General features: G+C 67.7%; 47 protein-coding genes and 1 tRNA gene (1 of these 48 running past the window's edge). 20 read left to right on the top strand and 28 right to left on the bottom strand.

Features of this window, described 5'->3' with window-relative positions; all coding sequences use genetic code 11:
• The 4 genes from panC to pcnB all read right to left on the bottom strand — a co-directional run.
• Positions 1 to 451: the 5' portion of a pantoate--beta-alanine ligase gene (gene panC, locus QZ588_RS04250; RefSeq protein WP_295540260.1), read on the bottom strand. It extends 413 nt beyond the left edge of the window; only the first 451 of its 864 coding nucleotides appear in the window; its start codon is at positions 449 to 451; its stop codon lies off the left edge, out of view.
• An 83-nt stretch (positions 452 to 534) separates the two neighbouring features.
• Complete coding sequence (gene panB / locus QZ588_RS04245; protein ID WP_295540259.1) at positions 535 to 1,338, bottom strand: 3-methyl-2-oxobutanoate hydroxymethyltransferase; 804 nt, start codon at positions 1,336 to 1,338, stop codon at positions 535 to 537.
• A gap of 108 nt (positions 1,339 to 1,446) precedes the next feature.
• The gene (gene folK / locus QZ588_RS04240) at positions 1,447 to 2,061 is read right to left on the bottom strand and encodes a 2-amino-4-hydroxy-6-hydroxymethyldihydropteridine diphosphokinase (protein WP_295540257.1); all 615 of its coding nucleotides are present in this window, start codon (positions 2,059 to 2,061) and stop codon (positions 1,447 to 1,449) included.
• Positions 2,054 to 3,445, bottom strand: coding sequence for a polynucleotide adenylyltransferase PcnB (pcnB, locus tag QZ588_RS04235; RefSeq protein WP_295540256.1), 1,392 nt, complete (start codon positions 3,443 to 3,445; stop codon positions 2,054 to 2,056). The genes folK and pcnB overlap by 8 nt, the downstream gene beginning before the upstream one ends.
• A 241-nt stretch (positions 3,446 to 3,686) precedes the next feature.
• On the opposite strand from pcnB, the gene QZ588_RS04230 reads away from it, so the two are divergent.
• Positions 3,687 to 3,761 (top strand) — tRNA-Glu (locus QZ588_RS04230).
• Positions 3,762 to 4,222: 461 nt separating this feature from the next.
• Here the strand turns inward: QZ588_RS04230 and QZ588_RS04225 are convergent.
• Positions 4,223 to 4,507, bottom strand: a complete 285-nt coding sequence (locus tag QZ588_RS04225) for an RNA-binding protein (protein WP_295540255.1) — start codon at positions 4,505 to 4,507, stop codon at positions 4,223 to 4,225.
• Positions 4,508 to 4,976: 469 nt separating this feature from the next.
• On the opposite strand from QZ588_RS04225, the gene QZ588_RS04220 reads away from it, so the two are divergent.
• On the top strand, positions 4,977 to 6,194 hold the full coding sequence (locus tag QZ588_RS04220; protein ID WP_295540253.1) for an argininosuccinate synthase: 1,218 nt from the start codon (positions 4,977 to 4,979) through the stop codon (positions 6,192 to 6,194).
• 121 nt (positions 6,195 to 6,315) lie between these two features.
• Here QZ588_RS04220 and QZ588_RS04215 read toward each other — a convergent pair whose 3' ends face one another.
• Together QZ588_RS04215 and QZ588_RS04210 are read right to left on the bottom strand one after the other, a co-directional pair.
• Entirely contained in the window at positions 6,316 to 6,714 is a 399-nt protein-coding gene (locus QZ588_RS04215; RefSeq protein ID WP_295540251.1) for a CBS domain-containing protein, read from the bottom strand.
• A 596-nt stretch (positions 6,715 to 7,310) separates the two neighbouring features.
• Complete coding sequence (locus QZ588_RS04210; RefSeq protein ID WP_295540249.1) at positions 7,311 to 7,439, bottom strand: hypothetical protein; 129 nt, start codon at positions 7,437 to 7,439, stop codon at positions 7,311 to 7,313.
• Positions 7,440 to 7,688: 249 nt separating this feature from the next.
• Between QZ588_RS04210 and QZ588_RS04205 the strand changes: the two genes are divergently transcribed.
• From QZ588_RS04205 to speE, 7 genes are all read left to right on the top strand, one after another.
• The gene (locus QZ588_RS04205) at positions 7,689 to 8,402 is read left to right on the top strand and encodes a response regulator (protein WP_295540248.1); all 714 of its coding nucleotides are present in this window, start codon (positions 7,689 to 7,691) and stop codon (positions 8,400 to 8,402) included.
• A 4-nt stretch (positions 8,403 to 8,406) separates the two neighbouring features.
• On the top strand, positions 8,407 to 9,747 hold the full coding sequence (locus tag QZ588_RS04200; protein WP_295540246.1) for an ATP-binding protein: 1,341 nt from the start codon (positions 8,407 to 8,409) through the stop codon (positions 9,745 to 9,747).
• A 336-nt stretch (positions 9,748 to 10,083) separates the two neighbouring features.
• The gene (locus QZ588_RS04195; RefSeq protein ID WP_295540245.1) at positions 10,084 to 10,548 is read left to right on the top strand and encodes a peroxiredoxin; all 465 of its coding nucleotides are present in this window, start codon (positions 10,084 to 10,086) and stop codon (positions 10,546 to 10,548) included.
• 180 nt (positions 10,549 to 10,728) lie between these two features.
• A complete protein-coding gene (locus QZ588_RS04190) occupies positions 10,729 to 13,143 on the top strand; it encodes an ATP-binding protein (RefSeq protein WP_295540244.1) in 2,415 nt (804 codons plus the stop codon).
• A gap of 8 nt (positions 13,144 to 13,151) precedes the next feature.
• On the top strand, positions 13,152 to 14,042 hold the full coding sequence (locus QZ588_RS04185; RefSeq protein ID WP_295540243.1) for a response regulator: 891 nt from the start codon (positions 13,152 to 13,154) through the stop codon (positions 14,040 to 14,042).
• Positions 14,043 to 14,144: 102 nt separating this feature from the next.
• Positions 14,145 to 14,489, top strand: a complete 345-nt coding sequence (locus QZ588_RS04180; protein WP_295540241.1) for a metalloregulator ArsR/SmtB family transcription factor — start codon at positions 14,145 to 14,147, stop codon at positions 14,487 to 14,489.
• 73 nt (positions 14,490 to 14,562) lie between these two features.
• Positions 14,563 to 15,429 carry a polyamine aminopropyltransferase gene (gene speE, locus QZ588_RS04175; protein WP_295540238.1) on the top strand — a complete coding sequence of 289 codons (867 nt, stop codon included), beginning with the start codon at positions 14,563 to 14,565 and terminating at the stop codon, positions 15,427 to 15,429.
• An 85-nt stretch (positions 15,430 to 15,514) separates the two neighbouring features.
• Here the strand turns inward: speE and QZ588_RS04170 are convergent, their stop codons facing one another.
• From QZ588_RS04170 to ilvB, 3 genes are all read right to left on the bottom strand, one after another.
• Entirely contained in the window at positions 15,515 to 15,817 is a 303-nt protein-coding gene (locus QZ588_RS04170) for a 4a-hydroxytetrahydrobiopterin dehydratase (RefSeq protein WP_295540237.1), read from the bottom strand.
• 199 nt (positions 15,818 to 16,016) lie between these two features.
• Entirely contained in the window at positions 16,017 to 16,457 is a 441-nt protein-coding gene (locus QZ588_RS04165) for a hypothetical protein (RefSeq protein WP_295540236.1), read from the bottom strand.
• Positions 16,458 to 16,704: 247 nt separating this feature from the next.
• Positions 16,705 to 18,447: a biosynthetic-type acetolactate synthase large subunit gene (ilvB, locus tag QZ588_RS04160; protein ID WP_295540235.1), complete on the bottom strand. Its 1,743-nt coding sequence runs from the start codon at positions 18,445 to 18,447 to the stop codon at positions 16,705 to 16,707.
• Positions 18,448 to 18,577: 130 nt separating this feature from the next.
• Between ilvB and QZ588_RS04155 the strand changes: the two genes are divergently transcribed.
• Positions 18,578 to 19,375 carry a M90 family metallopeptidase gene (locus tag QZ588_RS04155; RefSeq protein ID WP_295540233.1) on the top strand — a complete coding sequence of 266 codons (798 nt, stop codon included), beginning with the start codon at positions 18,578 to 18,580 and terminating at the stop codon, positions 19,373 to 19,375.
• 82 nt (positions 19,376 to 19,457) lie between these two features.
• Here QZ588_RS04155 and QZ588_RS04150 read toward each other — a convergent pair whose 3' ends face one another.
• The gene (locus QZ588_RS04150; protein WP_295540231.1) at positions 19,458 to 20,177 is read right to left on the bottom strand and encodes a TIGR02281 family clan AA aspartic protease; all 720 of its coding nucleotides are present in this window, start codon (positions 20,175 to 20,177) and stop codon (positions 19,458 to 19,460) included.
• A 354-nt stretch (positions 20,178 to 20,531) separates the two neighbouring features.
• On the bottom strand, positions 20,532 to 20,753 hold the full coding sequence (locus QZ588_RS04145) for a hypothetical protein (protein ID WP_295540229.1): 222 nt from the start codon (positions 20,751 to 20,753) through the stop codon (positions 20,532 to 20,534).
• Here QZ588_RS04145 and QZ588_RS04140 point away from each other — a divergent pair.
• Positions 20,752 to 21,984 (top strand): acetylornithine transaminase, encoded by a 1,233-nt coding sequence (locus tag QZ588_RS04140; RefSeq protein WP_295540228.1) that lies wholly within the window; start codon positions 20,752 to 20,754, stop codon positions 21,982 to 21,984. The genes QZ588_RS04145 and QZ588_RS04140 overlap by 2 nt on opposite strands.
• 105 nt (positions 21,985 to 22,089) lie before the next feature.
• The gene (argF, locus tag QZ588_RS04135; protein WP_295540227.1) at positions 22,090 to 23,013 is read left to right on the top strand and encodes an ornithine carbamoyltransferase; all 924 of its coding nucleotides are present in this window, start codon (positions 22,090 to 22,092) and stop codon (positions 23,011 to 23,013) included.
• A gap of 150 nt (positions 23,014 to 23,163) precedes the next feature.
• On the opposite strand, the gene QZ588_RS04130 is transcribed toward argF, so the two are convergent.
• Positions 23,164 to 23,637 carry a hypothetical protein gene (locus QZ588_RS04130; protein WP_295540226.1) on the bottom strand — a complete coding sequence of 158 codons (474 nt, stop codon included), beginning with the start codon at positions 23,635 to 23,637 and terminating at the stop codon, positions 23,164 to 23,166.
• A 751-nt stretch (positions 23,638 to 24,388) separates the two neighbouring features.
• Between QZ588_RS04130 and QZ588_RS04125 the strand changes: the two genes are divergently transcribed.
• Positions 24,389 to 24,928, top strand: a complete 540-nt coding sequence (locus QZ588_RS04125; RefSeq protein ID WP_295540225.1) for a hypothetical protein — start codon at positions 24,389 to 24,391, stop codon at positions 24,926 to 24,928.
• A gap of 112 nt (positions 24,929 to 25,040) precedes the next feature.
• Here QZ588_RS04125 and QZ588_RS04120 read toward each other — a convergent pair whose 3' ends face one another.
• Complete coding sequence (locus QZ588_RS04120; RefSeq protein ID WP_295540223.1) at positions 25,041 to 25,589, bottom strand: Slp family lipoprotein; 549 nt, start codon at positions 25,587 to 25,589, stop codon at positions 25,041 to 25,043.
• A gap of 437 nt (positions 25,590 to 26,026) precedes the next feature.
• Between QZ588_RS04120 and QZ588_RS04115 the strand changes: the two genes are divergently transcribed.
• A complete protein-coding gene (locus QZ588_RS04115; protein ID WP_295540222.1) occupies positions 26,027 to 27,859 on the top strand; it encodes a cyclic nucleotide-binding domain-containing protein in 1,833 nt (610 codons plus the stop codon).
• A gap of 202 nt (positions 27,860 to 28,061) precedes the next feature.
• Here the strand turns inward: QZ588_RS04115 and phbB are convergent, their stop codons facing one another.
• The 5 genes from phbB to QZ588_RS04090 all read right to left on the bottom strand — a co-directional run bounded on the left by phbB (position 28,062) and on the right by QZ588_RS04090 (position 33,436).
• A complete protein-coding gene (gene phbB, locus QZ588_RS04110) occupies positions 28,062 to 28,808 on the bottom strand; it encodes an acetoacetyl-CoA reductase (RefSeq protein ID WP_295540220.1) in 747 nt (248 codons plus the stop codon).
• 222 nt (positions 28,809 to 29,030) lie between these two features.
• Complete coding sequence (locus QZ588_RS04105; RefSeq protein WP_295540219.1) at positions 29,031 to 29,402, bottom strand: phasin family protein; 372 nt, start codon at positions 29,400 to 29,402, stop codon at positions 29,031 to 29,033.
• A gap of 311 nt (positions 29,403 to 29,713) precedes the next feature.
• Positions 29,714 to 30,415 carry a membrane integrity-associated transporter subunit PqiC gene (locus QZ588_RS04100; RefSeq protein WP_295540217.1) on the bottom strand — a complete coding sequence of 234 codons (702 nt, stop codon included), beginning with the start codon at positions 30,413 to 30,415 and terminating at the stop codon, positions 29,714 to 29,716.
• Positions 30,416 to 30,477: 62 nt separating this feature from the next.
• A complete protein-coding gene (locus tag QZ588_RS04095; RefSeq protein WP_295540216.1) occupies positions 30,478 to 32,193 on the bottom strand; it encodes an MlaD family protein in 1,716 nt (571 codons plus the stop codon).
• Positions 32,156 to 33,436 carry a paraquat-inducible protein A gene (locus QZ588_RS04090; protein WP_295540214.1) on the bottom strand — a complete coding sequence of 427 codons (1,281 nt, stop codon included), beginning with the start codon at positions 33,434 to 33,436 and terminating at the stop codon, positions 32,156 to 32,158. The genes QZ588_RS04095 and QZ588_RS04090 overlap by 38 nt, the downstream gene beginning before the upstream one ends.
• A 118-nt stretch (positions 33,437 to 33,554) precedes the next feature.
• Here QZ588_RS04090 and hspQ point away from each other — a divergent pair, with 118 nt between their 5' ends.
• On the top strand, positions 33,555 to 33,872 hold the full coding sequence (gene hspQ / locus QZ588_RS04085; protein ID WP_295540212.1) for a heat shock protein HspQ: 318 nt from the start codon (positions 33,555 to 33,557) through the stop codon (positions 33,870 to 33,872).
• Between the two features lie 166 nt (positions 33,873 to 34,038).
• Here hspQ and pabB read toward each other — a convergent pair whose 3' ends face one another.
• From pabB to QZ588_RS04045, 8 genes are all read right to left on the bottom strand, one after another.
• Positions 34,039 to 35,484: an aminodeoxychorismate synthase component I gene (pabB, locus tag QZ588_RS04080; protein ID WP_295540211.1), complete on the bottom strand. Its 1,446-nt coding sequence runs from the start codon at positions 35,482 to 35,484 to the stop codon at positions 34,039 to 34,041.
• A 164-nt stretch (positions 35,485 to 35,648) separates the two neighbouring features.
• A complete protein-coding gene (locus QZ588_RS04075) occupies positions 35,649 to 37,115 on the bottom strand; it encodes a glycogen synthase (RefSeq protein WP_295540209.1) in 1,467 nt (488 codons plus the stop codon).
• A gap of 226 nt (positions 37,116 to 37,341) precedes the next feature.
• Positions 37,342 to 38,436, bottom strand: a complete 1,095-nt coding sequence (locus QZ588_RS04070) for a hypothetical protein (RefSeq protein WP_295540207.1) — start codon at positions 38,434 to 38,436, stop codon at positions 37,342 to 37,344.
• Positions 38,437 to 39,031: 595 nt separating this feature from the next.
• Entirely contained in the window at positions 39,032 to 39,955 is a 924-nt protein-coding gene (locus QZ588_RS04065; RefSeq protein ID WP_295540205.1) for a hypothetical protein, read from the bottom strand.
• 91 nt (positions 39,956 to 40,046) lie between these two features.
• A complete protein-coding gene (gene glgX, locus QZ588_RS04060; protein ID WP_295540203.1) occupies positions 40,047 to 42,110 on the bottom strand; it encodes a glycogen debranching protein GlgX in 2,064 nt (687 codons plus the stop codon).
• A 136-nt stretch (positions 42,111 to 42,246) separates the two neighbouring features.
• The gene (locus QZ588_RS04055; protein WP_295540201.1) at positions 42,247 to 43,383 is read right to left on the bottom strand and encodes an MFS transporter; all 1,137 of its coding nucleotides are present in this window, start codon (positions 43,381 to 43,383) and stop codon (positions 42,247 to 42,249) included.
• Between the two features lie 145 nt (positions 43,384 to 43,528).
• Positions 43,529 to 44,644, bottom strand: coding sequence for a chorismate synthase (gene aroC / locus QZ588_RS04050; RefSeq protein WP_295540199.1), 1,116 nt, complete (start codon positions 44,642 to 44,644; stop codon positions 43,529 to 43,531).
• A 102-nt stretch (positions 44,645 to 44,746) separates the two neighbouring features.
• The gene (locus QZ588_RS04045) at positions 44,747 to 46,102 is read right to left on the bottom strand and encodes a TolC family outer membrane protein (protein ID WP_295540197.1); all 1,356 of its coding nucleotides are present in this window, start codon (positions 46,100 to 46,102) and stop codon (positions 44,747 to 44,749) included.
• Between the two features lie 282 nt (positions 46,103 to 46,384).
• Between QZ588_RS04045 and QZ588_RS04040 the strand changes: the two genes are divergently transcribed.
• The 4 genes from QZ588_RS04040 to QZ588_RS04025 all read left to right on the top strand — a co-directional run bounded on the left by QZ588_RS04040 (position 46,385) and on the right by QZ588_RS04025 (position 53,550).
• On the top strand, positions 46,385 to 48,103 hold the full coding sequence (locus QZ588_RS04040) for an ABC transporter ATP-binding protein (RefSeq protein WP_295540196.1): 1,719 nt from the start codon (positions 46,385 to 46,387) through the stop codon (positions 48,101 to 48,103).
• 280 nt (positions 48,104 to 48,383) lie between these two features.
• The gene (locus QZ588_RS04035) at positions 48,384 to 49,391 is read left to right on the top strand and encodes an alpha/beta fold hydrolase (protein WP_295540194.1); all 1,008 of its coding nucleotides are present in this window, start codon (positions 48,384 to 48,386) and stop codon (positions 49,389 to 49,391) included.
• 194 nt (positions 49,392 to 49,585) lie between these two features.
• The gene (locus QZ588_RS04030) at positions 49,586 to 51,838 is read left to right on the top strand and encodes a rhamnan synthesis F family protein (protein WP_295540192.1); all 2,253 of its coding nucleotides are present in this window, start codon (positions 49,586 to 49,588) and stop codon (positions 51,836 to 51,838) included.
• Positions 51,835 to 53,550: a PIG-L family deacetylase gene (locus QZ588_RS04025; protein ID WP_295540190.1), complete on the top strand. Its 1,716-nt coding sequence runs from the start codon at positions 51,835 to 51,837 to the stop codon at positions 53,548 to 53,550. The genes QZ588_RS04030 and QZ588_RS04025 overlap by 4 nt, the downstream gene beginning before the upstream one ends.
• Before the next feature lie 246 nt (positions 53,551 to 53,796).
• Here QZ588_RS04025 and QZ588_RS04020 read toward each other — a convergent pair whose 3' ends face one another.
• Positions 53,797 to 55,809, bottom strand: coding sequence for a glycosyltransferase family 2 protein (locus tag QZ588_RS04020; protein WP_295540189.1), 2,013 nt, complete (start codon positions 55,807 to 55,809; stop codon positions 53,797 to 53,799).
• A gap of 616 nt (positions 55,810 to 56,425) precedes the next feature.
• On the opposite strand from QZ588_RS04020, the gene QZ588_RS04015 reads away from it, so the two are divergent.
• Entirely contained in the window at positions 56,426 to 57,454 is a 1,029-nt protein-coding gene (locus QZ588_RS04015) for a GNAT family N-acetyltransferase (protein WP_295540296.1), read from the top strand.
• Positions 57,455 to 57,671 lie beyond the last annotated feature (217 nt).

Genomic DNA, 57,671 nt, shown 5'->3' with positions numbered 1-57,671 from the left:
TTTGTCCGAACACGGCAAGGTCCGGCTGCACCAGGCCGAACAGCTTGGCCACAACCGTCGTAACACCGCGAAAATGGCCTGGGCGACTCGCACCACAAAGGACTGCGGACAGCCCCGGCACATCCACCGCCGTGTGTCCATCACGACCACGGGGATACATGACCGCCTCGGACGGCGCGAACAGCAGATGGCAGCCGGCGGCGGCGAGGTGGCGGGCGTCGGCCCCCAGCGTCCGCGGATAGCTGTCGAGATCCTCGCCGGGGCCGAATTGCAACGGATTCACGAACACGGTGGCCACCACCCGATCCACGCGTGCCCGGGCCGCCGCCACCAGCGCAAGATGGCCGGCGTGCAGATTACCCATGGTGGGCACCAGCGCAATGCCGAGACCGGCGGCGCGCCATGCGTCGAGACTGTCACGCAAGGCGGCGATGTCGTGCACTGTCTGCATGGCGTTGGACCTGAAAGGCAAGGAGGCGCGCTCGGTTCGGGGCGGGCGACGCTGCCGCCGGACCATCCGTATCCGCTTCGGCGTCAGTACCGGGTCTGTGCGGCGCCCGGAAAGCTGCGCTCCTTAACCTCGGCCACATAGCCCGCCAGGGCAGCGGCGATGTCACCGTATGCCGCGGCAAAATCCTTGCTGAACGTCGGTGCGCGCCCGGGCAGCAGCCCCAGCATATCGTGCAGCACCAGTACCTGGCCGTCACAGCCATTGCCGGCGCCGATGCCGATCACCGGCAGTTCCAGTTCGGCTGCCAGCGCCTGCGCCAGCGCCGCCGGCACGCATTCGAGCACCAGCAGGGATGCGCCGGCGTCCTGCAATGCCAGCGCGTCGGCGCGAATACGCGCGGCGCCGGCGTCGTCCCGCCCCTGATAGCGGTAACCACCCAGCCGGTGCACCGACTGCGGCAGCAAGCCCAGGTGGCCACAGACAGGCACACCGAAGCGCGTCAGCCGTGTCACCGTCTCGGCCAGCTCGGCGCCGCCCTCCAGCTTGACCATGGCCGCACCGCCGGCGCCCATGAGCTGCTCGGCGGCGGTGAGCGCGCGCTCTGCGCTGGCATAGCTGAGGAAGGGCATATCGGCGATCACCAGCGCCCGTCTCGCCGCACGACTGACACAGGCGGTGTGGTAGACCATGTGCTCCAGCTTCACCGCCACCGTCGACGCCTGCCCCTGGAGCACCATCCCCAGGGAGTCGCCCACCAACAATACCTCGAGCCCGGCGCTCTCGAGCAGGCCCGCGAAGGCGGCGTCGTAACAGGTCAGGCAGGCAATGGCCTCACCACGGCGCTTCATCGTCGCCAGGGTCGTGCTGGTGATCCGCTCGGCGGGCATAATCGGGCTCTGTCGGGTTGGAACAATGGTCGAATCTGCGACCCGGCGACGTCGGGTCGGAGACCGGTCAGCCCCCTGCCCCAGCGCCCGCGCGAAGCCACAGCCCTTTCAGGATAGGGCAGCCCGCGACGGCTTGTCATGGTCGGGGGCGTTGGTGGCCCTGTCCTGCGTGAGCACACCGGCGGGCAGCGACAGGGCGATGCGCGCCAGCGGCGCGACGCCGTCCTTCGGCACCGCCGCGAGCAACACGTCCAACCGGCCCTGGCCGGGGATGGCGAGATCGGCGGGCGCCACGTCGGCGAGGGGCACGAGCACGAAGGCGCGCCGGCGGATCTGCGGATGCGGCAGCACGAGGCCGGGCCAGGCCACATGGCGCCCCCCGAAGACCAGCATGTCCAGGTCCAGCGTGCGCGGCCCCCAGCGGGTGCCGTCGCGCACCCGGCCATGGGCGCGCTCGATATCCTGCAACGCGCTCAGCAGGGCCCGCGGCGGCAGCCGGGTCACGACCCGGGCCGCGGCATTGATGTAATCCGGCTGCTCCGCCGGCCCCACGGGCGCGGTCCGGTACAGGCGCGAAAGACCTTCCAGCCGGCTCGCCGGCAGCGCCGCGAGTGCGCCCGCAGCCCGCTCGACGTGCTCGCGCGGGCCGTCGAGGTTGGCGCCGAGCCCCAGATAGACCACCTCCGGGCGGGGCAGCAGGCCGCAGGCCGTCGGGTCAGCCATCGCCGTCGTCTCCGGCGGCGCGGCCATGCATGCCGGCGACATGCTCACCGCCGCCCGATGCCCCGCCGGCGCCATCCGTCGTGGCCTTCTTCGGTTTGCGCCGGCGCGGGCGGCGCTTCTTGCCGCCGGTGGTCATCTTCGCCCGATCACCGGCATTGGCATCCTGGAACCGGGTCCACCACTCGGCGAGCTCCGGGTCCACCTCGCCCGCCTCGGCGCGTAGCAGCAGGAAGTCATAGGCGGCCCGGAAGCGCGGATGGCCCAGCAGCGCCATGGGCCGACGGCCCTGGCGCCGCTCCAGCCGCGGTTGCAAGGACCAGATTTCGCGCATGGGCATGCCGAAGCGCTTCGGGATAGCCACATGACGCTGCTGCGCCGAGGCCACCTCCTGGGAGGCGAGGGCGATGGCGTCCGCCCAGGGCGTGCCGCCCGCGAGCAGCGCCTGGTAGCGCAGCCGCACCGGCTCCCACAGCAGCACCGCGAACAAAAAGGGCGGCACCACGGACTTGCCATCGAGCACGCGGCGGTCGGTGTTGTCGAGACCGCGGCTGACGAAGACCATCGGGAAGGCCTGCTCCTCACACGCCAGGCAGGCATCGGTGGCCGGGAAGAGCTGCGCGAACAGGCCGTAATGGCGGAGCTTTTCGAAGGCATGCAGCCCGTAGCCGGCATGGAACAGCTTCAGCACCTCTTCGAACAGACGCGCCGCGGGCACCTCGGCCAGCAAAGCTGCCAGGTCCGCCAGGGGCTCCTCACAGGGGCCGTCGATCATGAAGCCGAGCTTGCAGGCGAAGCGCACCGCCCGGAGCATGCGGACCGGGTCCTCGCGGTAGCGCGCCTCGATGTCATCGCCGATGAGCCGCAGACGTCCCGCCTTCAGATCGGCGAGTCCACCGGCGTAATCCAGCACCGAAAAATCGGCGATGTTGTAGTACAGCGCATTGACGGTGAAATCCCGGCGCAGCGCGTCTTCGGCAATACTGCCATAGACGTTGTCGCGCAGGATCATGCCATTTTCTGTGCGCAGCACGTCGTCGTCGGTACCGTCCCGGCCGGCGGGGATGGCAGTGCCCCGAAAGGTCGCAACCTCGATGATCTCCGGGCCAAAGAAGACATGCGCGAGGCGAAAGCGCCGGCCGATGAGCCGGCAGTTGCGAAACACCTGGCGGACCTCCTCGGGCGTCGCGTCGGTGGCGACGTCGAAGTCCTTCGGCTCGTGTCCCAGCAGCAGATCGCGCACGCCGCCACCCACCAGACAGGCGGCGTGGCCGGCGTCCCGCAGGCGGTAGAGGACCCTGAGGGCGTTGGGGCTGATGTTGCTGCGCGAGATACTGTGCTCGGCACGCGGAACGATCAGCGGTTCTGGGTCGGCTGGTGCAGGCAAGGGTCGGAACGGCTGCGGCGGGTGTTTGTCAGGATGCGGCTCGGCGCCAAGGTGCTGGCGATGTAGTGCTGGCGATGCGGCCCGGGCGTCCTGCCTGAAGCGATCGGCGCGTTACTCCGGCTGCCACGCATCGAGCCGCAGGCCCGGCGTAAGCGGCGACGGCGACCGTGACGTCAAGCTCGAGCAATCCTTGAGCAGCCCGAAGTTTTACGTATAATACGCGATTCTTACGCGGCCTTCCGCTCCCTTCGTCTAGTGGTTAGGACGTCGGCCTCTCACGCCGGTAACAGGGGTTCGAATCCCCTAGGGAGCGCCACTTCTGCACCGAAGCAGGTGCGGCGTCTCGACACGTGCTTGCGGCCACGCTCGACACGACCCAACCCCGTCGGCCGGCGTACTCCGGCGCTAGCTGGTGTGGGGCCGGTGCGGGTGAGCGGTGTCACCGCCCCCGCATCACGGGCCCGGGCAGATTGAGATGGCGCGCGTGGTGTCACCTCGACCGAAGCTCAGCGCGCACCCACTGCGCAAACGCCGCGTCTGATACGCCACCCGGCGCCCAGTCAGGCGAGGATCAGGCAGCTCCGGCGGGGTGGGGGACGAGCGCGCGCATCGGGTGTCTATGGCAGGGCACAGAAACTGCCGGGCGGGGCGTCCACTCACCGCCCACGCAAGGGCGCTGCCTGGGGCTGACGGTGCCGCTGCGGCCATGCAGGGGCGGGTTGGCAGAGCCCGCAGCTGCGCGGGCCACAGACAGAGTCGTCCTGCAGCGGGGACCGCCTACCAGCGACGACCGCCACCGCCGCCACGTGCCGGGCGATCGCTCTTTGGCCGGGCTTGATTGACGGTGATGTTCCGGCCCTTGAAATCGCTGCCGTTCAGTGCCTTGATCGCAGCATCCGCTTCGGAGTTGTTACCCATCTCCACGAAGCCAAAGCCCTTGGATTCACCGCTGAAGCGATCGGTGATGATGTTCACCGTATCAACCTTGCCGTATTGCGAAAACGTCTCGCGCAGATCCCCCTCAGTGACGCTGTAGGGGAGATTGCCGACGTAGATGTTCATGGATATGTCCTCGCGGGGTTCGATAGCGGCCGCTGACTGAGCCGCCGCTGCCTGGGTCCGATGCGGTCGCACACCAATCGTAATTGCATCACGGCGGCGATCGCAATGGGCGGCGTCGGCGTCGGTCGGTGGCCCGGCGGCGGCCGACGGCAGATAGAGGAGGCAGGGAGCTACGGATCTCGTGGGGAGCGGGTGGGGCCTGTACGGAGCTGTCGCACCAGCGCAGACCGGGCGGTCGCGTCGAAATGGCAGATACCTTGCAGCCGTGTTGCCTGGCTCGCTGGACACCGGCAGCGACTGTCCTCGACGTCAACGATAGCAGCTTGCACGCCGTGGTGCAGCGCTTTTTCGCAGGCAGCCCACGCCGCGCGCCAGCGGCCACGGTACCCCCGGCCCCGGGACGACGGCGCAGTTCGTCCCTCGCCCCTTGCCGTATACTCGCAGTTTGCCTGCAGTTGAGGAGCAGACCATGTCCCGCACCCCCGTCAAAAAGGTCGTGCTCGCCTATTCGGGCGGCCTCGACACCTCCGTGATCCTGAAGTGGCTGCAAGACGCCTACGACTGCGAGGTGGTCACCTTCACCGCCGACATCGGTCAGGGTGAAGAGGTGGAGCCCGCCCGCGCGAAGGCCAAAGCTGCCGGCATCGAGGAGATCTACATCGACGATCTGCGCGAGGAGTTCGTGCGCGACTTCGTGTATCCCATGTTCCGCGCCAACGCCATCTACGAAGGCGAGTACCTGCTCGGCACCTCCATCGCCCGCCCGCTCATCGCCAAGCGCCTGGTGGAGATCGCCGCCGAGACCGGCGCCGACGCCATCAGCCACGGCGCCACCGGCAAGGGCAACGACCAGGTGCGCTTCGAGCTGACGGCCTATGCCCTGAATCCGGAGATCAAAATCGTGGCGCCCTGGCGGGAGTGGGATCTGCTCTCCCGCGAGAAACTCATGCGCTATGCGGCAGACCATGGCATCGTCATCGAGCAAAAGCGCGACGGCAGCAAGTCGCCCTACTCCATGGATGCGAATCTGCTGCACATCTCCTACGAGGGCTACGACCTGGAAGACCCCTGGGTGGAGCCGGGCGCCGACATGTGGCGCTGGACCCATGCCCCCGAGGACGCGCCGGACACACCCCGGGAGATCACGCTCACCTTTACGCGCGGGGACGTCACCGCCATCGATGGCCGGGCCATGACCCCAGCGGAAGTCCTGGCGGCGCTGAACCGCATCGGCGGCGAGCACGGCGTCGGCCGGGCCGACATCGTCGAAAACCGCTATGTCGGCATGAAATCCCGCGGCTGCTACGAAACCCCCGGCGGCACCATCCTGCTGAAGGCCCACCGCGCCATGGAGTCTCTGACGCTGGATCGCGAGGCGGCGCACCTGAAGGACGAGCTGATGCCGCGTTACGCGGCGCTCATCTATAACGGCTACTGGTACAGCCCGGAGCGGGAGATGCTGCAGGCGGCCATCGACCAGACACAGACCGTCGTCAACGGCGATGTGCGCCTGAAGCTGTACAAGGGCAACGTGCTGGTGGTGGGCCGACGCTCGGACAGCAACAGCCTGTTCGACGAGTCCATCGCCACGTTCGAGGAGGATGCCGGCGCTTACGACCAGGGCGATGCCACCGGCTTCATTCGCCTCAACGCCCTGCGACTGCGCGTGCAAGGACGTCGGCGCTGAGCCGTGAGCTCACCGGCGCGCACGGGCACAACCCAACGGCCGCCACCACCTGAAGTCCGAGGGGCGTCCCGCCGGCCAGGCTGCCCTGCGCGACGTCCGGTGGGCCCAGTCGCGCAGCGCGTCAGTCGACGCGGGCGGCCAGCAAGTCTTGTAATGCCCGCATGAGATCCGTCTCGGTGATGATGCCCACCAAGTGGCTGCCGCCGTCGTCGGAGACGGGCAGACAGCCGATGTGGTCTGCCATCATGCGCGCCACCGCGGTAGCAAGATCCGCGTCCGGCGCGACGGTGGTCACCGGTTGGTGCATCACCTCACCGATCTCCACGGGCGCCTCCTGGAAGCAGCGGGCGGCGAGCTGCAGGTCGCGGCGCGCCACCAAGCCCGCGCAGTTGCCGGCTGCATCCAGCACCGGCAAGTGGTGGAGGTTCTGCTCCTCCATGATTTTGAACGCCTGCTGATAATCGGCACCGGCGTCGATGGTGACCGGGGCGGGGCTCATGTAGTCGCGGACTCGCATCATGGTGGCTCCGATTGGTGGTGTGTATGCCTTCAGTGGCCGCTTGCGCTCCTGCTCGAGACCAGCATGCGCCAATGACCGGTCCTTGAAAAGTGTTGCCGATCAAGCAAGCATCCGTTGCCTGCCGCGCGTTCCTGATCGACGACCATGGCGCCCGCCGCCTGCGGGTCGCGATCCCGGAGCGCATGAACGCCGCGCCGCGCGCTGGCGTGGCCGATACCACCGTCCCCCCGCCAGGGCACAGGCGCCTGCCATGGTGTTTCTGGTCAGGTCGCCGCGGCTGGAGGGGACAATGCCGATCGCCCGAAGGCTTCGCCGTCGAGATGTTCGCCAGCTGCGGGCCCAGCCACCACCGGTTATCGCGCGAGCATGGATCCGCGGCCACGACAAAAAAGACCGCCACGGCAGGCTCTGTGCTGCCGGACGGCCAACTGGCTTGCTGCCCAGAAATCGTGAAGCCGCTCAGACGGTGGCGATGGCTCGCCGCAACGGGTAATTGCACCCCGGCTGGGCGCTCGGTCGGACGCGCGATGGCGCGTCAGTGTGGGGGGATGGCCGTGCGGGCACCCACTTGGCGGGTCCGCGAAAGGCTGATCGGGTCAGTCCGTGTCCGCTTGCGGCCGGTCTTTGGGGTGCACGCGTCCATTGTTGCGGACCACGCCGATGATGAAACCGGCGCTCGCGACTGCGGCCAGTACGCCGCTGATGGTCAATGCGTCGAAACTCATGATACTGCCTCCGTTTCCCGCAACTGCACTAGGCTTGCCGTGGCGCCGGGGTTGCCCAGGCGGCGCTTGGCTCGATGGCTGCGTATTCTCCACGAGGGCCATTACCAAGGTGTTTCATTACATACTAATATTGTGACAGGTTGTTACAAGGTCCGGGCGCAACCTTGCACGTTTCGTTGTCATCCCGCATGGATTTACTGCGGTAATGCCCGACCTCCTCGCACACTCGGACCGGATCGAGCGTAAGCCATGTCTACCGCTGAAGCCCGCACCCGTGTACTGGTCGTCGATGACGACGCCTCCCTGCGCGAGTTGCTCACCGATTATCTGCGCCAGGAAGGATTCGACGTCTGCGGCGTCGAGGACGGTGTCGCCATGTTCGACTGGCTGGAAACACACCAGGCAGATCTGCTGATTCTGGATCTGATGCTGCCGGGAGAGGACGGACTCACCTTGGCGCGGCGGCTGCGCACCAAGGACGACACTCCCATCATCATGTTGTCGGCCCGCGGCGAAGACATCGACCGCATCGTCGGGCTCGAAGTGGGCGCGGACGACTACCTGGCGAAGCCTTTCAACCCGCGCGAGCTCCTGGCGCGCATCCGTGCGGTGCTGCGCCGCCGCACGCCCGCGGCCGAGACCGCGGCCGCCGAGGCCACGAGCTTCGGCCCCTATCGGCTCGACCTCGCCGCCCGACAGCTCACCCGCGACGGCGAGGCGGTGACGCTGACGGGCAGTGAGTTCGACCTGCTGCGGATTTTCGTGGAGCACCCCAATCAGATGCTGCATCGCGACCGGCTACTGGATCTGCTGAAGGGTTACGAGCGCAACCCCTTCGACCGCAGCATCGACGTTCAGGTGGCGCGCTTGCGTGCGAAGATCGAGCCGAACAAGAAGCAGCCCATCTACATCCGCACCGTCTGGGGCCGCGGCTACATCTTCACGCCCCAGGCCGAGGGCTGAGCCATTGCGCGCCCTGCTGCCAACGTCCCTGTTCGCGCGGGTGCTGCTGACACTGGTGCTCACCTTCGGCAGCTTCGCGCTCATCACCTTCATCACGGTCGTCTACTATGCGCTGCTCCCGGTGGTGCAGCGCTCCACCGCCGATCTCGCGGCCTTCATGGAGCTCTCCGCGCGCACCCTGGTGCAGCTGCCGGCGGAGATGCAGCACGACTATCGGCTCAAGCTCCTGAACGACTATCAGCTGTGGCTGCGCCCCGAGGACCAAGTACCGCCCGACCTGCGCTATTACTTTTTCCCCTATGTGCAGCGTCTCAGCCAGGCGCTCAGCGCGCGCACCGGGCAAGAGGTGCAGATGCAAAGTGACGTCATCGACGGCAAACGCTGGTTCTGGGCCGTTCTGGATACCCCGCAGGGCCGGGTCTGGGCCGGTTTTCCGCGGGATCGCATCAATACCAAACCGTTGGAGGGCGTGTTCATCATTTCCACGCTGGCGCTGTTGCTGCTGGTGGTGACGGCGTCCGTGCTGGCCCGACGCATCACCTCACCGCTGACCCGCCTTGCGCATGCCGCAGAAGAGGTGGCAAAGGGGCGTTCGCCGGAGCCGCTGCCCGAGAGTGGCCCGCGCGAACTCGCCAACCTCGCCCGACAGTTCAACGAGACGAGCCAGCAGGTGCGCGAGCTGCTGGCGGATCGTACCGTACTGCTGGCGGGCATCTCCCATGATCTGCGCACGCCGCTGACCCGCCTGCGCCTGGCGCTGGAAATGCTGCCGCGCCAAACCGACCCGGTGCTCAAAGCGCGTATGGAGCGGGACCTCGAAGAAATGAATGCCCAAATCGCGCAGGCGGTGGAACTGGGCAGCACGCTCGGCGCCGGCGAGCGCCAGCGCCTGGACATCGGCAAGCTGGTCGACGAGGTGGTGGGGGCACGCCCGCGCATCGTCTGGCAGCCGGTGCGCAGCTGCATCCAGCACGTCAACGCGCTGGCGCTGCGGCGGATCCTCGGCAACCTCATCGAGAATGCGCTGCGCTACAGCCAGGCACCGGTGGAGGTGCGGCTGGACTGCGACCACCGTGCGGCGGTGATTGTCGTGCTCGATCGCGGTGCCGGCATCCCGGAGCCGGATCGCGAGGCGGTGTTTCGTCCGTTCTACCGCCTCGAGGGCTCACGCAATCGCCGCACCGGAGGCTCCGGTCTCGGCCTCGCCGTCGCCCGCCAGCTCGCCGTCGCCAACGATATGGAGATCCATCTGAACAGCCGCGTCGGCGGCGGCACCATCGCCAGTGTGCGGCTACCGCCGGCACCCGAAGACGGCGGCGGCGCGGGCACCGCAGATACCCCTTAGCAGACAACGGCAGCAGTCTGCGGGGCCGGCGCCACCGCGCAAGCGCCCTGCCTGCATCGCGCGAAAAGCGCGGCGTGCAACGCCACCGAGACGCAAAGCCGCGCCCATTGATCAGGGGTGTTCCTGGGCCTTCGGCATGCGGCGTGTCGATCTCGGCCCAGGCGGCCTGAGCAGCGGCGGCGACGCCGATTGACACGCTGCGATTGCGGTTGACGCCCGCCTGACGCCTGCCTAAATTGCGCCGAAATCAGCCAGCGGACTTTCCGACCAATGCCGGACCGCAGGCGCGCCGACGCCGGCTTCCGGCGCCCATCACCGCTGACCCAGGGGTAGACTATGCTGCAACCCGGCGATCCGGCACCGCCCTTCTCGCTGCCCGACGCAGACATGGAGCGCGTCGATATCACACGGCTCTGGGCGGAGCGCCACCTCGTGCTTTGTTTTTATCCCAAGGACGACACACCCGGCTGCACCATGGAAGCCCTGGAGTTTACGGACCTGCACGAAGACTTTACCGCCGCAGGCGCAGACATCGTCGGCATCAGCCGCGACACCTGCGCCAGCCATGGTGCCTTCCGCGACAAATACGGTCTCAGTGTCACGCTGCTGGCGGACACCGACGGCGATGTCTGTGACGCCTATGGCGTGTGGCGGGAGAAAGAGAAAAACGGCGTCAAGAAGATGGGCATCGTGCGCTCCACCTTCATCATCGGGCGCGCCGGCATCATTCGCCACGCCCTCTACGATATCAAGCCCAAGGGACACGCCGGGCAGGTGCTGGCGCTCGTGCGCGAGCTTTGAGCCCCAGGGCCGGCATTCTCGCAGCCATCACTGCGCACCGGCGGCCCGAGCACCGGCGCCGGGACACGTCTGCGCAGCTCGTGTGACGGCTGCGGTGTCGGTCGCGCCGAGACAACGACATGACAGGCTGCCGATGCTATTCGTTATCGTAACCGGCTGGTCTTGGTCGTGAGGCTCGGTGTGAAGCTCCGCTACTACATCCTGCTGCTATTGCTGCTGTTCGGTCTGGCGCCGTTGATCGTCGCCGTGCTGATCAACTTGCCGCTGGTGCTGGACCGCACGGCGATGTTTTACCAAAAGGCCTATCTCCAGAACCTACGGGCCGACTTCCGCGATCTCGATCAGCACCTGGCGAGCCGCGACGAGATGATCCGCCTCCTGGCCAAGCTCCCGGAGCCCGGCATGATCCTGGGCGAAACCGGCACCGAAGACGACATCGACCGCGCACGGGCGCGCTACACCGGCTGGATCAATCAAATGCTTCCCGACCAGCTGGACGTGATCCAGATCCTGTTCGTGGACGCCGGTGGCAATGAGCGCTTCTGGCTGCACCGGGACGCCCAAGCCCACGCATGGGAGCCCGCGCAGCTGCCGCCGGAGCCGCCGAGCCGCGGCTTCGTCAACGCCGGGATCAAGCTCAAGCCCGGCGAGGTGATCGTCAGCCGCATCCGCATCAATCCCTACGCCGGCATGGAGGATCCGCGCCAGCTCATGACCCTGCAGTTGGCGAGCCCGGTGGGCGAGCGCAGCGGCAACGACCGACTGCCGCCGGGGCTGCTGTTGATGACCATCGACGTCGGCGGCTTGGCGCAGTATTACCGCGAGACGCTCTGGGTCACCGACGACGGCAGCTACCTGCGCCCGGGCGAGCCGCTGAGTGACGCGGCCACAGCCTTCGACGACTTCCCGGGCCTTGCGCAAATCTTCGACGAAGGCAAGCTCGCGCTCTGGAAGAATCCCAGCGGCCCGCCGCTGCTGTGGGTACCCATGTTCCTCACCGAAGAGGGCGTGCCCCTGTGGGTCGGCCGCCCGGTGGACCCATCCCCCATCGAGCAGTTTCGCGATGCCTTGATGGCACGCGTGCTGTCCATCATCCTGGCGTTGGTCCTGGTGGTCCTGCTCATCGCACGCTGGCTCGCGAACCGCGCCGAGCGCTTCGGCCAAGAGCTCACCAGCGGCGTGGAGTCCATTCTGCGCGACAGTGAGCCCAAGCGCTTCGACTGGAGCGGGCCGCAGGAAGTGCGCGCGCTCGGCCGGCAGCTGAACGCGCTGGCACGCAATCATGCCGAGCATATCGCCACCGAGCGGCAGCATACCCGGGAGCTGGAGCAGTCGAACCGCTACAAATCAGAGTTCCTGGCCAACGTGAGCCACGAGCTGCGCACGCCGCTCAATTCCATCCTCCTGTTGTCCAAGATGCTCGCGGCGCAGGAATCGGGCCTCGACCACGAGCAGCGCCGCCAGGCCCAGGTCATCAACGAGGCCGGCCGCGACCTGCGGACCATGATCGATAACATCCTGGACATTTCGCGCATCGAAGCGGGCCCGGTGACCGTGAGCCTGGAATGGGTGGAGCTCGCGTCCATGCTGAGCGAGCTCGCCGAGATGATGCGTCCGCCCATCGAGCAGAAGGGACTCACGCTGGCGTTGGACATCGCCCCCGAGGCGCCGCAGCGGATCTACACGGACCGCGGCAAGCTGCGCCAGATTCTGAAGAATTTCCTGTCCAATGCGGCAAAATTCACCCACACGGGCGGCGTGAGCATCGTCGTGACCCCGGGCACCGAGGCCCGTCCGCTCGCCATCGCGGTGGTCGATACCGGCATCGGCATTCCGCCCGGCAAAGAGCAGATCATCTTCGAGGCCTTCCAGCAGGCGGACGGTTCCACGCGGCGGCGCTACGGCGGCACCGGGCTCGGGCTCTCCATCAGCCGCGAGCTGGCACAGCTTTTGGATGGCGAGATCCTCGTGGACAGCAGTCTGGGCGAGGGCTCACGGTTCACGCTGCGGCTGCCCACGGCGCTGGACCCGGAAGATCTGGAGGCCGTGGAAATTCTGGAGAAGCGCTCCGCAACCCCGGCACTCGAGCCCGACCAGCCCGCGGTGGCGCCGCCGCTTCAGGCGCCCGTCTTCAGCACCGCGCCAGCGCCGGCGACGGCCGCAGCGCCGCCGGCTCGCCTGGCGGAGAAGCGTTGGGTCTTGCTGGTGGAGCGCGACGTGCAATGCCTGGTGACGGCAACCTCCGAGCTGGAGCGCCTGGGAGTGCGGGTACAGACCGCCGCCGACGCGGACGAGGCGCTGGAAACCCTGTCGGATGAGCGCGACTGCGCGCTGCTGTTGCTCGCCGCGTCGGCGTCAACCGAAGAAAGCTGTGCTAGGATCAACCGAATTAATGAGGGCATGGACGGCGTGCGGCCACCTATCTACATTATCGGTAACCTCGACGAGGGCCAGTGCGCGCGCTGCCGGGCCGCCGGCGCCGATGGGTTCCTCGCCAAGCCGCTGGACGGCCGCGCCGTTGCAGACATCCTGGCGCCGGCGTCGAGGGAACACCTGCGCAACACCAGCGCGGCGGCGGCACGGGATATCGCATGACGGCTGGCATGACAGAGGGCTGCGGTTACAAGATCCTGATCGTCGACGATCACGCGCACAATCTCTATACGCTGCGCACGCTGATCGAGAAGCATCTGGATGCGGCCCGCGTGCTGGAGGCCTCCTCCGGCCGCGAGGCCATCGACTTGACGCTGGAGCACCGGGATATCGATCTCATCATCCTGGACGTGCAGATGCCGGAAATGGACGGCTTCCAAACGGCGTCATTGCTGAAGCTGCGCAAGCGCACCCGCGACGTGCCGATCATCTTCCTCACGGCGGCCTTCAAGTCCGAGGAGTTCCAGCAGCGCGGCTTCGCCGTCGGCGCGGTGGACTATCTGCTCAAGCCCATCGATGACAACCTGTTGATCAACAAGATCAGCACCTATTTCCGGCTCATCGCCAAGGAGCGCGCCCTCAATGTCGCGCTCGAAGAAAAGGTCGCCGAGCGCACCCGCGCGCTGGAGCAGGCGCGCCAGTATCTGGAGAACATCGTCCAGTACATGGGCGAAGCGCTGCTGGTACTCGACGCCGAAGGCGTGATCAAACAGGCCAACCCGGCGGCCTGTGCGATGCTGGACTACCCCGAGCAGGACTTGATCGGGCTGTCCATCGGCGATGTCTTCGAAGAGGAGGGCGACGAAGAGGCCGGCGCCTTCATGGGCACCTGGCTGGAGGCCCTGATCCGCACCGGCGCGCTGGCCAAGATCGAGGCGCGCTTCATCGCCAAGGACGGCAGCCGGGTACCGATCCTGTTCTCGCGCACGGCGGTGAAGGACGCGGCAGGCGAGATCAGTGAGATCATCTGCATCGCCAAGGACATGAGCGGCTATGTCCGGGTCGACGACGAGGCCGCATACCAGAGCCGGGACGGCGACAACCGGGAGGCCCTGTCATGACCCGTCCGCCGCCGCAGGGACGCACCACGACAACGACGATGGATCACGCGGCCCGCAAGCACGGCAGGGGCGCCCACCAAAAGGTAAGCGATGGTTGTAACGATGAACGAGCAACATCCCGCGGATGAGTCCGCGCCACCCTCGCAGGAGGACACCGCTCTGACCGCCATGGCGCTGAAGGCGATGGCGCACCCCCTGCGCTGGAAGATTCTCTGCTCCCTGGGCGAGCGGGAACTATCGGTCGGCGAGATCGTCGAGCGCACCGGCACCTCGCAGAGTAACATCTCCCAGCACCTCGAGCAGCTGCGCAACAAAAACATCGTCGTCGCCCGCAAAGAGGCCAACCGCATTTTCTACCGCATTCGCAACCACCAGTTGCTGGAGCTCATCGGTATCATGCGTGACGTCCTCTGTCCGGCCAACCTCGATGATCGCTATCCGCGTTGAGCACCAACGCCTCGACGATTGCCCCAACCCCCCCCACAGCCAAGCCCCCGACAACCGCCCCGACAACCGCTCTATGCCGACCCTGGACGACAAACACTGGTTCACCGAAGTGGAAGATGGCGCCGGCAGCGCCTTTTCGTTGCGCATCCGGCGCAAGCTGCACGAAGAACGCACCGAGTATCAGACCATCGAGGTCTACGAGACCGAGTATTTCGGCAACCTGATGGTCATCGACGGCTTCACCATGCTCTCCTCGCGCGAGAACTTCCTCTACCACGAGATGCTCGCCCACCCGGTGCTGCTGACCCATCCCGCGCCGAAGCGCGTGTGCATCATCGGCGGCGGCGACTGTGGCACCCTGCGCGAGGTGCTGAAGCATCAGGACGTCGAGCAAGTCACGCAGATCGACATCGACGAGCGCGTCACCCGCGTCGCCGAGCAGTTCTTCCCGGCGCTCACGGCCAGCAATGGCGATCCGCGCGCCAAGCTGCTCTTCGCCGATGGCATTCAGTGGATGGCCGATGCCGAGCCCGGCGGCTTGGACGTGGTCATCGTCGACAGCACCGATCCGGTCGGTCCGGCCCAGGGCCTGTTCACCGCGGACTTCTATAGCGACTGCCGCCGTGCCCTCGCCGACGACGGGCTGCTGGTACAGCAGAGCGAATCTCCGCTGCTCCACCTGGACATCATCGCCAGCATGCACCAAGATCTGCGAACGGCGGGCTTCGGCGCCGTGCGCACCCTGTTCTTCCCACAGGCCATCTATCCCTCGGGCTGGTGGAGCGCCACCATGGCGGCCACCGGCGAGTGCATCCCGGATTTCCGGCGCATCGATGATGCCGGCACGGCGTTGAGCACCACTTACTACAACGCCGATATCCATGCCGCCGCACTGGCGCAGCCGGAGTTCGTGCGCAAACGCCTGGCAGCGCTCGACTAGCGCTCGCACACGCAGATAGGGCCGTGCGCAGCCCCACGGCTCGTGGGGCTGTACGCGAACAGCGCTCACCGCTTTGCGGCGATCATCAGCCGGCGATCGTCTCCATCCGTCCGGCGAGACCGAAGTCCAGCGCAGTGATGCCGCCGGCGTCGTGTGTGGCGAGGTCGACGCGCACGCTGCGGTAGACGTTGAACCACTCGGGGTGATGGTCCATGGACTCCGCCACCAGCGCGGCGCGGGCCATGAAGCCGAAAGCCTCGTTGAAGTCCCTGAACTGGAACTCTTTGTGCAGCTTGCCGTCGACGACCGTCCACGGCACGGACGCAGAGGCGTTGAGGGCGTCCAGGGAGGCCTGGATCTCCTCTGCGGTCAATCTGGTGCGGCTCATCACGATCTCCTGTTTGGACACGATGAGACGGGAAGTTGCCCCGTCGCTGCCCCGCTTCAAGTGGCGCGGGACGACGGGGCTCGCGGCGCGGACGCCGCAGCCCCCTCGCGCGTGCGACTTGTCGCCGGTTGCGTCAGCAGCGACCGCTTCGGCCCGCTTCGCGCTGCGCTCGGCTTGACTGATGGTGCGGGGCTTGCGCTCAAGCGGCTTCGCGCTCTTCCAGTTTGCGGATCAGCGGATACAGGTGCTCGGTCTCGCGCTGGATGCGGTCCAGCACCAGTCCGAACATCTGCTCGGTCTCGCTCAGGAATTCGTCGTGGTCGCGGATGGTGAGCCGGCGGCTCGACTCGCTGCACCAGTCCTTGAGGTATGTGTTGAAGATGCGCTTGATCTCGGTGGAGCCCGAAAGGAAGCGATCGGCGGTGTTCTTGACCGTCTGGTCGGGGTAGGAGATCAGCTTGCCGCACAGCTCCCGATCCACCAGTTCCATGTGCTCCTTGACCTTCCCGGTGTATTCGAAGAAGACATCGCACGCGGTCTCGGTGTCGCACATCTCGCGGCTCTGCACGAGGTAGAGGAAGACGTTCGAGAGCTCGGTGATCTTGTGGTTTTGGGCATGCAGCTTAGAGAAGGCAGTCATTGCGTGGCATCCTCCATCGGAGCGCAGTCGTAGTCTGCGGGCTGTTATGAATGGTGTGCGGGTGCGAGGCAGCCGGTGGGCGGCGCTGGCGCGCCGGGTCCGATTGCCGCTGCGGTCTCGCCCGTCGGCCTGGCCATCAGCATCCGGCACAACGGATGTGTCGGGCAACGGCTAAACCCATGCGAAGTGTAGCCGAATTGGCCAGCCGCCGTCAGGCGCGAACGGCACAAGCTACTGAATCCACGACTCAACGCTCGATCATGGCCGCCAGCCGCTTGCCCGGCGGCACCATCGGAAGCACGTTTTCCGCCTTGTCTACCCAGACATCCACCAACACGGGTCCGGGCTCATCCAGGGCCGCCTGCACGACTTCCCGCAACTGACTCGGCAAACGCACGCGAGCAGTCCTCAGATGCGGATAAACGGCCTCCAAGGCCGCGAGATTCGGCAGCTGGCGGCGGCAGTTCGGATCGACGTTGGTGCAGTCCGCATCACAATCCCACTGCCGCGCCAGGCAGGTCTCGTGGTGATGGCCGTCATCCATCATGTCCTCCCACTGCCGCACCATGCCGAGGAAGCTGTTATTGAGGACGAACATCTTGAGCGGGATGCGGTTGGCGACGACGGTGGCGAGCTCCTGCATGTTCATCTGGAAGCTGCCGTCGCCGTCCACCAGCACCACCGGGTGGTGCGGATTGGCGTACCAGGCGCCGATGGCCGCCGGCAGGCCATAGCCCATGGTGCCGAGCCCGCCGGAGCTGATCCACTGTCGCGGCCGGCTGAAACGATAGTACTGCGCCGCCCACATCTGATGCTGGCCGACGCCGGTGACCACGGTGGCCTGACCATCGGTCAGCTCGGACAGACTGGTGATGACCGCCTGGGGCTTGATGGCGTCGCCCTCAGCGTAGGGCAGGGGCATCTGCTCGCGCCACTGGCGCACGCGCGCCATCCAATCGCTGTGCCGGGCGGCGCGTCCGGACTGAAGCGCATGGGCCAGAAACCGGTCCAGGGACGCCACCAGCGGCAGATCGCACTCGAGGACCTTACGGATCTCACTCGGGTCGATATCCACATGCGCAATGCGCTTGTGCTCGGCGAACCCCTGCACCGCGACGCGATCGTCGAAGCGCCCGCCGAGGGCGAGGATCAGATCCGCCTCGCGCAGCGCATAATTCGCCGGCACGCTGCCGTGCATGCCGGGCATGCCCAGGCTGTAGGGCGAGCCCATGGGCACGGCGCCCAGGGCGTTGAAGGTGGTCGTGACCGGCGTGTCGAAGCGCTCGGCGAAGGTGCAGAGCGCAGCCGCAGCCTCGGCATGAATGATGCCACCGCCGGCCTTGATCACCGGGCGCTCGGCGCCGGCGAGCGCGCGCAGGATGGCGTCGGCGGCGGCGGTATCGAAGGGCACTTGCGGGCGGTGGCGTGTGCGCGGCGGATTGCTCACCGTCAGCGGCGCCATCTGCACATCCTTGCAGATGTCCACCACCACCGGCCCGGGGCGCCCGCCCGCGGCCAGCGCAAAGGCCTCGCGCAACATCCACTCCAGGTCCGCGACGTCTCTGACCAGATAGTTGTGCTTGGAGATGGGTCGGGTGATGCCAACGGTGTCCACCTCCTGGAAGGCATCGCTGCCGATGGCTGCGCTCGGCACTTGGCCGGTGATGAAGACCGTCGGGATGGAATCCTTGTAGGCGTCGGCGATGGGGGTGGTGAGATTGGTGGCGCCGGGCCCCGAGGTGGCGAGCGCCACACCCACGCGTCCACAGGCGCGGGCATAGCCTTCCGCCGCATGGCCGGCGCCCGGCTCCTGGCGGCACATGACCATCCGGGGTACCGGCTCGCGTCGGCGCAGGCGCTTGTTCATCTCCACATGCAGGGGGATCACCGCGCCGCCGGTATGCGCAAACACGACGGCCACGTCGAGCGCCAGCAGCACATCGAAGAGGACGGCGGCGCCGCTGCGGGAGGTGGGATGGGCGTTGGTCATGGCGCTCGCGGCTCGTGGCAGCCTGTGCTGATTCAGGCATGATACGACGCTGATGGCGGCCCGCCATGATGCGGGCCAATACTGCGAGCACCTTGACAGCAGCCGGGACGGCAGGCGGCGCCGGAGCTTGATGAACAACCGTGTCAGCCGATGGTGGCAGCGCCGCCGCCTCGCGCGTGCCCATGCCAACATCGACCCCGCCTTGTGGCCTGATGTCTGCGCCGGGCTGGCGCTGCTGCACGGCTTCGATGACACCAGCCGCAAACGTTTGGTAGACACAGCAGCCCTGTTCCTGCACCAGAAGACCTTCGAGGCCGCCGGCGGTGCCGAGCTGGACCTGCGCACCGGCATGGAGCTGGCGCTGCAGGCGGCACTGCCGGTGCTGGAGCTCGGGCTCGGCTGGTACCAGGGCTGGCACGCGGTGATCGTCTATCCGGACGAGTTCGTGCCCGCCCGCGAGGTGATGGACGAGGACGGCCTGGTGTGGATCGATGACGAGCCCAAGAGTGGCGAAGCTTGGGAGCGCGGTCCCGTGATCCTTTCGCTGACGGACGCCTTGGCCGGGCGCGAGCGCAACGGCTACAACGTCGTCATCCATGAGCTGGCGCACAAGCTGGACCTGCGCGACGGCGCCGCCAACGGGCATCCGCCCCTGCATCGCGGCATGGATGAGGGCTGCTGGACCCGGACCATGCAGCGCGCCTACGGCGACCTGTGCCAGCGCGTGGAGGCGGCCCCGGACCTGTGCGCGGTGGACCCCTATGGCGCAGTCTCGCCGGCCGAATTCTTCGCCGTCGTCAGTGAGCTCTTCTTCGAGCTGCCACACCGGCTGCGGGCCGCTTATCCCGAGGTCTACGCCCAGCTCGCGGCTTTCTATCGCCAAGACCCGGCGCTGCGGCTGCGACCGGTCATTGGGCGGCGCGGCTGAGGGCCGACGCACCGCGCAGGCGCCCGTTCGGTCGCAGGCACCCTGGGTCCTGGCGCCCGGGTGGCCTGGCAGCACCCCCCCGCTACGGGCTGGTCAGGGTCATCCGGTTCGCCTGATCATCGATGGTGAGCTGATAGCGTCCGAGCACGCTCATGCCAAGCAGGCCGGTGGTGCCGAGCTTATCGTCGTCGAGGAACGCGACGGCGACGTCCGTAACCCGCCGGGCGCCGAGCCAGACCGCATCGAGCGTGCCCGTGAGCGCTTGCGTCGTGCCGTTTGCGGTTTGTACCTCACGCTCGCGCAGCGTGCCCACATCCAGGCCCAGGGCAGCGATGAGCGAGGTGGGTAACACCACCGTATCCGCGCCGGTATCGATCAGCATCAGACGCGCCAGGCGGCGCCCGTCCGCGCCTTCCAGGGCCACGCGCACCGAATGCTGATTGCCCTGGCGCACGGTCGGAAGCTCGATCGGCGTCGCCGGTGGCGGCCCGCCGTCCACCGCCACCATTGGCTGCGTTGGCGAGGCGCCGGGCGCAACCGCTCCAAGTACGATGACACGCTCGATACCACCGCGCCCGTCGGCGATGATGATGTGATCGAATCCTTCCAACAGAATCCGCAGCCGTCGCAGCGGATCGCCACGCTCCGACCGACCGATGCGCCCGGCCAGGTGCTCGTCACCGCTCACCACGAAGCCGTGGCTGGCGGCGAGCCGCGAGAGCTCCGTGGCAACCTCGACCTGTCGCGTATCGCTGGCGTGAGTGGGTAGCGCGGGCGCGAGCAGCAACGCAGCGAGCAGCACTGCGATGACGCACGACCTCAACCCCGTCGGAGCCGCTGCGTCGGTTGTTGCCGGCTGGATAACGACTGGCGGGGGACGCCATGGCAGCATCGCTCCGGGCTTCACGACAGCCCCCGCGCGCTGACGCCCGCCGGCCGCCATCCCGCCTGGAGCTTTCGCTGGACGTTGATGTACGCCGGGTATGCCTGCATGGAGCACCAAAAGATCTTGCCCGGACCGCGGCCTGTTCATGCAACCGCCGCCCCCATCGGCCTGCCGCGCCGGGCCGGCGCGACAATCACTTGAGAGCATACCAGGGTGCCCAGGGCACCAGCCATAAGTCGCTGAGGCCCCACGTCGGCCGATGCCGACACCTCATGCGCCGTTGCGACCCCCCGGCAGGATTTGCCTGACTTGACAATGTGCTGATATCCTGCACGGCTTTCTTCTTTCTTGTAGCGATCCGGGCATGGTCGCCGTCGGCGGTGCCGACATCATCGCGACGATGCCGCAGACCGTCAATTCGCAGAGGGCGGCCCGCACCACCACCGGGTCGCCTTTTTCGTTTTCGGCGCCGTCCGGGGTTTCGGTTTTCATGACACAACAGCTGCCTGGCCATCTCGCCGGCCCTCTGATGGCCACCTACAGCCGGCTCCCCGTCAGCTTCGAGCGCGGCGACGGCGCCTGGCTGTGGTCGGTCGACGGCAGACGCTACCTCGATGCACTCTCGGGCATCGCCGTCTGTGGCCTCGGCCACGCCCACCCGGGTGTGCGCGAGGCCATCTGCGAGCAGGCATCCCAACTGGTGCACGTGTCCAATCTCTATCGCATTCCAGCGCAGGAAGCCCTGGGGGATCGCCTGTGCGATGCTGCCGGCATGGAACGGGTGTTCTTCGCCAACTCCGGTGCCGAGGCGAACGAAGCAGCCATCAAGCTCGCTCGCCTGCGGGCGCACGGGCGCGGTATCCAGCGCCCGGAAATCCTCGTGATGGAGAACAGTTTTCACGGCCGCACGTTGGCGACGCTCACGGCGACCGGTAATCGCAAGGCCCAAGCCGGCTTCGAGCCACTGGTCTCCGGTTTCGTGCGCGTCCCCTACGATGACCTCGGCGCCGTGGAGATCGCGGCCGGCAATCGCACCAATATCGTGGCGGTGCTGGTGGAGCCCATTCAGGGCGAAGGCGGTGTGGTCGTGCCCAGCGCCGGCTACCTCGCCGGCCTGCGGGAGCTCTGTGACCGCCACGGCTGGCTGCTGATGCTCGATGAGGTGCAAGCCGGTATGGGTCGCACCGGCAAGCTCTTCGCATACCAGCACGAGGGCATCCGCCCGGATGTCATGACACTCGCCAAGGGCCTCGGCAATGGCGTGCCCATTGGCGCCTGCCTGGCGCGCGGCGAAGCGGCCGACGTGCTCGGGCCGGGCAGTCATGGCTCCACCTTCGGCGGCAACCCGATAGCCTGTCGGGCGGCGCTGGCGGTGCTGGACGCCTTGGCAGCGGACGACCTCCCTGCACACGCCGCCGCCATGGGCGAGCGCATTCGCACTGGTCTGCGCGACGCCCTTGCGGACCTGTCCGGCGTCGTCACCATCCGCGGGCGCGGGCTCATGATCGGCATCGAGCTCGACCGACCCTGTGCCGACCTGGTCGCAACCGCCCTCAGCGCAGGGCTCCTGATCAATGTCACCGCACAACGCGTCGTCCGTCTGCTGCCACCGCTCATCATCGACAATGCCCAGGCGGCGCAGATCGTCGACACCGTGGCGCACATCATTCGCGACTTCCTCTGCGTCGACGCCACCGATGCCGCAATCACCCCAGAGGCCTGAGCCCGACCCGCGGCCGGGTCTGATGCACAACCCAGCGCCGCGCCACCGGACCCCCAGCCCAACGCCCGGCACCCGCTCCGCCCGGTGCCCGCGAGGAAGCCTGCCATGCCCGAGCCGACCCGCCATTTCCTGACCCTGCTCGACCTCAGCGTCGACGAAGCCCGCGCCCTGCTGCGCCGGGCCGTCGCACTCAAGCGCATGCACGCCGACGGGGTCGATTACCGTCCGCTGCGCCACCGCACCCTGGCGATGGTGTTCGAGAAGTCGTCCACCCGCACACGCGTCTCCTTTGAAGCGGGTATGACGCAGTTCGGTGGACACGCCCTGTTCCTGTCGCCGCGGGACACCCAACTGGGCCGCGGCGAGCCCATCGAGGACAGCGCGCGGGTGCTCTCCCGCATGGTCGACGCGGTGATGATCCGCACCTTCGATCACCACAAGGTGGAGCGCTTCGCCGCCCATTCCCGGGTGCCGGTCATCAACGGCCTCACCGACCGCTTTCATCCCTGCCAACTGTTGGCGGATATGCAAACCTACCTGGAGCACCGCGGCGACATCACCGGACGCACGGTCGCTTTCGTGGGCGATGGCAACAACATGTGCCACTCCTACATGAATGCGGCGCGGTTGTTCGACTTCGAGCTGCGCGTGGCATGCCCCGCGGACTTCGCCCCGGATGCGGATCTCCTCGCCGCCACCGGCGGGCGCTGCACCCTACTACGCGACCCGCGGGAGGCGGCGGCCGGTGCCGACCTGGTGGTCACGGACGTCTGGGCCAGCATGGGTCAGGAAAGCGAGCAGGCCGACCGCGCCACGGCCTTCGCCCGCTATTGCGTGGATGCCGGGGTGATGGCCGCCGCCAAGCCCGACGCGTTGTTCATGCACTGCCTGCCCGCACACCGCGGCGAAGAGGTGAGCGCGGACGTCATCGATGGCCCACAGTCGGTGGTCTGGGACGAGGCGGAGAACCGCCTGCATGCACAGAAGGCCCTGCTGGAAATGCTCTTGGCAGGCAGCCCCAACGCCTAGCATCAGGCCACTGATAGCCCGTCCGTGATCATCCCATGACCGTCATCGATGGGCGGTCGGAGCACGCGCGCTGGAGCGCCGGCGCCCAGGCCCATGCCATGCAAGACACATCAGTCCAACGCCGACACCCCAGGACGATGTCCCGGCGGCCTATTCGCCCAGCGTATTGCGGAACTTCCAGATCCGATAGTGCACCCGCCCGCTGGCGCCATCTTCCACGAGCCAGCGGCCATTCTCGAAGGGCAGATCCGTGTTGCGATACTCATGGCAACTGAGCATCGTGTCCGCAAGCGTGTGCCCCGCCAGCGCCAGCTTGGCGTCGAAATACGCCCGTACCGGGGCGCAATCCACCGGACGATACGCATCGGCAAAGCGGGGTGTCAGCTCGCGCGCCGGCATCAGCCGAAGCCAGGCGTCGTAGGCACCGACGATGGTGCCACCGTCCGCTTCGATCTCCACGGCAGCCAGCGGCGTTACGAAGGCGTCTTTGTAGACTTTCTTCGGCTGCGGGGCCGTCGGATCATCACTGCGCGCACACCCACCGGCGCAGGCCAGCGCCACGAGCAAAGCAGCCGCTCGCCGCAGCGGCCGTGCCAGCCGCAGCCGTTGTCGCTCCGATGCCATCGTGCCCAAGGTATCCTCTGAAATCCGGTTGCACAGGTGTGCAGTATCGCAGAACGGCACGACGGTGGCGCAGCGACGGCGGCGACTGGCATTCGGGTGTCGACGCCGCCGCCACGGTCGCGCGACACAGGCTGCGAGGCCGGCGGATCGACTCAGCGCCAGCGCGTGAGCTGCTCGAGGCGATCTTCGGTGGCCACCAGCAGCACGACGAAGCCACCGGCGGCGAGCGCAGACGCGATGCCCGCGAGGGACAGCAAATCGAAACTCATGACAGTTCTCCAGAGGTTGCGTGATTCAAGGACTGACGCGGCGCCGCGTTTATCGTCGGCGCTTCGTACTCTGGCTACCATCTTCCTCGGAAACCGTTATCCGAGTGTTTCACTACAGTACCACTTTGCAACAAATTACGACATATACGCATCAGCGCTGTAGTCATCTTGCAACAAATAGCCAAAACGGCCGGCGGCGACTGCGGCGACCCAGACGGGCGGATCAGCCCTCACCAGACAACCGTCGACCCCATCCCGCAGCCCACGTTGCTATCCCCAGGACCAGATCATGGCCCGCCACCAACCGACCCGGGGGCTTGGGTGGCCGCTGGCGGACGCTCGAGCGCAGACATGCCGCCCCAGGCCGACAGACACCTCTCCACGGCGCCCGGCGTCAGCCGCTATCCAACCCAACAACCGACGCGCCCGGGACGACGGGTATACTCTGGGGCCTGCACAGTCATCATCCGCGAACAGCCGTCATGCGCTTCCAAGTCAGCCGCCAAGACATCAAGCGCGCCAATGTGCCGCACGAGATCTTCCTCACCAACCTCATCGGCAACCACATCCTGATGGCGGTTGCCGCTGGTGGCGTCGCCGGAAGCTTTCCGTGGGTCATGGCGCTGATCCCGGCCATCTCCTTCGCCATGCTCAGCTATATCCTGTGGCGGGCACATCGGGCCGTCGGCCGAGACCCCTGGTACGTCATGTGTCACTGGCAGGTGTGCGCGCGCCGCAGCCGGCTGTTCATTGTGATGCTGGCGCTGCTGCTCGCGGCCGTTGCGCTGGCATGGGCAAGCCATGTCTACGGCGGCATGATGAAGGAGGCCGCGATTGCGCTGGTCGCCGGCGTTGGCATCCTGCCGGTGATGGTCACGGTACTGGTGCTGATCATCGTCGAATCCGATGCGCTCTATCACGCCAGCCAGGCGAAACTGCCGTCCTGGGTGGTGGAGCGCTTCCCGAATCCGGACGCCATCGTCATCGAAGAGACGGCGCCCGCCGCCGCAACGCGATCCTAAGACGGTTGTGTCCCGCTCGGGCTTGCGACTCCGGTGCAACACCACAAGGCAGACGCCGCATGCTCTCAAGCGCGTGATCAGGGTGTATCCCGTGACGCGCAGGCCACGAGCACTAGAACCGAATACCGACGCCGCCGCCACTCCAGCCGCGGCCGCCGCCGACACCGATACTGATCCAGGGCCGCACGCGGGTCCCGGCGCCGCCGACGGCGTCTTCGCGCTCGGGCCAGATCCGGGGTGCCGCATCCTCGAGCACCGGCAAGCGATAGTCGGCTTCGCCGATGCGCCCATCCACGATGGCGATGATGCGCCCGCTGGCGGTGATGCGCCGCCCCGGCGTCAGATCCGCGGTCTCGAGATAACCGGGTCGGCGGACGATGAAACGTCCCTGCGCCGGCTGACGCAGCAAGGGCCGGGCGCAAGCGTCCAGCGGATAGGCCAGCACCTCCAGGTCCGTCGCATCCGCCCGGTGACGCGCGGATACCAGCGTCCCGCCCCAGGTGATCGCCTCGCCCACGTCATCACCTTGCGCGGCGACCACGGCTGGGGTCAGCGCACGATCGCCGATCGGCGCGCGGCAATGGCCCGGGCCGGTGCTGGCGCAACCGGCGGTGAGCAGGGTTGCTGCGAGAATTGGCGCGAGCATCTGGAGTCGGGACATGCGAGACGGCCTCGGGCCGGCGGCTGTCCGACCGATCGGTTGGCAGGGGGCACGGCGCGCCCATGTCAGGGCGCACCACGGATCACACGCCGGGCCGGCTTGCGGTAAAGTGCCGCAGCGCCTGGCACGCGGCGCCTGTCTTCCGCCCATTTTAGCGCGCCCGCAACCAACGCAGACTTCCCGCACGATTGCCGGGACCAAGGCCCGAACGGTCCGATCCTGTTGACCAATCGCATCTCGGTTTTCGGCTTCTGCGGGCTGGGTAACGGATGGCGGGGGTCTCGACAGCAGGGATGCTGTCGTGAAGCCTACAGGGACGTATCCACGGCGTCCCCCGCCAGCCGCTACCCAGCCCGCTGGCGCCTGCGCCGGACATTGACATCCGCCGGGTATCTCCCACCCGGCCCCATCGACTCTTCTCTACAGACTGTCCAGCCATGCCCTTCGACTCGGTGCTGCTATCGGCCCTGGCATTCGGACTCATCAGCGCCGCCACGCTGCCGGTGGGAGCGGCGGTGGGCGTGCTCTGGCGGCCGCCGGATCGCATCATGGCCTTTCTCCTCGCCTTCGGCGGTGGTGCCCTGCTGGCGGCGCTGACCATCGATCTCATCGCCCCGGGGGTGGACCGCGGGCACTTCTTCGATCTCGCGCTCGGCGCCGTCATCGGCGGCACCCTGTTCAAGCTGTTGGATTGGGCCGTCAACCGCCAGGGGGGCTATTTGCGCAAGCCGTCCACCGCCCTCAATTTTTGGCGTAGCCAGGCGCGCCGGCGACTGCGACGCGTGCTCGCCGGTATTCGCCGTATCCCCGCACTCGCGGCGCTGTCGTCGCCGACGCTCGACCGGCTGCTCGCCATCGTGCAGATCCAGGAGGTTCCAGCGCATCGCTGTCTCTACCGTACCGATGATCCGCCGAGCTACATGTATGTGATCCTCGATGGCGCGGTGGAACTGAGCGATCCCAGCGCCGGTGGTCGGGTGTTCGAGCATCTCGGGCGCCATGACGCCTTCGGGCGCATGAGCTTCATTGCGAATCTGCCCCGGGCCACCGAGGCGCATACGGTGGCCGATACCAAGCTGTTGTTGATCCCGCGGGAGGGATTCATGCGCCTGGTGTCCGATTGCTCAGAACTGCGCGCGGTGCTCGGCGGCCTGCTGCGGGAGGCGGAACTGACCCAATACCTGCGCGAGCGCCACCGGCTGACGGATGCTGCCATTGCGCGCTGGCGCGAGGCAGCGCTCACAGAGCTCGACACCGAGGGCGCTTATGACCCCCCCATCGAGCCCGAGCCGATCACCGAAGCGCCGGTGGAGCTCATGCGCGATGAGCCGCGACTCGGGTTCTTCCCGGGTTTGTCGGAGACAACGCTACAACGCATCGCCGCCCGGCTGGTGCACAAGCACGCGCCAGACGGCTATAACTTCTTCCACCGGGGCCAGCCGGCGGAGCGCCTGTACCTGCTACGCCGCGGTACCGTCTACCTGTTCGATCAGGATCAACGCAGTCGGCGCCCGCAGGTGGTGGAGGCCGGCGAGGGCTTCGGCGGCTTCGCCTTTTTCACCGTGGGGCCACATGCCGTGACCGCGGTGGCACACGACGCCGTCGAGGTCTCCGAGCTCAGGCGGCGGGATTTCGAGCAGCTGTTGGCGCAGTTGCCGGAGCTGCGCGCACGCCTCGCAGACTATCTCAAGCGCAATCCCGTGCGCGCCTATCTCACCGAGCAGCAACACCTGGGTGCCAGGCGCGCCGCCGCCTGGATGGACCGGGCGGCCAAGCGCGTCGCCGGCGGTCATGTCATGCCCTCGTTATCGGAAATGACCCGGCAGGTAGCGGGGCACAAGGGCGCCGCCGTGGCCATGTACCTGGGCATGACCCTCGACGGCATCCCCGAGTCCTTCGTCATCGGCGCCAATGTGCTCATCACCGGCGGCATCAGCCTGTCGCTGCTCGGCGGGCTCTTCCTGGCCAATCTGCCGGAGGCGCTCTCGAGCGCCGCCGGCATGAAGGAACAGGGACTTGGGGTGGCGCGTATCCTTACCATGTGGACCAGTCTGATGCTGATGACCGGCGTCGGCGCGGCGCTCGGCGCCGTCCTGCTGGCGGATGCCTCGGCGGGGGTCTTCGCACTCATCGAGGGCATCGCCGCCGGCGCCATGCTCACCATGGTGGCGGAGACCATGCTACCCGAGGCCTTTCACAAAGGCGGCGGTGTGGTGGGCCTGTCCACCTTGACGGGGTTCTTGTTGGCGATTTACTTCAATACGCTTTGAGGCCGGGCCAGCGAAGGCGATGTGATCGGGTCAAAGCGCACTAAAAAAAGCCCGGCGGGGCGCCGGGCAGAGGAACGTCTCATCAGAGAGAGACGAGGAGGACCCATTCGCGACAGCGCCGGTGCAGCGGCGGATGACGACACGCGCGCCGACAGGTCACCGGGCCACCGCCGGCGCTTCGTGCCTGCGGTGGCGGCCGGCGTCAGTGCATGAAGAGACCGCCGTTCACCGGCAGATTGGCGCCGGTGACATAGCCGTTCTCGTCGGCGACCAGGAAGGCCACGGCGCTCGCGATTTCCTCGGGCTTGCCCATGCGGCGCATGGGCACGCCGGCCACGATCGCCTCGCGCACATCATCGCGCATGGCCAGGGTCATGGCCGTCTCCACATAGCCGGGTGACACGGTGTTCACGGTGATGCCCTTGGCGGCGCCTTCCTGTGCCAGGCTCATGGTGAAGCCATGCATGCCGGCCTTCGCCGTCGCATAGTTGGTTTGACCAAACTGCCCGCGCTGACCGTTGACCGAGGAGATGTTGATCACACGGCCGAAGCCCGCCGCCAACATGCCTTCCCAAACGTTACGGGTGACGTTGTAGACGCTGTTGAGATTGACGTCGATGACCGCCCGCCAGGCGTCTTCGTCCAGCTTCTTGAACGTCTTGTCCCGGGTGATGCCGGCGCAATTCACCAACACGGCCACGGCGCCGTGCTGCCCCTGGATGTCATCGATCATCCGCTTACTATCCTCGAACGAGGACACGTCGCCGGCGATGGTGTCGATGTCGAACCCCAAGCCCGCCTGGTCATTCTTCCAGGCCTCGGCAGCCTCCTGCTCCGATGGATGATGGTTGGCGAAAACGCGGAACCCGTCCCGCGCCAGGCGCTGGCAAATGGCGGTGCCAATTCCGCCGATGCCGCCCGTCACCAGTGCAACGCGCGCTGTTGTCATAATCGCTTCTCGCTGTTGTTGGTCTGTCTGCTCCTGATGCGTCTCGGCCGCGGACAGAGGCAATACCCCGGTGTCGGAGCCATTCGGCTCGGCCGGGGACGGTAAGCCCGCAGCGGACGCAGCGGGCATCCCTGCCGCACCCGCCGCGCCGGTTGCCGACCGAGGGTCGGCGCTGCGGCCTGAATTCAGGCCGGCATCTGTCCCGGTGCGCGGGCTGCTCCTTCAGGCCGTAACGGCGTTACGAACAGCACTGTTACCTTCTTTGATGTCGGCCATTGCCGCGTCGAGCCAGCCGCGGTAGTCGTCGCGGATCTCGCCGGCCATGGCCATGGTGGTCTTGGACTCGGCCATGAGCTTCTCGCTCATCTCGCGCGCCATATCCACTTGGCCCTTATAGAGCTCGCTGTAGCCCTTGGCCTCGGTGGCCAGCTTCATCATGCGCACACCCTGCTCCATGAACAGGCTCATGACGTCCATCTGTCGGCTGGCCATGCGCTCGGCCACTTTCAGGTTCAGCTCGCCAAGGGCGTTCATGCGCTCGACGTTCTGGTTGGTGAGGTCGTTGTAGGTCTTCATAGCGTCTTGGGTGCTCATCTCAATGCTCCGGTCATTCGCTGGCGCGAGGGCCATATGGGTTACTGGTTGCGTGCCTGCCGCCGGTACCCCCGCGGCCCGGGTTGCTGCAGTGCAGCAATTGTTGCAGTGCACAATAGTCGCCCGAATCGGTGCTGTCAAGGGGTCCGGCGAGATTTTGTTGCAGCGCACAAAAACGCCCGGGATCGCATCCCAGCCGTCGCGGCCGCGCGCGTGCGGCGCTGTGGCGTCAGGCGGCCCCCGCCGCCGTGCCGAGCGCAGCAGGGCTTGCGATCATGGGAGATCGCGGCACCGGCGACCCAGCGCGTGGGCTATCTGTCGGGAGTCGCTGCGGCGGTCTCGGCGGATGCCGGCCGCGGCTTGGAGAGGCCCTCGAGCACGGCGGCCACATCCCGGCTGAACGTGCCCAGACACTCGCTGAGGGCCGCCACGACCGCCGCATAGCGCGCTTGCTGGTTGGCTGCGTCGGTTGTTGCAGGGGCGACGCGAAACGGGCAACGGTAGGCGTCTTCGCGGGCGATGTAGCTGCGGCGCAAGCGCTCATCGGTCACCGACCAGCGCACCTTGAGCACCGCATTGCCATCGGCGGCGCCCTCGAAAGACAGCACCTGCGCCGGGAGCCGATAATCCGGGGTCATCCGGGACTCCGACGGGAACAGCGCCACCCGGGAACTGTCCAGCAGGTAAGCGAGGTTTTCGCCCCAAACACGCAGGAAGTCATCCTGGACGGTGCCGCCCCAGCGGTGGAACTCGTCCACCACCAGTCGGTTGGCGCCGTCACGGGTGACGATCTGCGGGCGGTCGAGGAACTGGGGAAAGCTCACGGGACCGAGCCCCACGGCGATGTCGCCGTTGCTGACATCGCCGGCGCTGCCGGCGGCCGCGGGCAGCGGCGTCAGGGTGTAGAAGGACGACGGCGGCGTGGTGGCGCAGCCGGCAAGCACCAACACCAGCGCCGCCGCCACCAACAGCCAAAGACCATAACGCCGGCGTCGTCCGACTCCACGGCACATCGCGTCACCACCGCGGGCGCCGGCGCGCCCCCTTGCGATCCTTTCCAACCACAGCACCAACATCAGCGTCCGCCTCCTTTGCCCTGGATGAGGGCCTCGGGGTGTCGTTCGAGATAGTCCGCCATGACGCGCAGCGAGCGCGCCGCCCCACTGACCTCACGCATTGTACGCACCGCTTCCACCGACAGCGGCGCATCCGGCCCGATCAATTCGTTGGTATTCGCGAGCATGGCTTCGGCTTCGTCCAGGGTGCCGCGCAACCGCTCGAGCACGGCATCGAGCTGCGGTGCGAGCGCCGTATTGAGCTGCGCCGCGAGCGCGCGCACCTGACCAAGCGCGGCATTCAGCTCGGCGACGGCGTCGCTGAGCGCCGCCGAGTCGAGGAGCTTGCGTGCGCCGGCGAGCGTGCCCTGCAAGTCCTCGCCGATGGCTTCGATGGGCAGCGCATCCACCTTGTCCAGAATGGCTGCCACCTTGTTCGTCACCGCCTCCAGTGGTGTGGGCAGTGTCGGCAGCACGGTATGACCATCGCGTCGTGACAAGGACGCCGACGGCGCATCGGGGTGGAAGTCCAGATCCACGTAGAGGGCCCCCGTCAGCAGATTGCCAGTCTTGAGCTGGGCGCGCAGGCCGTTGCGCACGAGCTCACCCAACACATGCGAGTCCTGCGTGAGCGGCACGCGCCGTGATCCGCCGAGGCCGATGCGCTCCGGCTCCACCTCCACCAATACCGAGATGACGAAATCCAAGGCCTGTTCATCGAACTTGAGCGCAATATCCACCACGCGGCCGATCTGGATGCCGCGCAGGGATACCGGCGCACCGTCGTTGAGCCCCCGCACCGAGCCCCGAAAGACCAGGAGATAGCGCTCCTTATAAAGCGACATCGGCTCCTGGGCGGCGCCGCGGTTGGCGTAGAGCGGAAAGACGCGATCCGCCGGCGCCCGGGTATCCGTGGCCGCGAGATCATCCGGCGTATCGAAGGCGACGCCGCCCACCAGCAAGGACACCAGTGACTGAGTGTCCAGGGTGACACCGTCGGCGCCGAGCTTGAGATCGATGCCACTCGCATTCCAGAACCGCGTATTCGTGTGTACCAGCTTGTCGTGCGGGCTGTCGATGAAGACGTCGATGGTCACGGTACCGCCGTCGTCATCGAGCTGATAGTCGATCACCTGCCCCACCTGGATGCGCCGGTAGTACACCGGTGCACCGGGATTCAGCGAGCCCAGGGTGTCCGAGCGCAGCCGAAAGCGCCGCCCGGGCGTGTCCGTGGTGATGACGGGCGGGTTGGCCAGCCCCTGGAAGTGGCGGCGCTGCTTGGCGCTCGTGCCCGGATCCACCGCCACGAAGGCGCCCGAGAGCAGCGTCTCGAGCCCGCTCACCTGGCTCGCGGTGATGCGCGGGCGCGCCACCCAAAAGCGCGTATCCGCGGCGAGAAACCGCTCACTGCCGTGACGCAGCTCGGCGGTGACCACAATGTGGTCGAGCTTGGTGCTGACGTCGATCCGGCTGACGGTGCCGATGTCCACGTCCTTGTACTTGACTTTGGTCTTACCCGCCTGCAGCCCGGCGGCGTTGGCAAAGTCGATGGTGATGGTGGGCCCGCGCTCGGCGAGGGTCTTCACCACCAGCCAGCCGCCCACCGCCAGGGCGATGACAGGCAACAGCCACACCAGCGACGGGCGCTTGCGCCGCACCACCCGCGCCCGCGGCAGCGCCTGCGTGGCACCCTCGGCGTCAGCCGGCGTTGGATCGGACCGTTGCAGCTCCGTCATGCTCCTGCTCCAGTGCGTCCCAGATGAGCCTGGGGTCGAATGACATGGCCGCGAACATGGTGAGGATCACCACGGCGCAGAAGAACACCGCCCCCGCCCGCGCCTCGATGCTGGCCAGATTGCCGAGCCGCACCAGGGCCACCAGGATGGTCACCACATAGACATCCACCATGGACCAGCGGCCGATGGCCTCGGTGATGCGGTAGAGCTTGGTGCGCTCGTGCGGGCGCCAGCGCGAGCGCAGTTGCACCGACAGCAACAGGAACATCAGGCTCAAGAGCTTCAGAAGCGGCACAAAGATACTTGCTGTGAATAAGATAATCGCGAGCGGCCACATACCGTGATGCAGCAGAAAGAGCACTCCGCTCAAAATGGTGTCCGCCTGAGTCTTACCGAGGGAGGTGACGGACATTACCGGATACAGGTTGGCCGGCAGGTAGCACAGGGCGGCGGCGATCACCAGCGCCCACGTGCGCTGCAGACTCTCGGGCTTGCGCCGGTGCAGCACGTCGGTGCAGCGCGGGCAGCGCGATCGCCCGCGGGCATCCAGATCCACGGCGGCCACGGGCACCACCAGCTCGCAGACATCGCAGGCGACCACCGCCTCACGCGCGTTGGGCAGGTGGCGCACCTCGGGCCGCAGCGGGACGCGTTCCCAGACCGCGTCCGGGTCCAGCGCCGCCTGCGCCGCCGCCAGCACGAAGATCAGCAGCAGGAAAGCGAACAGCGACAGACCGGGCACGATATGGGCCATGTCCGTCAGCTTCACGACGGACACCAGGATACCGATCATGAACACATCTATCATGCCCCAGGGCAGCAGGCGCTTGAACCAGCGGAACAGGGTCGGGAAGCCCGGCGGCAGCCGCCCACCCCATTTCAGCGGTGCCAGCACCACCAGCAACAGCGCCAACTGCAGACCCGGGGCCAGGATGCTGGTAAACAGCACCACCGCGGCCACCTCGCCCTTGCCCTGCGCCGCCAGATCCCACACGCCGGTCATCAGGGTGGTCTCGGTGATACGCCCCCGCATCTCGAACGACAGGAACGGAAAGGCGTTGGCAATGGCGAACAACACCAGGCCGGTGATGGTGAGTGCCAGCGTGCGGTCGACGCTGTTGGGGCGGTCACGGTGCAGGGTATGACCGCAGCGTGCGCAGCAGGACGTGCCGCCCGGCGGCAGCGGCGGGCTCTGCTGCAACAGATCGCACTCGGGGCAGAGGGTCGGGGCATCCGCGGACATGGCGAGGGAGTATACGCGGGGCAGGCTTGGGCACTGCCCGGGGACAATGTCATGACCCCGATGGCATGCAGTTGGTATCGTGAAGGTTCAATCTTGTCACTGACCGGAGGATTCAACCATGACCACCACCGCCGCCCGCTTCCACATCGGTCAACTCGTGCACCATCGCCTGTTCGATTACCGCGGCGTCATCGTCGACGCCGACCCGGTCTTTTGCGGCAGCGCCGCCTGGTACGAGCAGGTCGCCAGATCCCGTCCGCCCAAGGATCAGCCCTGGTATCGGGTTCTGGTGGACGGCGCCGAGCACGAGACCTATGTCGCCGAGCGCAACCTGGAGGCCGATACCAGCGGCCAGCCCATCCACCACCCCCTGCTCGGCGAGCTCTTCGGCGACCTCGCTGGTGGTCGCTATCAACCCCGGGCGCTGCGCAACTGAAGGGCGGGGCGCCATCGCCGGCGCGCCGCGCGTCGGTGCCTGAAAACGCGGGGCGCCGGCCACATCACACATCCAGGCCGCCGTGATACGCCCGCGACCGGCGTCGCGGGTGAGCCGCGGCGGCGCTCGCCGCTGCGACGTGCGCGACACAGCGCCGGCGCCCGGCTCAGGGACCCTCGCCAGGCAGCGGGCGCGCGCGCCGGTCCGCCGCCGCCACCGGCCCCGACGCATCCGTCAGTGCGTTGATCAGCTCGAGCATCGCCCGCGCCTTGAGACCGATTTCGGCCCATTCGGCCTCGCAGTCCGAGTCCGCCACCAGGCCGCCGCCGGCACAAAAGTCGAGGCGACCATCGGCGACGCTGGCGGTGCGGATGGCGATGTTGGTGTCCATGGCGCCGTCGTAACCGAGATAGCCGATGCTGCCGCAGTAGACGCCGCGGGGTGCGCCCTCCAGCGCGTCGATGATCTGCATGGTGCGGATCTTCGGCGCGCCGGTGATGGAGCCGCCGGGAAAGCAGGCCCGCAGCAGCGCGGCGGCGTCGGCATCGGCGCGCAGGCGGGCGGTGATACTGCTGACGAGATGATGCACGCCGGCGTAGGACTCCACCTTGAACAGCTCCGGCACCCGCACGCTGCCGGTCTCGCAGCAGCGCCCGAGATCGTTGCGCAGCAGGTCCACGATCATTAAGTTCTCGGCGCGGTCCTTTTCACTCGCCGCGAGCCGTTGTGCCAGCGCCCGGTCGCGCGCCGGGTCCCGGGCGCGCGCCGCCGTACCCTTGATGGGGCGGGTCTCCACCAGCCCGTCACGCAGCGCCAGGAAGCGCTCGGGCGAGGCGGAGAGCACCCGCATGCCCGGCGTGTTCAGATAGGCGGCGAAGGGGGCGGGGTTGATCTGGCGCAGGATGGCGTAGGCGAGCCAGGGATCACCCGCCACCGGCACCGACCAGCGCCGGGCCAGATTCACCTGATAGCAGTCACCGGCCTGGATATAGTCCTGCACCGCGGCGAAACGCCGGCGATAGCCGGACTGGTCCATGTCGCTGGTGAGTCGGCCGGTGACACGGAGCATGGGCCCGGCCGCCGCGCCGGCCTGCTTCGGCCGGGCGGCCGCCAAGCGCCGCAGCCGCTGGCGGCGCGGATCAGCGCTGTCGCCGCGGCCCACCAGCCAGCTCGCCTGCTCATGGTGGTCCACCACCAGCGCCCAATCATAGAGGCCCATCGCAAGCTGCGGCACGCCCGGCGCGATGGGGCTGCTGAGCCCAAGCCGCTCGAAGCGCCGCGCCAGATCATAGCCGAGCCAGCCGATGGCGCCGCCGACGAAGGGCAGCCCGGATGCCGCCGCAGGCACAGGCGGCCCGAGGGCCCCGCGCAGCAACGCCAGCGGGTCGTCCCTGCTGGACCAACGCCTGTTCCCCGCGCGAATCTCGGTCACGGCGCCTGTGGTGCGCAGCGTCACCCGCGGCGCCAACGCGACGATATCCCAGCGCCCGCCGACGGCGCGATCGGCGTTGCTATCCAGGAACACCGCCCACGGCTCCGCGGCCACGGCGGCGAAGAGCGCCGCGGTGTCGGCACCATAGGGCAGCGGCTCGATGTGGATGGTGTCGGTCATGAATCGGGAGTCGCGGATACCGCTGGCGTGCCGGCGCCGACCCGTGGCATCGCCGGGCGACAGCCATGCGGCCCCGAAACGCCACGTCGCATCGGGATCGGCGGGGACTCGGGTCGGCGCTGGGATCACCAGGCGCGTATGCGCCCGATCCCATGCACACAGCGTCAGACGCGGATGTGGTTGTAGATGTCGAGGTAGTGCTGCCCGGGGACGTTCCAAGAGTGATCCTGGCGCATACCGTTCAGCCGCAGCTGGCGGAAGTATTCCGGATAGCGCTGCCACAGCCCGATGGCCCGGCCGAGCGCGGATTCCAGGCCGGCATAGGTGTAGTCGTCGAAGACATAGCCGTTGCGCTCCTCGAACGGCCGGTCTGAGTAGTTGGCGTCGAACACCGTATCCGCGAGCCCGCCGACGCGCCTTGCGATGGGGACGCAGCCGTACTTCATGGCAATCATCTGCGTCAGCCCGCAGGGCTCGTAGACGCTCGGGATCAGTATCATGTCCGCGCCGGCGTAGATCAGGTGCGCCAGGTCTTCGTCATAGCCAAGCGCTAGGTGGCAGTCGGGGCTTGCATCCGTCTCATGCTTGAGGCGTGAGAACTCGGCATCGACCTCCGGCGAGGAGGCGCTGCCGAGCAGCACGCACTGACAGCCCTGCGCCAGCGCATAGTCGATGCCGTGGCGGATGAGCGCCACACCCTTTTGCTTGTCGAGCCGGCTCACCACCGCGACGATGGGCTTGAACGCATCGGCGAGCCCCGTGCGCGCGCGCAGCGCCGCCGTGCATTTGGCCTTCTCCGGGAGCGTCTGCGGCCCGAAGTGCACCGGCAGATGACCGTCCACCTCCGGATTCCAGGTGTCGTAGTCGATGCCGTTCAGCACGCCGCCGAACTTGTGATCATGCGTCTGCAGCACGGCCTGCAGGCCCATGCCCTGCTCGGTGTGCTGAATTTCCCAGGCGTAGCGCGGCGAGACGGTGGTGACGAAGTTGGAGAAGACGATGCCGCCTTTCATCAGATTCACCGCGCCGGGATTGCCGGGATCGCGCAACCGCTCGGGCACCATGAGGCGAGCGGCGTCCAGGCGGTTCATCTGCAGCACCTGCGGGCCGGTCCAGCCTTGGTGCCCCACGTTGTGCAGCGAGTAGCACACGCGGCTGCGATCCATGCCGAGCCCGGCGTAGATCTCGTACAGCAGCACCGGCATGAGTCCGGTGTGCCAATCGTTGCAATGAATGATGTCCGGATGACGACCGGACTTGTACAGAAACTCCATCACCGCCCGGGAGAAAAACGCAAAGCGCTCCGGGTCGTCGGCGTCGCCGTAGATCTTGCCGCGATGGAAGAACCTGTGCTCGCCGTGGGCGTCGATGAAGAAGCACGCAATACCGTCCACTTCGCCGTATTCCACGTCGCACCGGATGGCCTTATCGTAGAACGGCACCCAGAGGTCGCCGTAGACCTTATGCAGCCCCTGGATGCGGTCAAAGCGCAGGCTGTCGTACTTGGGCAGCACCAGTTCCACCGCATGGCCGCGGCTGCTCAGCTCCCGGCAGAGGCCGTGCACGAAGTCGCCGAGCCCCCCGGCCTTGGCTATGGGCGCACATTCTGGGCTGGCCATGACAATGAACATACGGCGGTCCTTGGCTCGTGCCGGCCATCGGCGGCCGGCCCACGACACGGCCTGTCCGGGTGACGGCCACGGTGAGGCCCGGCCGGTACAGCGGCGGGCGGTTGGCTTGATGGTGCGTTTCGGCGGCCGATTATACGCGTCGTGCCGGCGCCGCTGCCGACGTCTGCGCGCCGGACCGAACCTGGCCGAGTCGCATCAGGATGGGCCGTATCAGCCGGGTGCCTCATCAGGGCGTCTCCTCGTCACGCCGCGCCACCGGTAACTGCGGCAGCGCCGCGAGCACGCGCATGATGACCTGGTGCTCACCAATGGGGACGTGCAGCACAAAACGCCCGCCGGTGCCCACCCGGTAAGGATGCCCTCCCAAGTCGAGCAGGGTGTGCGGCGGCGCGCTGCCGTGCAGCACCAGCTCGGCACGCAGGCTGGCGCCGTCCGCACAGGCACGCAAGGGGCCGCTGCCCGCCGTCGGCGACGGCGATGGCAGGGCCGGCGCCGCCGGCGGTGGTGGCCGGCGCACCTCCAACCTTGGCACCACACCGCCGGGCGGCGGCTCGGGGGCCTGTGCAGCGCCCGGCGGGCCGGCGCCCATGGCGTGCCCCTTTCGGGTCTGCCCGGCGGCGGAGCCGAGGCTCGGATCAGCGCGGCGGGGCGCGCCGCCACTCAGCCCGCTGCGAGGGCCTCCCTGCCCGGTCCCGTCGCCGGTCCTCGGCCCGGCGTCCAACCCGCCAGCCAATCCTGGCCCCCCGGCGGGCTGCGCCGATGCGACGGGCGCCGACGGCAGCGGCTCCACGAGCGGAAATTCGGGTGCCAGATGCAGCGGCTCCGTGGTCTTCTCTACGCTCACCGCCGCCGCAGCCGGCTCGGCGGCGCCGATGGCCGCGGCCCCGTCAGCAAACGTTGCGGTGGCCAGCGCCGTTGACACCACAGGCAAACGCCGTCCATCCGCCCGGCCCGCGGCGAGCAGGCCATTGGAGCGGGCAATCAACAGCCAGCCGCCATCGGCGCTGGCGAGGCCGATCTCCGCCCGCAAGCGCCCGACGGCATCGCTGCCGTCGTAGCGGGCGTAGCCGTTCTGCGCATCCGCATCGGTCGCGAAGCAGACGTCCGCCACCAGCCGCTCACCCCCCACGGCGTCGGTTTGGTGCAGCCTCAGCAACGGATGCGCATCGGTGTCGCCGAAGCCGGCCCGGACATGCGCAAGGTGGGCGGCGTCGATCCGCCAACGCAGATGGACCGCGCCGTCTCTGGCCTGATAGAGCACGAGGTGAGTGCCCGTGCTCGTGTCTGGAAAGTCGCTGCCCGGGCGGATGCGAGGCCCCATCAGCGTCGGATCCGACGCGACCTGCGCCGCTGTCCCAGGCGACTTGCCGGCGCCGTGCACACTATCCATGGCGGCCCCCACCGCGACTGAAGAGACAGCCGCACACGATCAGCGCCGACTCCCGGGTGCCCGCTCGGCGATGCCGGCGACCCGGCCCCGGTCCGCGACCGGTCTCTGCGGGTGCTGCCCGGCCTGCGCACCGGCTCGTGCTCCGGCGTCGCCCGCGGCGCTCTGCCCAGGCTGCGCGGATCTGGGGCGCCTGGTGCCGACGCTCACACCAGCGCCGGGCGCACCAATGACAGCCGGCACCGTGCTCGCACCGATTGAAGCGACCTCATCCGCGGCCGAGACGCTGCTGGACGCGTCGATACGCACTTGGGTCAGCGCCGTCGGCACCATGAGCTTCGTCAGCCGGGCCCGAGTCCAGCAAGAGGACCCGGGGGCGCAGGGCATATAGGTGGCGAGCATCGCGGCGCCGCATCACAGGAGAACAAACCGCGAATTGTGCCCCATCCGACAGGGCATTGGCGAATTGACCCCGGTGCGCCATGCGCCGGCGCACCCAGTGGGTCATGGGATGCGTCCCCACCCATGCTCAGCCGGGCCACCGCAGGGTGCGGACCTGGAACGGCGTGCCCAGAGGCGCGACCCTCGCCGTGAGCCGCGCGAGGGTGTCATCGTCGGCGTCACCCGGCAACAGCAGGCCGCCGCAGGTGCCGCTGTGCGCACCCACCAGGCCGAGCACGCCACAGTGCCCGGTCTGGGCCAGCAGGCGGCGCAGGAAAGCGTTGTTGGTCCGCTGCACATGCAGCGCCGCCGAGCGCGTGGCACAACGGGCGATGGCCGCATCGTCACGCGCTGCGAAGGCGGTCGCCGCCTCGCGATAGAGCGCGTCGTAGGCCGACAGCATGCCGGCCTCGAAGACGAGCATCTGATTGTAGGCCTGGGTACAGACATAACCGCCGGCGTCCACCGCCAGGATCCGATAGTCAGGCGTATAGCCGAAATACCGCAACAGACGTCCGCGCCGGTGGTTGTAGGCCACACTGGTGGGGTAATGCAGGGCATCATGGGGCTCGATGCCGGCGAACAAGCGGGAGATACGGGACTTGCTCAGCGTCACCCCGAAGCATGCCTGGCAGGCCCGCAGAACGGCGAGCATGTCCGCGGTGCTGGAGCTGAGCCCTTTGCCGATGGGCATATCCCGCGTCAAGCGGATGCGCAGCCGGATGCCCGTCTCCAGTCCCAGCAGCCGCAGCAGCGCCTCGGCGAGGCGGCGCGACTTGACCAGCGGCGCTTCCACTCGCGATGGCCCGGCGCCGGCTGCCCAGCACACGCCACAATGGCTCCAGAGATCCACGGGCAGGGTGATGAGAAAGTCTTCGCCGTCGCGGCGGCGCCCTTGGACGATCTCTCCGAAGCTGGCAAAGGCCCGGCCCAAGGCCTCAGGTTGGCGGGCGACGCGGGCCTGCGTCGTCGGCAGACCACCGTGCAACGACTGTGAGCGCAGTGATCGCATGCCGATCAGCACCGGCCCAGCGCCTGTCCTCGACGTGACCACCGCGGTGCGATCCGGACCACATCCGGGACGGCCCTTCGACGGCCCATCATCAACTGCGCGCACACCCCTCCAGCACCAGCACACTGCGGGCACCGAGGCGCCAGCGCCGGGCGGCGATGCTGTGCTGGGCCGCGGGCGCGATGAGATCCCGCGGCGACGGTGCGGCGGTATCCACGGCGATGGCCCAGCGCCAGTCGGCCACCGGCGGCGGCAACCGGCAGGTCCGCGCCTTGGCGCCGAAATTCATCAGCACGTGCAGCGGCGGCTCGCCGGCGCCGCGGCCCTGAAGCGTAAAAGCCAGCTCGCGGCACGACGGCGCATCCCAGGCCGGCGGACCACCGTCGAGACCCTGCCAAGTGATGTCAGCGTCGGTCAGGAAGTGCCGTCGGCGCAGGCTGCGGTGGCGCTTGCGAAGTGCGATGAGCCCTGCCGTGAAGCGCACCATGTCGGCGTTGGTCTCGGCGAGCGTCCAGTCGAGCCAACCGCTGGCATTATCCTGACACCAGGTATTGTTGTTGCCGTGCGCCGAGCGCAGGAACTCATCGCCCGCGGTGAGCATGGGGATGCCCTGGCTCAGCATCAGCACGGTGAGAAAGTTCTTCGCCTGGCGGCGGCGCAGGGCGAGGATCTCGGCATCGTCCGTGTCGCCCTCGGCGCCGCAATTCCAGCTCAGATTGTGATCACAGCCGTCGCGATTGCCCTCCTGATTAGCGGCGTTGTGCTTGTGGTTGTAGCTCACCAGGTCGGCGAGGGTGAAACCGTCGTGGCAGGTGACGAAATTGATGCTGTTGATGGGGTGGCGCAGATTGCCCTGGTACAGATCACTGCTGCCGGCGATGCGCGTCGCCAGTTCCGCCACCTGCCCCGGGTCACCGCGCACCGCCGCCCTGAGGTTGTCGCGGTAGCGACCGTTCCATTCCATCCAGCGATAGCCCGGAAAGCTGCCCACGTGGTACAGACCGGCGGCGTCCCAGGCCTCGGCGATGATCTTGGTGCCGGCCAGCACGTCCGAGAGCTCGATGCCCCAGAGCACGGGCGGGTGCTCCAGGGGCACGCCGTGGGCGTCGCGGGCCAGGGCGCTGGCGAGATCGAAGCGAAAGCCGTCCACGTGCATCTCGCGCACCCAGTACTCCAGGCAGTCGATGATGTAGCGGGCGACGAACGGGTGGTTGGCGTTGACCGTGTTGCCGCAGCCGGTGAAATCGAGATAGCGGCTGCGATCGGCGGCATCCAGCATGTAGAAGGTCTCGTTGCCGAGCCCCTTGAAGTGGATCGCGGGCCCGCCGGTACCACCCTCGGCGGTGTGATTGAACACCACATCCAGCAGCACGCCGATGCCGGCGCGGTGCAGGGCCTTGACCATGTCCCGGAACTCGCGCCGATGCTCGGTCGGGTCGCCGACGCAGAAGCCCGGGTGCGGCGCGAAGAAGCCGTGGGTGCTATAGCCCCAGAAATTGGTGAGCTCGGCCGCGCCGGTGGCCGGCGGCACGTCCTCGGGATCGAAGGCCATCACCGGCATCAGCTCCACGTGGGTGATGCCCAGGCGCTTGAGATGATCGATTTTCTCCACCACGCCGGCGAAGCTGCCCGGATGGCGCACGCCGGCACTCGAATGCCGCGTGAAGCCGCCCACATGCAGCTCGTAGACCACCATCTCCTGGGAGGGCATCCGCAACGGCTCGTCGCCCTCCCAATCGTAGGGATCCGCCAGCACCACGCCGCGGATACTGTCGCCGGGCCTCGGTCCCTCGCCGCAGCGCCGCGCCCGATCCCAGTGGCTGATATCCAATGCCCGCGCCCAGGGGTCCAGCAACTCCACCTGCGCGTCATAGCACCAACCGTGGCCCTGCGGATCCCAGGGCCCATCCAGGCGCCAGGCATAACGTGTGCCGGGTGCTAGGTCGACGACCTCCACGTGCCAGCTGAAGAAGCTGTGATTCACCGCCGGATCCAGCTCGACGGTCTGAAAAGGCGTATCGGCGCCCGGTTCGTAGAGCAGCAATGTGGCGCCGGTTGCGTGTCGGCTGTAGAGCGAGAAATTGATGCCCTCATCGGCGATGCTCGCCCCCGGCGGATAGCGGCGGCCGGGTCTCACGGGGTAGGGCTGGGGCATGGTGGGCAGTCACTCGGCTTGCGTACAACGGCACCCCGCCGGGCAGAGTGGCGCCGAGGGTCTCCTGGCGCGTGCGCATTTTAACGATCGGCCGAAGTGCGAGCAGCACGTCATGCCGCTCGCCTGCCCCTCGCCGTCAGTACCGGCGGCGCCGATCCACCCGCAGACCGACCAGGAAGCCCAGTGCCGCGAGCGCCGCTGCCCCCACGAAGGTGGCGGTGGCGCCGGCACTCGCCCACAGCGACCCGGCGATGAGGCTGCCGGCGGCACCGCCGATGCCGAAGCTGACGCTGTTGTAAAGCGCCTGGCCGCGACCCTGGATCGGCCCCGGAAAATAGTGATGCGCCAGGTGGATGGCCGCGGCATGGAAAGCGCCGAAGGTGGCCGCATGCAGGCTTTGTGCGAGCAGTTGCACCGCCACCACCTCCACGAAGGCACCGATCAGGAGCCAGCGCAGCAGCGCCAGCAGCAGGCTCGCCAGCAGCAGCCGACGGGCGCCGAAACGCGCGAGCAGCCGGTGCATGTTGATGAACACCAGCACCTCGATGCCCACGCCCAGGGCCCAGAGGGCGCCGACGGCGGTATCGCCGTAGCCATGGGCTTCCAGGTAGATGGAATAGAAGGCGTAGTAGGCGCCATGGCTCGCCTGCATCAGCAGACAGGCACCGAGGAAGGCCAGGATCTCCGGGCGCGCCAACAGCCGGCGCAGACGCAGGTGGGCGTGCCCGGCATGCGCCTGACCACGGTCCGGGATCAGCAGACAACTGAGCCACACCCCGACGAAGAGCACCAGCACCGCCAGCGGCACCACGCCGCTGCCGGCCCATTCCTGCCACCAGCCGAGCAGCAGCACGATGACGATGAACCCGATGCTGCCCCAGACACGCACGCTGGCGTAGCGGCTCGCACGCGCGCCGAGGTGATTGAAGGTAACGGACTCCATCAATGGCAGCGGCGCGTTCCAGAAGAAGCTGAAGGCCGCCATCACCAGGGCCATGGCCCAGAAGCCATCGGCCCAAAACACCGGCACCAGCGCCAGCACGGCGAGCAGCGCGCCGAGGCGCACGCTCGGCATGCGCTCGCCGGCGCGGTCCGCCAGCCAGCCCCAGACGTTGGGGGCGACGATCTTGGTGCCCATGAGTATGGCCATGAGCACGCCGATGGCCGCCGGCGTGAAACCCCGTTCCAGCAGATACGGCCCCCAATAGGGCACCAGGGCACCGAGGGCTGCAAAGTGAAAGAAGTAGTAGCTGGACAGCCGCGCGTAGGGCATGGGCAGACTCGGCGGGACGGACACTTGCGCGCACAGCGGCGACGCCGTCGGCGGCACGGGCAGGCCGGATGCCCACCGATGCTCCCGGCGCCAAGGGGTGTGGCTCCGGTGGCGGTTGGCGCGTCGGGCCGACGCTAGGCGCCGGCTAGGCCTCGCCGGCGGGAATGGGCGGCAGCGGCGGCGTGACCTGGGCGTTTTGGCCGCGGTGGCGCAGCAGGTGGTCGGTGAGGACGATGGCCAGCATGGCCTCGGCGATGGGCGTCGCGCGGATGCCCACGCAGGGGTCGTGCCGGCCCTTGGTGACGACCTCCGTCGCCTGGCCGTCGAGCCCGACGGTACGCCCGGGCAAGCGGATACTGCTGGTGGGCTTGAGCGCGAGCCGGGCGACCACGGGCTGGCCGGTGGAAATACCGCCGAGGACGCCGCCGGCGCTGTTGGACAGAAAGCCCTCGGGGGTGATCTCGTCGCGATGCTCGGTGCCCGTCTGCGCCACCGCGGCGAAGCCGGCGCCGATCTCCACGCCTTTGACCGCATTGATACCCATCAGCGCATGGGCGATGTCCGCATCCAGACGGTCGAACACCGGCTCACCGAGCCCGGGCGGCATGCCATCGGCGATCACGGTCACCTCGGCGCCGATGGAGTCGCCGGACTTGCGCAGCGCGTCCATGTAGTCCTCCAGCGCCGCCACCCGCGAGGCATCGGGGCAGAAGAAGGGGTTCTGATCCACCTGCGCCCAATCGAAGCCGGCGCTGCCCGGACTGCTGGTGGCGATGGGGCCGAGCCGCGAGAGAAAACCGCGCACGCGCACGCCGGCGAGCGCACGCAGACAGATCTTGGCGATGCCGCCCGCCGCCACCCGCACCGCCGTCTCCCGCGCCGAGGAGCGCCCACCGCCGCGGTAATCGCGGAAGCCGTATTTCATGGTGTAAGTGTAGTCCGCATGACCGGGGCGGAACTTGGCGGCGATCTCCGAGTAGTCCTTGGAGCGCTGGTCCTGATTGTCGATCAGCAGGCCGATGGGCGCGCCGGTGGTGCGGCCCTCGAAAACCCCGGAGAGAATGCGCACGGCGTCCGCCTCTCGCCGCTGTGTGGTATGCCGAGACTGCCCCGGCCGGCGCCGGTCGAGATCGTGCTGGAGATCGGCCTCCGACAGCGCCAGCCCGGGCGGACAGCCATCGACGACGCCGCCGATGGCGGGGCCGTGACTCTCGCCGAAGCTGGTGAGGACGAAGGATCTGCCTATCGAGTTACCGGACATGCCAAAGGTTCCGACGATCGAGGATTGCGCCGCGAGATCGGGGCTGGCGGCGACGCGTCAACGCAGCACCGCCTCGAGCCCCGACACCCGGCAGCCCGCGGCTCAGTACGCCGGCGGCGGTACCACGGACGCCTCGGTGAGCCAGGCATTACCCTTGGCCAGCACATCCCGGCTGAGCGTGCTGGTGGCCTGATGCAAGCGCACGCCGTTGAGGATGTAACTGTAGCGCGCCGCCAGGTAGTCGAACTCCGCCTGGAACAGCAGCCGTTGGGCATTCAGGACATCCACCTGGGTCCGGGTGCCCACCTCGAGTCCGGCCTGGGTCGATTCCAGCGAGCTGCGCGCCGAGACGATGGCCGCCTGGCGCGCGCGCACGTCACTGATGCTGGAGACGATGCCGCGGAACGCATCTTTCACCTGGTTGATCACCGCCCGGCGCTGCTGGTCCAGCCGGTCCTGGGCGGCGCGGAACTGGTGCCCCGCCTGGCGGGTGCGCGAGGCGACGGCGCCGCCCTGGAAGATGGGCACGTTGACGCTGAGGCCGACGAATCCCGTGTCGGAGTCCGTGCCGAGCTCGGCGCCGGAGCGCGAGAAATCATAGCCCGCCTGCAGACCGACGCTTGGGTAGTAACCGGAACGCTCGATCTCGATGTCCTTGCGCGCCGCCTCCGCGGCTTCTTCTGCGGCGATGATGGCATAGTTGTTGGCCAGCGCCGTCTCCGCCCAGACATTGATGTCGTTGGGCTCGGGTGGCGCCAACGGCAGGCGGTCGCCCAGGCGCGCGAGGGGCACGGACACCGGTCCGACGATGCGACGCAGCGCCTCCCAGGCATTGTCCAGCTCGTTCTCTGCGGTGATGAGCTGGGCGCGGGAGCGGTCGTACGCGGCCTGGCTGTCGTTGACGTCGGTGATGGCCACCAGGCCCACCTCGAAGCGTTGCTTGGACTGCTCCAGCTGACGCTCGTCGGCGGCCACCAGGGCCTCGCGCACGCGCACCAGGTCTGAGGCCTCCAGCACCGCAAAGTAAGCCTCGGTGACGCGCACCATGAGGTCGATCTGGGCGTTGCGGTACTCGGCCTCGGCCTGGGCGATGGTGTCGTCCGCCTGGCTGAGCCGCACCCAGTCGGCGCGGTTGTAGACCGACTGGCTCACCTGCGCCGTCGCGCGCTCGGTGTCGTAGCTCTCGTTGCGGTTGATCCTGCCAGCGATACCGTTACTCGATGTGCCCACATTCTGATACCGCGCCTCGCCGGTGAGCGCGAAGTCGGGGAGGAGCAGCGCCCGCGCCTGGGGCTTGACTTCACGGGTGGCGTAGAGTGTCTGCTCCGACTCACGCAGCGCCGGATCGCTCTCCACCGCCAAATCGTAGATGGCCAGCAGATCTTCGGCGGGGCTCGCGACGGGGAGGAGCGCGATGACGCAGGCGGCGAGCAGCGCCGCCTGTCGATGCTTGATCATAATCTCTCCCTGGGCCAGATGGCATTGCAATGGGACACCACGCCGGGAGTATAGGTGACCATGCAGCCGTATCACAAATGCCGCAGCCCGCAACTGATGATCCGGCCGCGCCCCACCCGCCTTGTGGCCAGAATGCCAATGTGCTCTCCGCCAAGGCTTCATCGAGGAGTCGACACCATTCCTGTTGCAGAAATAAAACAAGGCGCCGGGGAACAGGACGCAAGCGACGGCTACCGCTGGTCGCACATCCTGGCCATGGCGGGCGCGCACAAGCGGGCGCTGATGCTGACAAATTTCATCGCCGTGCTCAGCGCACTTGCGGCGGTGCCGGTGCCGCTGCTGATGCCGGTGCTGGTGGACGAGGTGCTACTACAGCAGCCGGGGCCCGCCATCGCTTTCATGAACACGTTGTTCCCGAGCGCATGGCACGGCCCCGTGCTGTATGTGCTGGCGGTGCTGGCGGCATCGATCGCCCTGCGAGCCCTCGCGGTCGGGCTCACCGTCCTGCAGACGCGGGAATTCACCGTGGTCTCCAAGGCGATCGTGTTTCGCATTCGCAGCGCCCTGCTCGGACGCCTGCAGCGGGTGTCCATGGCCGAGTACGAGGCCCTCGGCAGCGGCACCGTCGCCTCACACCTGGTGACGGACGTGGACGCCGTGGACGCCTTCATCGGCAGCGCGGTGGCCAAGCTGATCGTAGCCGTGCTGAGCATCCTCGGCACCGCTGTCGTGCTGTTGTGGATGCACTGGCAGCTGGGGCTCTTCATCCTGTTGCTGAACCCGGTGGTCATCTACCTGACCCTGGTCTTCGGGCGCCGGGTCAAGGAGATGAAGCGGCGCGAGAACGCCGCCTACGAGGCCTTCACCCAGAGCCTCACCGAGACCCTCGACGCCATCCAACAGATCCGCGCCGGCAACCGCGAGCGCTTCTTCATCGGCCGTGGCATCGACACCGCCGACGCCATCCGGCGCTGGTCCTGTGCCTTCACCTGGAAGAGCGACGCCGCCAACCGGTTATCGTTCACGGTGTTCTCGTTCGGCTTCGATCTGTTCCGGGCGGTGAGCATGCTCATGGTGGTGTTCTCTGACCTGACCATCGGTGAGATGCTGGCGGTGTTCGCCTACCTCTGGTTCATGATGGGTCCGGTACAGGATGTGCTGAACGTACAGTATGCTTTCCAGGCCGCAGACGCGGCGCTCAAGCGCATCAACCGGCTCCTGGCGCTGCATCGCGAGCCGGACTGGCCCCACGCCGAGAACCCCTTCGCGGGCAAGCGCGCGGTGTCCGTAGCCGTCTCCGACCTGACCTTCGCCTACGGCGCCGGACCGCGGGTGCTGAACGGCATCTCCTTTCGCATCGGCGCCGGCGAGAAGGTGGCCATCGTCGGCGCCAGCGGCGGCGGCAAGACGACCCTGGTGCAGGTGTTGCTCGGGCTGTACGCCCCCAGCGGCGGGCAGGTGCGCTTCGACGGCGTGCCGGTGCAGCGCATCGGCATGGACGTCGTGCGCGATCATGTCGCCACGGTGCTCCAGCACCCGGCGCTGTTCAACGACAGCCTGCGGCTCAACCTGACCCTCGGCGTCGACATCCCCGACGCACGGCTCTGGGAGGCCTTGGACGTGGCGCAGCTCGCCGACGTCGCCGCGGCCCTGCCGCAGGGATTGGACACCACCATCGGACGCAATGGCGTGCGCCTCTCCGGCGGGCAGCGCCAGCGTCTGGCGGTGGCGCGCATGGTGCTCGCGGACCCCAAGGTGGTCATTCTGGACGAAGCCACCTCGGCGCTGGACACCACCACCGAAGCGCGGCTGCATGGGGCCCTCGCCCAGTTCCTTTCGGGCCGCACGACGCTTATCATCGCCCATCGTCTGAGCGCCGTGCGCCAGGCCGATCGGGTGCTGGTGATCCAGCATGGACGTATCATCGAAGAGGGCAGCCACGCCGAGCTGATGGACAGGGACGGCGCCTATGCGACGCTGTATGCCCGCCAGGCGGGATAGCGCCAGCGCCGCCGGGCCTGAGCCCCCGCCGCAGCCTGGCCGCCGCAACACCGCGCGGTATCAGCCGGTGCGCCAGCGTCGCCGCCAGCGTCGCCGCCAGCTGCGGCAAGAACAGCAGCGTGGCGAGCGGGCTCACCCTGCACAAGCCGCGCAGTAAGACACCGCCGATGACCAGATTGAGCCAGCCGAAAAGATCCAGCATGTTCTGGGCGGTCCGAAGCTCGGGCTTGGGCATCCGTCCGGCGCGGCTGACAGTCCGCCGGCCTCAGGCCTAATCTGCATGACCCGCCATGACGCCGCCGGCCATCCCGGTGGACGCATCGTCCACAGCCACTTCCGCCCCGCCTGGTGGCTGCCGGGCGCACATGCGCAGACGCTCTGGGGCAGCCTCGCCCGGCGCGCGCCGGCCATAACAGAACTGCGGCTGCGGCGCCGGCGCATCGAGCTCGCCGACGGCGACTTCATCGACCTGGCCGTGGGCGCGGGCGACGGGCCGGCGGTGCTCATCATTCACGGGCTCGAGGGCGATCTGCGCTCACACTACGCAGGCGCCCTGGTGGCGCGGCTCGACCGCGAGGGCTTCAAGCCCGTGTTCATGCATCTGCGCGGGGCGGGCGAGGCGCCAAACCGACTGGACCGCTCCTACCACTCGGGCGCCAGCGACGACCTCGCCGAGGTCCTCGACGCGCTCGCCGCCGATGCCGCGGGCCCGCCGCGGACCGCCGTGGGCTTCTCCCTCGGCGGCAATCTGCTGCTCAAGTATCTGGGTGAAGGGCGCCACGAATGTCATCTCAACCGGGCCATTGCGGTCTCGGTCCCCTTCGTGCTGCGCGACGCCATGCTGCGCCTGGAGCTCGGCTTTTCACGGATCTATCGCCGCCACCTGGTGGCGCGGCTCAAGCGGACCTTCAACCGCAAGCTCGAGTCCCGCCCCTGGCCCGCCGCCCTCGACCCGAGCCTGGGTCTGCATGCGATCCGCGACTTCAACACCTTCGATGAGTGCATCACCGCCCCGTTGAACGGCTTCGCCGGCGTCTTCGACTATTACCAGCGCGCCAGCTGCCGCCAGTACCTGCCCCACATCCACACCCCGACCCTGATCATCCAGGCCGCCGACGACCCCTTCCTCTTCCCGGCGAGCCTGCCCTTCGCCCATGAGCTGGGCCCGGGCGTGACGCTGGAGCTGAGCCCTACAGGCGGCCATGTCGGCTTCGTCGCCGGGCGCTGGCCCTGGCGGCCGCACTACTGGCTCGAAGAACGGATCATCCGCGCCCTGCGGCAGGCGTGAAACACCAATCCGTCAAACCCTGATGGCGCCACGGGTCACACGGATGATTATCCTCTCGGGCAAATACCTCAGCGGACGTAATATACTCCTCGTGGCGGGTAATCGCCCCACCCGACTGTCGGCCCCCGGCAGGGGGCTCACTGCTGCTCCGGGTACTCCGAAGCGCCGGTCGCAGCAAGCCCGGAGCAGCGCCCATGCGTGTCCTCTTCTGGGGTACCTACGACCTCAGCAAGCCCAGAAACCGCATCATACTCGCCGGGCTGCGTACCCGCGGGGTCGAGGTCATCGAATGCCGCACGCCGGTATGGGACACGGTGGCGGACAAGAGCACGCTGAACCGGACACAGCGCATGCGCTTCTGGCTGCGGCTGGTGGCTGCCTACCCGGGCCTGGTCCGGCGTTTCCTGCGCGCTCCGAAAGCGGACGTGGTGCTTGTCGGTTACCTGGGCCAGTTCGACGTGCTCGTCCTGTGGCCCTTTGCCAGACTACGGCGCATACCCGTTGTCTGGGACGCCTATCTATCCCTGTACAACACGCTGGTCGAAGATCGGCAGCTGTACCGGCGCGGCCATCCGCTGGCACGGGCGATTCATCTCACTGAATGGCTGGCCGTTCGCGTCGTCGACTTGGTGCTGCTGGACACCGATGCCCACTGCGCGTACTTCAGGAAGCGCTTCAGCGTCGACAGCGGGCGCTTCGCCACCGTAAGGCTCGGGGTGGAGGAGCATGTGTTCTATCCGGCGCCGCCGCGGACAGCAGCAGACACCCCGCCGATGCGCCCGCTACGGGTCCTGTTCTACGGCCAGCTGGCGCCGTTGCACGGCATCGACGTGATCCTGCGGGCGGCCGAGCTGTGCCGCGCTGCGGACATCCACTGGCAGCTCGTGGGCCAGGGCCAGCTCTCCCCGGAGTTTCAGTGCCTGCTCGCGAGCCGGGATCTGCGCAACGTCCGCTGGACGCCGTGGGTACCCTATCATCGGTTGGTGCATTTGATTCATCAGGCGGATGTGTGTCTGGGTGTATTCGGCACTGGGCCGAAAACCGAGCTGGTTGTGCCGAACAAGGTTCTACAGGCGCTCGCCGCCGGGCGCCCCGTCATCACGGCAGATGCGTCCGCCATTCGCGAGCAGACCTGGCCGCCGCGTGCGCTGACGCTGATTCCCGCGGGGGACGCCGCCGCGCTCGCCGACACCTTGCTGCGCATCCGGTCCGAAGGCCGACCCACGGATGTCGGTACCATCGCATCGGCCTGTCGACCAGCGCTCGCGTCGGCGGCCATCGGCGCTCAGCTGGTGGCGGCATTGCAGCAACTCCGCGGTGCGCACCGACGGCCATCGCTGGCGGGAGCGGACACGCAGCGGGGGCTCGCGGCCGGCGTGAGTCGTTACATCGCCAACATCGACGCCACTTTGCGGGATATGGCGCGGCCGCCGCTGCGCCTGGCACATAGGCTGTACGTCCGGCTCATGATCGCCCATGCTCGACTCCAACCGCAGCGCGGGCCCTTCCTGCTGCGCCGTTTTGCAGGCGAAGATCCCATGGCACGCGCCCGGCGCGTTGCCATTTATGCCCATTACGACCCTGTCGGTGCGGTGCATGACTATCACTTGGAGGCATTGCGCGCTCTGCGGTCGGCCGGCTTCCGCATCACCCTGGTGTCCAACGCCGAGCGCTTCGGCCCGGCAGCCGCCGCACGGGTGGCGCCGCTGGTGCGCGAGGTCCTGGTGCGGCGCAACCTGGGCCACGACTTCGGGGCCTGGCGCGAGGGGCTGCGAGCGCTCGGCGATCTTGGTGACTGCCGGCAGCTCGTGCTGTGCAACGACTCCGTTTACGGTCCCTTTGCACCCCTGGAGGCCGTGCTGGCGAAGGCGGACCCGGCCACCGCCGACGTGTGGGGGATGACCGAAGGCCGTAATCACGGCCCGCACCTGCAATCCTGGTTCCTGCTCTTCCACCCAAACGCATTCGGGCATCCGGCCTTCGACGCGTTCTGGCGCGAGATGCCCCTGATCAGCAACAAATTCGCCGTCATTGAGGCGGGCGAGCTCGCACTGTCGCGCAAGCTCAGGGCAGCGGGACTGCGACTCGAGGCCTTATTCCCGTACGCCGAAGCGCTGCGCTGTTTCCGCGCGCAGGCTGATGCAGAGCGCCCGCAGCAGCGGGCGATGCTGCGGGCGCTCGAGAGAGGGCGGGCGCTGAATCCGACCCACCACTTCTGGCGCCCGCTGATCGCCGAGCTTGGTCTGCCCTTCATCAAGCGTGAGCTGCTCGCGCTCAACCCCGCAGGTTTGGACGACATCTGCGCATGGGCAGTAGTCGTCGCTGCGCGCTTCGGTACCGAGCCGGTGGCCGCGCGCCGACATCTGGCGTCCCTCGCGCAACAGTCCCGGTGGGCACAGCCCGCGGGTCTCATGCGCCTGTTGCGCGCCATCATGTCCACGCCATGACCGCGGAGGACGCTCTGCTCCCCTATGCGGCGACGCCGTTGCCGGCGGTCGGCGACGCGCTGGTGCTCGCACCGCATGCGGATGACGAGGTGCTCGGCTGTGCAGGCGCCATCTGCGCCCATTTGTCCCACGGCCATATCGTGGACGTGGTCATCGTCACGGATGGCGCCGGGCAGGCCGGACACCCACAGGTACGGCGCAACGAAGCATGTGCCGCCGCCGCCGTGCTCGGCTATGGCGAGCCCGAATTCTGGGACCTGCCCGACCGCGGCCTGGCCTATGGTGAGGCGCTGGTGGAGCGGCTGCGCACCCGCATCGAGGTGAGCGCCGCACGGGCGGTCTATGCTCCGTCGCCGTGGGAGGTGCATCCGGACCATCTGGCGCTGTCGCTTGCGGCCACCGAGGCCGTCCGCCGGCTGGGCGGCAACCGGGATCTGGTCCTCTATGAAGTCGGCGCGCCGCTTGAGCCCAACCGACTGCTGGATCTCGGCCCCTACCTGCAGACCAAGCAGCGGGCCATGGCCTGCTTCCCCTCCCAACTTGCGGTGCAGCGCTACGACCGGCATCTCGACGGGCTGAACCGCTTTCGCGCCTACACCCTCGGGCCGGACGTCGAAGCAGCCGAGGCATTCCTAGTGACAGCTGCCGACGCGCTGCGCGACGGCGGCCTGCGCGCCTTCCACGCCTCGCCGGCCGCGCGCCGGTTGGCCCAGGGCAGCGCGGTGGATGCCGCCGAGCAGCCGCTGGTGTCCATCATCTGCCGCACCATGGGCCGGCCCGAATTCGCCGATGCGGTCGCGTCGGTGGCGATGCAGACCTATCTGAACATCGAGTTGATCGTCGTCGACGCCGCCGCCCGCGGGCTGGTGCTGCAGCCCTGGTGCGGGCGCTTCCCGCAGCGGGTCGTGGGCAGCGGGGGTCCGCTCGGGCGCGCGACCGCCTGCAACGCTGGGCTGGACGCTGCCCGCGGCGAGTACTGCCTGTTCCTCGATGAGGACGACTGGATCGATCCGGATCATGTGGCCAAACTGGTGACCACCGTACAGCGTCAGTCGGGCGCTGTCGCAGCGTTCACCGACGTCGCCGTCGTCGACGCGGCAGGGACGCTTGAGGGTAGAGTGTTTTCCGCTCCCTTTGATCACTTCCGGCTCCTAAGCGAGAACTATCTGCCGATTCACGCCGTGCTGTTCAAACACACATCGACGACCAGCTACCGCATGGATGAGGGCCTAGACTACTACGAAGACTGGGATTTCTGGCAGCAGCTCGCCAGTTGCGGCGTCTTCGCACGGGCCCCCGGCATCAGCGCGTACTACCGCCAGGGCGGGGCATCCGGCGTCGGCGGCGCGGCCCCGGAAGTCCCGAATCCGATCCGGGCTGAACGCATCCGGTTCGGTGCGCATCGCGTGCTCGGAAAGGCGCTCGATAGGCTGACCGTGCCCGTGTTGTACGACCTTCTTGACCGTGCTCGCCAGCAGTTGATGGCGGCAAGTGACCTGCAGGCACGATTAGCGGCAACGATGGCGGAGCTGGGGGCGACTCGGCAGGCACTCGATGCGTCGCGCGAATCCCTGGCCGCAGCGAACCTCGAGCGGCGGCGCCTGGAAGGGCGCTCTGCGCTGCTTGATCGGCTCCAGGCCTCCACATCTTGGCGCCTTACGGCGCCCTACCGCTGGGTCGTTAGGCAACTGAACCGCATCGGAATCGACTGAGCGTCGGAGACCGGAGAACGTGCGTTCTGAAACGCAGTCGCTTCAGTCGGTCTGCTTTAGCCCGGCAAGCGTACACGTCCCTCATTTGCTGCGCTTACGCCTGCCGAGTTCAATTATGATCGACTCCGATTCCGATAGCGACCTCGCCCCCGCTTGCGCTCCGCCGGCCGAGGCGGCCGGAACCGTGATCAAGGCCGCTACGCCAGTGCGTGGATAGCGTTGTTGAGACTATTGAGGAACCGTTTCCTATTTGTCGGCCGTGCGGATCGCGCAGTCCTCCCCATGCCGGGTCAGGTGCGGGCTGTAGTAGGGATCGTCGACGATGAGTGATCCCCAGCGCGCACGCATGCGCTCACCCGCGCTGAGCAGCCGCTCCAGCTTGGCGGGATCGGCATGATCATAGCCCCGGCTCTCGGATTCCCGGTGGATCAGGCGTGCATGGGGCGTGTAGACATTGCGCAGGCCCGCGTCCAGGAAGCGCAGGCAGAGGTCCACGTCATTGAAGGCGACGGGCAGGGACTCGTCGAAGCCGCCGACTTGCTCGAAGACCTCGCGCCGGCACATCAGGCAGGCAGCGGTCACGGCGGCGACGTTGGTGACGGCGATCACACGCCCGAAATAGCCCGCGGTGCACGGGTCTTCGCCCTGATGGGCGTGCCCGGCGACACCGCCAAGCCCTAGCATGACGCCGGCATGCTGCACACGTCCGCTCGGGTAGAACAGCAGCGGGCCGACGGCGCCGATGCCGGGCCGCTGGGCCTGCTCCAGCAGCGCCTCCAGCCAGTCCGGCGTCGTCACCTCGGTGTCGTCGTTCAGGAATAGGAGCATGTCGCCGTCGCTGGCGGCGACGGCGCGATTGTTCAGCAGCGAGAAGTTGAAGGGCACATCCAGGCGCAGCACGCGCAGACGCTCGGGCTCGCGCCCAGCCCAATAGTCTATCACGGCCAGCGCTTGCGGGTCGACGCTGCCGTTGTCGACGACCACCACCTCGAAATCGCGCCAGGAACTACGGCCGAAGACCGACGCCAGGCACTGCTGGAGCAGCGCCGGCTGGTCGCGCGTGGGGATGATGATGCTGACCTTGGGGCGGTCGCTCAGCCGATAACGAATGCGATAGAACCCGCGCGTGCCAGGGAGCTGTTCTATTGTGCCGGGCTCGCCGCGACGCGCCAGCGCATCCGACAGCGCCCGTTGCGCCGCGGCGTAGGCGTAGGGCTTTACATCGGCCCCGGCCGCCGCCGAGTTGGAGTGACTTCTCCAGTGATACAGCATCGCGGGGATGTGATAGACAGACTCGGCGCGCTCGGTGGCCCGCAGCGCCAGGTCGTAGTCCTGGCTGCCCTCAAACCCGGCTCGAAAGCCGCCGATGTCTGCCAACAGGCTGCGCCGGTACACGCCAAGGTGGCCGACATACATGCGCGAGAGCAGCGTGTCCGGCGACCATTGCGGCTTGAAGTAGGGGTCGCGACGCCGGTTCTCGGCGTCGATCTTGTCCTCGTCGGAGTAGACGACGTCCGCGTCCGGGTGCTGGTTCAGCAACAGCGCCACCTCGTATAGGGCATGGGGTGCGAGGCGATCATCGTGGTCCAGCAGCGCGACGAACTCGCCGTTGGCCAGGGCCAGCGCGTCGTTGGAACAGCGGGAGATATGACCATTCTCCGTGCGGAAATGGAGCTTGATGCGCGCGTCCCAGGCGGCGAAGGATTCCAGCAATGGGCGCACGTGGGGCAGCGTCGAGGCGTCGTCCGCGATGCACAGTTCCCAATGCTCGTAGGCCTGCGCCAACACCGACTCGACAGCCTCGCGTAGGAACCGCTCCGGCGGGTCGTAGACCGGCATCAACACGCTGATCAGCGGGCGTCTCGGCAACAGCCGGGCCGTGCTGCGCATGCGCGCCAGGTCCGCGGCCCGCGGGTCGTTCTGCTGGGACCACGAGGCGTAAGCCTTATTGCCTTCGGAAACATGCGGGGGGACAGCCGTGGGCGTTTGCGCCTGTTTGGCTGCCCGTGGCGACGGTTTCGCGGACACGCCGCCGGCCCGACGGGGGAACTGACCGACGCGGACGAGTCGCGCGAGCATGCCCATGGCTTGCCGGACGGGCTCCGTCCAGCGCCAACTCAGCGTCTGCCGCATCCAGGCGAGCTCCGTCTCCAGTCTCTCCACCCGCGCCTGCAAGGTCGCCGGGTCGGGTTGGTCCGGAATCGCGGCCTCGGCGGCACGGGTCTCGACTTCGGTCGCTCGGACATCAGCAGGAGTCATTGGCTGGAGCACAACTGCACGGCTTTGGTCATGGCTTGGTTCTTTTCACGATCTCGAAGTGCATCCTCCCTCAGAGCGAGCCCAAGCCAACCAAATACCAAGGGAATTAGCAAGATGCGCTATCTTACTCGACCCAGCGATTTGCAAGCGGGCTCAGCAAGCGCTGGCGTTTCGATTATTGGTCCCAATCGGTTCGAGCACCAGGGCCCTGCGCAAGCCCAACCCATCCGTCGCACAAGCCGGCGCGTATCGCCCGACGGCGCCCTGCACCTCGCCGTGCCCCACGTCTGTCCGTCAGTGCGTCGAGCGCCTGCCGTCCCCGGCGCCCACCGATGATTTCCTGGAGACTCTCAGCAGTCGAACGGACGCACCATGTCTGCCTGTTTTGCAACTCCCCTCTCAAAAGCAACGCCGCAGCAACGGGTTGTCCACCACTCGCCGCACGACATGTGCGCTCGGATGCGGCAGATGGCTGTAGGGCGGCGCAACTTCGAGCACGCTGAAACCCTGCGACTGGTCATAGCGTGCAAGGACCGAAGCCCAGTTTAGTGGCAGACGAGGCGAAGTGGTTGACGCGCGTCGAGAGCTCGATTCCGAGGCTGACCACGCCGTGACCATGCAGGCATGCGTGGAGGAGATCACCACCGATTGCGGCCGCTATACCATCCGGCCCTACGTGCCCGACGATGTGCCCGCGGTGCTCGCGGCCTGGCAGGCGGCCTTCGGCAACCCGGTCGCCTCGGAGCTGTGGCGCTGGAAGTACCACGACGCCCCGCTGGGCCATCAGATCCTGCTCTGCGTACACGAGTCCGGCGAAGTTGCAGCACTCTACGGCGGCGTGCCCTTCGCCGCTGACTGGCGCGGGCATCGGCTGCGCATCACGCAGCTGATGGACGTGTTCTCGCATCCTGCGCACCGCCGGCAGCTCGGCGGGCGTGGCGGGCTCTATGTTCGCACCGCGTTGCGCTACTTCTCGCAGTTCGGTGGCCCCGACGAGGCCGCGCTGATGTATGGCCTGCCCGGAGTGCGGGCCAGCCGGCTCGGTGTTCATCGCCTCGGGTATCGTCCGTTGCCGGGCGGCGCCGCCTACCTGGTGGCGGACACGGCGGCCCTGGCGCGGTTGCGCTGCCGTCCGTTCGCCGGGCGCCTCTCGCAGGTCGCGAACGACGATCTGCACGGCTTGGACCGGCTCGCGGATACCTGCCCGTGGGGCCGATTGCAGGCGCGGCGCGATGCCGATTTCATACGCTGGCGCTTCCTGCAACATCCCGCCCGCCGTTATCGGATGTTGCGCTACGGCCCCTTCGCGGGCCGCTCCGGCAGCGCTTGGCGGGGCTACGCCGTGGTGCTGATCCAGCCCGAAGGCGCCGTGCTCGTGGACTTGGTGCTGCCGGCCCATGACCGGGGCGCGCGCGATCTGCTGCGGCGCGTCGGCGCACGGCTGCATGCCGATGGGGTCGCGCGCCTGGGCACCTGGCTGCCCGCGCCGGGGGCCGATGCCGCAAGGCTGCAGGCGCTCGGCTTCACCCGCGAGCCCGAGCCCTTGGGCATCGTGCCCACGGCCAGGCTATTTCACTCAGCCTTGTCCTGGTCCGAGGCTTCCGCGGCGCTGCATTACACCATGGCGGATTCGGACCTCTTCTGAATCGGTCAGCCCAGGCTCGTCAGGTCGGCGACCGGGCCCTGGTGCCCGTCAACCGCACATGACCGAAACGGCCCGCGGCATCCGTGGCAAGGTAGGAGGCTGTTCCGGCTGCGTTGAACCGATGCGCTCGCTTGACCTGCCCGAAATCGGGATCAATACTTCGGCGATGGCCAGTACCAACTTCGACACCCTGAAGTTTACGAAGCGCCTGACCGAG

Origin of the sequence: uncultured Thiohalocapsa sp. (genome assembly GCF_913062725.1) — a bacterium.
In the GTDB taxonomy this organism is placed as follows: domain Bacteria; phylum Pseudomonadota; class Gammaproteobacteria; order Chromatiales; family Chromatiaceae; genus Thiohalocapsa.
This window is presented reverse-complemented; position numbering and strand designations above follow the sequence as displayed.

Excerpts from the sequence above, each read along its gene's own strand:
- QZ588_RS04025 (WP_295540190.1), top strand. The coding sequence starts at position 51,835 with ATGACCGCGGAGGACGCTCTGCTCCCCTATGCGGCGACGCCGTTGCCG.
- phbB (WP_295540220.1), bottom strand. The coding sequence starts at position 28,808 with ATGACAACAGCGCGCGTTGCACTGGTGACGGGCGGCATCGGCGGAATT.
- QZ588_RS04155 (WP_295540233.1), top strand. The coding sequence starts at position 18,578 with ATGAACAACCGTGTCAGCCGATGGTGGCAGCGCCGCCGCCTCGCGCGT.
- speE (WP_295540238.1), top strand. The coding sequence starts at position 14,563 with ATGCCGACCCTGGACGACAAACACTGGTTCACCGAAGTGGAAGATGGC.
- folK (WP_295540257.1), bottom strand. The coding sequence starts at position 2,061 with ATGGCTGACCCGACGGCCTGCGGCCTGCTGCCCCGCCCGGAGGTGGTC.
- QZ588_RS04165 (WP_295540236.1), bottom strand. The coding sequence starts at position 16,457 with ATGACTGCCTTCTCTAAGCTGCATGCCCAAAACCACAAGATCACCGAG.
- QZ588_RS04095 (WP_295540216.1), bottom strand. The coding sequence starts at position 32,193 with ATGACGGAGCTGCAACGGTCCGATCCAACGCCGGCTGACGCCGAGGGT.
- QZ588_RS04125 (WP_295540225.1), top strand. The coding sequence starts at position 24,389 with ATGCGCTTCCAAGTCAGCCGCCAAGACATCAAGCGCGCCAATGTGCCG.
- QZ588_RS04105 (WP_295540219.1), bottom strand. The coding sequence starts at position 29,402 with ATGAGCACCCAAGACGCTATGAAGACCTACAACGACCTCACCAACCAG.
- QZ588_RS04205 (WP_295540248.1), top strand. The coding sequence starts at position 7,689 with ATGTCTACCGCTGAAGCCCGCACCCGTGTACTGGTCGTCGATGACGAC.
- QZ588_RS04015 (WP_295540296.1), top strand. The coding sequence starts at position 56,426 with ATGCAGGCATGCGTGGAGGAGATCACCACCGATTGCGGCCGCTATACC.
- QZ588_RS04145 (WP_295540229.1), bottom strand. The coding sequence starts at position 20,753 with ATGAAAACCGAAACCCCGGACGGCGCCGAAAACGAAAAAGGCGACCCG.
- QZ588_RS04185 (WP_295540243.1), top strand. The coding sequence starts at position 13,152 with ATGACAGAGGGCTGCGGTTACAAGATCCTGATCGTCGACGATCACGCG.
- QZ588_RS04210 (WP_295540249.1), bottom strand. The coding sequence starts at position 7,439 with ATGAGTTTCGACGCATTGACCATCAGCGGCGTACTGGCCGCAGTCGCG.
- QZ588_RS04115 (WP_295540222.1), top strand. The coding sequence starts at position 26,027 with ATGCCCTTCGACTCGGTGCTGCTATCGGCCCTGGCATTCGGACTCATC.
- QZ588_RS04195 (WP_295540245.1), top strand. The coding sequence starts at position 10,084 with ATGCTGCAACCCGGCGATCCGGCACCGCCCTTCTCGCTGCCCGACGCA.
- ilvB (WP_295540235.1), bottom strand. The coding sequence starts at position 18,447 with ATGACCAACGCCCATCCCACCTCCCGCAGCGGCGCCGCCGTCCTCTTC.
- panB (WP_295540259.1), bottom strand. The coding sequence starts at position 1,338 with ATGCCCGCCGAGCGGATCACCAGCACGACCCTGGCGACGATGAAGCGC.
- QZ588_RS04035 (WP_295540194.1), top strand. The coding sequence starts at position 48,384 with ATGACCCGCCATGACGCCGCCGGCCATCCCGGTGGACGCATCGTCCAC.
- QZ588_RS04170 (WP_295540237.1), bottom strand. The coding sequence starts at position 15,817 with ATGAGCCGCACCAGATTGACCGCAGAGGAGATCCAGGCCTCCCTGGAC.
- QZ588_RS04140 (WP_295540228.1), top strand. The coding sequence starts at position 20,752 with ATGACACAACAGCTGCCTGGCCATCTCGCCGGCCCTCTGATGGCCACC.
- QZ588_RS04100 (WP_295540217.1), bottom strand. The coding sequence starts at position 30,415 with ATGTGCCGTGGAGTCGGACGACGCCGGCGTTATGGTCTTTGGCTGTTG.
- QZ588_RS04225 (WP_295540255.1), bottom strand. The coding sequence starts at position 4,507 with ATGAACATCTACGTCGGCAATCTCCCCTACAGCGTCACTGAGGGGGAT.
- aroC (WP_295540199.1), bottom strand. The coding sequence starts at position 44,644 with ATGTCCGGTAACTCGATAGGCAGATCCTTCGTCCTCACCAGCTTCGGC.
- QZ588_RS04120 (WP_295540223.1), bottom strand. The coding sequence starts at position 25,589 with ATGTCCCGACTCCAGATGCTCGCGCCAATTCTCGCAGCAACCCTGCTC.
- QZ588_RS04045 (WP_295540197.1), bottom strand. The coding sequence starts at position 46,102 with ATGATCAAGCATCGACAGGCGGCGCTGCTCGCCGCCTGCGTCATCGCG.
- QZ588_RS04180 (WP_295540241.1), top strand. The coding sequence starts at position 14,145 with ATGAACGAGCAACATCCCGCGGATGAGTCCGCGCCACCCTCGCAGGAG.
- QZ588_RS04070 (WP_295540207.1), bottom strand. The coding sequence starts at position 38,436 with ATGGGGCCTCGCATCCGCCCGGGCAGCGACTTTCCAGACACGAGCACG.
- glgX (WP_295540203.1), bottom strand. The coding sequence starts at position 42,110 with ATGCCCCAGCCCTACCCCGTGAGACCCGGCCGCCGCTATCCGCCGGGG.
- QZ588_RS04215 (WP_295540251.1), bottom strand. The coding sequence starts at position 6,714 with ATGATGCGAGTCCGCGACTACATGAGCCCCGCCCCGGTCACCATCGAC.
- QZ588_RS04130 (WP_295540226.1), bottom strand. The coding sequence starts at position 23,637 with ATGGCATCGGAGCGACAACGGCTGCGGCTGGCACGGCCGCTGCGGCGA.
- pabB (WP_295540211.1), bottom strand. The coding sequence starts at position 35,484 with ATGACCGACACCATCCACATCGAGCCGCTGCCCTATGGTGCCGACACC.
- hspQ (WP_295540212.1), top strand. The coding sequence starts at position 33,555 with ATGACCACCACCGCCGCCCGCTTCCACATCGGTCAACTCGTGCACCAT.
- QZ588_RS04020 (WP_295540189.1), bottom strand. The coding sequence starts at position 55,809 with ATGACTCCTGCTGATGTCCGAGCGACCGAAGTCGAGACCCGTGCCGCC.
- QZ588_RS04090 (WP_295540214.1), bottom strand. The coding sequence starts at position 33,436 with ATGTCCGCGGATGCCCCGACCCTCTGCCCCGAGTGCGATCTGTTGCAG.
- QZ588_RS04040 (WP_295540196.1), top strand. The coding sequence starts at position 46,385 with ATGCTGACAAATTTCATCGCCGTGCTCAGCGCACTTGCGGCGGTGCCG.
- argF (WP_295540227.1), top strand. The coding sequence starts at position 22,090 with ATGCCCGAGCCGACCCGCCATTTCCTGACCCTGCTCGACCTCAGCGTC.
- QZ588_RS04065 (WP_295540205.1), bottom strand. The coding sequence starts at position 39,955 with ATGCGATCACTGCGCTCACAGTCGTTGCACGGTGGTCTGCCGACGACG.
- QZ588_RS04220 (WP_295540253.1), top strand. The coding sequence starts at position 4,977 with ATGTCCCGCACCCCCGTCAAAAAGGTCGTGCTCGCCTATTCGGGCGGC.
- QZ588_RS04030 (WP_295540192.1), top strand. The coding sequence starts at position 49,586 with ATGCGTGTCCTCTTCTGGGGTACCTACGACCTCAGCAAGCCCAGAAAC.
- QZ588_RS04055 (WP_295540201.1), bottom strand. The coding sequence starts at position 43,383 with ATGCCCTACGCGCGGCTGTCCAGCTACTACTTCTTTCACTTTGCAGCC.
- QZ588_RS04075 (WP_295540209.1), bottom strand. The coding sequence starts at position 37,115 with ATGTTCATTGTCATGGCCAGCCCAGAATGTGCGCCCATAGCCAAGGCC.